This window comes from Symmachiella dynata (assembly GCF_007747995.1).
Taxonomy (GTDB): domain Bacteria; phylum Planctomycetota; class Planctomycetia; order Planctomycetales; family Planctomycetaceae; genus Symmachiella; species Symmachiella dynata.
The window spans coordinates 1045001-1102671 of the sequence record NZ_CP036276.1; the positions used below are offsets into that span (position 1 = coordinate 1045001).

Consider the following 57671-nt stretch of genomic DNA (forward strand, 5'->3'; position numbering starts at 1 on the left):
TTACCTATTGTTCTGCCCAGTTGCGGCCATACCTGCCGGGCTAGTCACGATGGGGCTTCATTCCATGATTGACCGACGGGTTCACGGACGAACTCGCATTGTCGTCCGTTTCATCATGTTGACGTGCGGCATGGCGTTTAGTGTCATCTGGTCTTTAATGATCTATCGCAGCGACCCCGATGGGAAATATCCATCAGCGCGCGATCGCCAAGTACCAGTCCGGCACTCAACGCCAGCACAATGATGGTGGTTTTAAAAGAGGAGGGATCACCCCTAGGGCACCACATCCTTAAGCCCCGCGCGGGCTTCGCCGGCGTAGGGGGTGTCGGCATAGCGGGTGGTGACTTCGCGTAACAGGGTTTGCCCCTGTTTGGTTTGGCCGGCTGCGATGAGGGCATGGGCCGCTTCCAGGCAGGCGCGGGCGGCTAATTGGGTGTCGTGATCGTAGACCAGCGGGACCCACAAGAAGGCTTGGGCGGCGCGGAGGGGGTGTTGGGTCGCCAGATAGCCGCGACCGAGTAAATAATAGGGGCCGGCGCGGAGCCCCTCGGGCATGCTTTCGATCTGGCCGGCCCAAGTCCGCAAATCGTTATCGGTCACTTGGCCTTGGCGAAGTTTCGTCCGCCAAGATTGGCCGCGGGCCAGACCCATAATTCGGCTGTCGGGGTGCGAACTGAGTTTTCTCAAGACCTGAGCGGCGGAGTCCCCTTGCTGCGGGTCGTTGATTAGGAAACTGGCGCCGAGCAAACGTGCAGCGGCGCGGGGGCTTTCCATCCATTGCCGCGCCCGAATGATGTCGTCGGGCGTCAATTCGCGGGCCGTCCACAATAAAGGCAGATGTTTGTAGTAAAATGTGTCGGGATCGCTTTCGACGATCGTCAAAAACTTGTCTCCGGCAGCGCCGTAATTGCCCAGTTGCGTTAAGCATTGAACCTCAAGGGCCAGGATTTCGCGGCGGACCCAACGCCGCAACTCTTGGTCGAGCGCCAGGTCCAACCAACGGAGTGCTTCGTCCCAACGCTTGGCCTGGAGTGCTTCCAGCCCGGCCTCGTGATTCGGCGAGCGGGTGTATTCGACCTTGGTGATTGTTCCCACATCGAAGGAGCGTTGTTTGCCGCTGGAGGCCATCTCGATTTCGATCGTTTGCCCGTTGTAGTCGACAATGCGGCCTGAAATCCCGATGGAGGCTCCGTTGGGTTGGCGGAAGACGACACGATCTTTCTCTTCACCCCGCGCTGCTGCAGCTACCAGCAAGATAGTGGCGATCATCAGGCCGACTTGTCGGAGTGGGCGGGACGCGCATGCGGTTTGAGTGCGGATATGGAGGGCAGGGCTCAATGGATCACCGTTTGGACAAATTTTTGACGTCGAGATACCGATACGAGCCGCCATTTTTGCGAGCCAAATCGGCCAGGAAACTGGCTTCCAGTTCCGCATCTAGCTGTGGCCCGACGCCGAATTCAATGCAGTGAATCCGCGTGCGGCCATTGTTGAATTTGTTGATGCGGGCCATATCGCGATTGCTGATGCGGTCGCTTTGGTCGGCGTCAGTGAGGAAATAGATGACTTCGGGAGTCAGTCTGAGGGCCATCATCAACGCCGGCACATGATCCGTGCCGCCGGTCGGCCCTCGTTCGTCGACGAAATTATAGGCCAGACGTTTGTTGGTCTCATTGGCCCAATAAATATCATCACTCCGCCCGCGACGATGCCAGGGGTAAACCTCTTGGTTGTAATATATAATTTGGAATTGCTGCGTCGGCTCGAGTAATGAGATGCTGTTTTTGAGTTCTGCCTTGGCGTAGTGGATCGCATTGTGGCTTTGCATGCTGCCGGAGCAATCGATCACAAAGGCAAAGCGGGTCCCTTTGTCTTTGGTTCCGAAAAACTGCGTTTCGCCGCGGCCCGGTGGCAGGCCGCCCGCCGGAGGGGCGGGGCGGGCAGGGCGGATTGGTTCTGCGAGCGGCAGTTCCACATCAGCTATCGCCGGTCCCGGAGCGAAAACGTTATCGACAGGGAGGGGGGTATCGAGCAGGTTATCAACCAGTTCTTCCGGCGGAGTTTCGTCGACTTGTTCTTCGGTGAGCGAATCGTCGGCATTGGATTGCTGGGTATTGTCCGATTCCTGCGGCTGTTCCTCGGGGTTGGCCGCCTCTTTGACAAAAATATCGACCACGCGTCCAGAATCATCCAGCCCCTCGGTGACGCCGGTATTTTGAAAAATCAGGGCGACGCCGACAAAGACAATCATGTGAAAGCCGAGCGACATTAGCCAACTGGGCAGAAAAAACGCCGGGAGCAGCCACTCAGGCCACCGCGAGCGAAATTGATTGTTGGGGCGTTTTTGGGACATAGGAGGCTCACAGACTTGGGCCGCTGGGAGGGGGGCTATCTTAAAATACGGCCGCTATGGGAGAGAGGAGGCGAAAAAATTCGCCTGTCTGTAAGTTTAGGCAAGGGGCTGGAATGGGTCAATATGTTCCTGTGCGGTGCGGGACATGCTGGTTTAGCGGTTATTTGGTTGAAATCGGCTCTGATTCGCGGAACGTTGCGATGCATTTTGGCGTCGAAGCGCACATGGATTGTGTCGGGCAGGAGGGGCGGTTGTTTGTTTTGGCAAAAAGTCGCCGGTCCTACCCGGTAATTCAGCGGCAAGATGCCGATGGGCGACTTTCAGGAGTAATTGATATGCGACGCGTCTTTTTAACGGGTGGAACTGCGGCGGCGCTGGTTTTGTGCATTCACTCCCTCGCATTCGCGCTGGGGGGCAACTATCCGGAGGGGCCGCTTGCCGAGCAGCACACGGATTGGCCGCCGGGGCTGTTCGAGTTGGCGAAATCCGAGGGCCGGGTTAACGGCTATTGGGTCAATTCGAATGATTTTTTCTTCTATCGCGGGGACGCGGAGTCATTGGAGAAATTTTTAGCGGTCTACGGCAAGGTGGGGGATACCCCGCTGATGGTTGTCCTCCACGCGGGGGCCGTGCCGCTCACTGGTTCGCTGGGCAAACCAAAAACAATTCCCTTCGATTGGCAATTGAGCGTGACGCGACGCGGTTGGGGTGCTCCGTTGGATCCGCGTCGCCCCAAAGACGACCCGGGCTATGTGGCAACGATCCATATTTGGCTGAGCGACAAACTTCCGCTGGATCGACTGAAGATTCCCAAACACATTGACGTGTCGTCGGCGGGTGACATTCAAAAATTCATTGAGCGCCACAAATCCCGCGAGTAACGTGAGCGGGATGTCGTTGTGGGCTGATCGGAACGAATGATTTTACGGGAGACAGTTTCCCATGCACTTTCCGTCGCGACCGGATCGACATGATTTATGAATGAGCAGCAGGAATGGGCGATTGCTCAAGGATTGCGTGCCGGTGACCCGGAGGCCTGGCGGACGTTTTACGATACGTTCTGCGAGCGGGTCTGGCGGACAGCTGCGCGGCGGGTCGGGGCGAACTCGGCCGATGTGGCGGATGTCGTGCAGGAAACATTTCTGGCAGCGGCGCGTTCCGCGGGGCAATTTGATCCCGAGCGGGGCCCGCTCTGGGCTTGGCTGACCGGGATTTTGCGGAATCAAGTGGCGCTGCAATTTCGCAAAAAACAGCGACACCAACGGATTCGCGAATTGGGCGTTCCGTCCGGTCAGGATCGACACGAACAGCAACGTGCCGAATTGGCGGCGCTGGTTCGTGAGGCTTTGACCGAACTGAACGATGATTATGGCTCATTATTGACTGCAAAATATCTCGACGAGGAAACCGTCGAGGAGATTGCTGCCTCTGAGCAGACGACCACGACGGCTGTCCGATCAAAACTGGCACGTGCTCGCCGCGCGTTTCGCGACGCTTATGATCAATTGACGACCGATTCTCCTGTGACGAACACGGGTCAAAACCATGACAAGTGAATCCTTTTCCGACCAATCCGATCATGATGAAGAACGCATGATGGAGATGTTCCGCTCACTCGACGGCGGTGCGCTGCCGCCGGATCGACTGTTTCTCGACGAACTGCGGCAGCGGTCGACCGAGGAATTCGTGCGCCATGCCAAGCGCAGTTCCGCAGTTGCACCGGTTGCAAATCCGCCTTCGACTGCTCCCGTGGTGTGGAATGGACGGTGGGTGGTCGTTGCGGTCGCGGCCTTGGTGATTTGTGTGGGGTTCTTTTTCTCGCCACTGACGCAGGAACAACCGGCGTTGGCGTTTGGTGAGGTGTTGGCCAAAGTTGCCGCAGCGGACACGCTGCATCTGCAGTTGACCCGCGATGGAAAAACGGACGAAGTCTGGATTCGTCAGCCGGGGCAAATGCGGTGGCAGGAGGATCCGGCGCGGTATCGCATTGTACAGGGGTCGCGATTGTGGCGAATTGATGAAGAGGAAAACGTGGCGGCAGGTGAAGAATCAACCTATTTCGACGGCGTGGATTCGCACTTTGATGTGTTGCAGCTTTTGCAGATCGATTCGGCGGAGGGGCTGGCTGCGGAATTCGAGCGGCGGCCCAGCGGGCAGACGCGGCGGGATGGCAAGGATTGTTATGTCTATCAATTGCAGTTACCTGGGGAGGCCGGTGCTGCGAATGCAGATGTCAGTATTGAAGCATTGGTTGAAATTAATACCAACGAACTGCGCTGGTTGGAAACCAAAGTCCGACGCGATGGCCGGTTTGTGCCGGCTGGAGAAATCCGTGTGTTGGCGCTGAATCGTCCGATCGAGGATGAGAAATTCGTTGTCGGAACGCAGCTCACCGAGGATGGGCGGATCGGCAAGGTGTCTGACGTGCAGGGGCTGGTGACGATCAAACCGGTGATGAATCGGCGTTGGACACCGGTCGGCGGGCCGATGTTGATCAAGCCGGGGGACTGGCTGCGGACTGACATCCGTGGGCCGAATGCGGCGGAAGTGAAATTGGAAGGGGGCGGTACGATTACGCTCGGTCCGGGGTCGCTGATCGAATTGATCAAACCGGGCGACGTCCGTTTGCTGCAAGGGGAGGCGCAGATTGCTGCTGCGGAAAAACCGGTGACGTTGCGGGGACCGGGGGAACAGGTGATTCCGGTGGCCGAGACACAGTTTTTCCGCATCACGGATGAAAAACTAGCGATGGTCGCAGACAAGCCGCTGTGGCTGACGGGGTTTGAAGGGACGACGACCAACGAGGTCATGGGGTCGCTGATTGCCAACGTCGACGATCGGAACGTTTCGCTAACAATCGGTGCGCATCATGTCAAAATCGAAATTCGCGACCAAATTGCCCGCACGACTATCGAAGAATCTTTTGTGAATCACACCGGCGCGCAGTTGGAAGGGGTGTTTCATTTTCCGTTGCCGGCGGACGCCTCGATCTCCGGGTTTGGTATGTGGATCGGCGATGAACTGGTCGAAGCGGACATTGTTGAGAAACAACGAGCGCGGGAAATCTATGAAACAATCCTCCGCGAAAAACGGGATCCGGGACTGTTGGAATGGACCGGCGGGAATATTTTTAAGGCCCGCGTATTTCCGATTTTACCGTATTCCGAAAAACGGATCAAAATCACGTATACGCAGGTGCTGCCGCTGCGGGGGCATCAGTACCGATACAGTTACGGCCTGCAAAGCGAAATGCTCAAGCAGACGCCGCTTCGTGAACTGTCGATTGACCTGAAAGTGCATTCGGCCATGCCGTTGGCCCAGGTGACCTGCCCGACGCATCCCACGCGGATCGAAGTGGCTGGGAATTCCGGGCATGTGGAATTCGCCGCACAGGATTATCGGCCGACGCGCGATTTTGAGGCGGTGATTGAAGTCGCCGATCAACAAGCTGACGTGGTGATGATTCCCCACCGGCGGGGTGAGGATGGATATTTTCTGATGCAGTTGATGCCACCCGCCGGAGAAGGCCGTTGGCAGCGCGATGTGTTGCCTAATGGCGACCCGTTGGATCTGTTGCTGATCACGGACACGTCCGGATCGATGGATCGTTCGCAGCGTGCGAAACAAACGGAGTTCGTTGCCACGCTTTTGGCATCGCTGTCACCGCAAGACCGGTTCAATCTGATCTGCAGCGACGTACAGTCGCATGCGGTCTTTAAGGAACCGGTCGCGGCCACTGAGGACAACACGGCTGTGGTTCGCCAGTTTATGGATGGCCGTGTTTCGTTGGGATGGACCGATCTGGATGCAGCGTTTTCCCAAGCGATGCAGCGTGTTCAACCGCAGACACACGTGGTGTATCTCGGCGACGGGATCGTGAACACGACGACCGCCGATCCGATCGCGTTTGCCAATCGATTGAAGCGGATGTATGCCGATCAGGGGACATTCCATGCGGTGGCGACTGGGAACAGTTATGAATCCTCGGTGCTGCAAGCGATCGCCTCATTAGGCGGCGGGTCATGGCGAGCGGTCAGTGGCGAAAAGGGGCCGCGGGTGATTGCCACGGAATTACTACAAGAGATTTCTCAACCGGCGCTGCGCGATATTCAGATTCAGTTCCAAGGCCTGCAGGTCGCTGCTGTTTATCCCGAGCAATTGCCGAACGTCCCGGCGGGGCGGCAACAAGTGATTCTTGGTCGGTATCTGCCCGAGGGGCGCGATCAAGTGGGTGAGGTGATTGTGACTGGCAAGCTGAATGGCGAGACGGTTCGTTATCGCAGCCGCGTGACGTTGGCCGATGCGGAGTCGGGCAATTCGTTTATCCCGCGATTGTGGGCGCGAAGCCATTTGGATCATCTGTTGGCGCAGGGAGGTTCGCAGTCGATTCAAGACGAGATCATTGCGATGTCCGAAGAGTTCCACATCATGACACCGTATACGTCGCTCTTGGTGCTGGAAAGCGATGCGGATCGTGAGCGATTCAAGGTCGAGCGGCGTTTTCAGATGCGCGACGGCGAGCGGTTTTTTGCCAAAGGGCTGGAAGACGCGAACTATGAACTCAAGCAAAAACAGATGCTGGCCGCCAAGGAGTGGCAAACGCAACTGCGGGCGGCTGTGCTACAAGAACTCTCGGCGATGGGGCGGACGATTCCGGTGACGAGCCAAAGTGCAGCGGTGTCGACTCCGCGCTCGGGAGGCATGGCAGGTGTCGGGGGGAGACTGAGGGGGAATGGTCAATATGGTTCTTTCTTCGGCTTTAGGAAAGACACTTCCAGGTTTGGCATAGTCGGCAAAAAGAATTGGGGGCTCGGCTTCTCCGACGGCGACGGTATTTTTACCGACCGTTTCTCAGTCCTAGGTGACTTGCGACAGCAGGGCGAGACTTTGGACTTCAAAAAACGAGACTTCCCATCATCGTCCTATGAGTACGGCGGTGGGGAAAGCTCGCTTTCATACACCATCAACGGCGGGTTGGGGTTACCGAGCGCCGGTTGGACGAATCCTCGTATGCTGGATCTGGAGGTGGGGCTACAGTCTGTCGATGAGATAGAGCAAATGCAGCTCTGGGACGGCCCAGTGCTAGGAGAACAGATCGGGCGACGGTCCCGACGCCGTAGCAAATTGGAGGAGGCGAATCAGCCGTTTTTCGGCGGAACGCGATTGTCGTATGAGTTAGAATCAAGGATTGCCTACGGCAATCGTATAAGTAGTATCGGGTTTGCCGGTGTCCCTATCGTGAGTTCCTCCGTTGCGAACGTGCTAAACGACGTAGTGCCGCAGGTGCCGGGAGTGCCACAGCCGAGCAAACTACAACCGTCGCCCGAAAATTGGCCGGCTGCTGCTGTGGAATTGGCGGACAGTCTGCTTCGCACAGAACAATTGGCCGAGCTCAAGACCGGGTTGGAAATCACGCGGACGAGCGAATCTTTCGATCCGCGTTGGAAGAGGACCACGGTGCGGTCGGAACGGTTGGAATTGGTTTCGCCAGCGGCGTGGCTGATGCGCAATGAACAGGTGGGCAGCCAGACGTTCCTTCAATGGTGCGATGAAAAACAGCGGGGAATTCTTTCTGAAGCGTTTTTATTGGGACAGGTCCGCGACTCCGCAGCGGAGGATCTCAAACAACCGCCGCTGGATTTGGCGGACTATTCGCTGCATTCGATTGCCGGTCGATATGCGTCCTACACAGCCACGTTGCTACCTGCAGGCGAAAACCGTGCCACGCTGGTGCTCCAACATCCTGATGACGACGATCGCAAAATCACGTTTTCGATCGATACGCAGCGGCACGTGTTGTTGAAAATCATCCATGAGAACGATGGCGAAGCCAGCGAAACAACGTACGGCGATTTTGTCGAAGTCGGCGGTCGTTGGTGGGCGCAGCAGATTGAATACAGCAATGCGGACGGCGAGCAGACGCGATTGATTCGCCAAACCATCACAGCCTTACAGCCCGAAGTCTTTGACCAGCGGATGCAGACGGCACTGGCGCTGCGGGAGCAAGCGCTCGTGTTCCCGCAGCCGCTGCCGACGGTGCATGCGGCCCGTCGAGCGATTGCCGGTGGTGAGGCTCAGTTCGAGCATTACGTGACCATGTTGTTGTATCACGCGGCCACGCAGCAGTGGGATCGCGTCTGGGAAGTGATGCCCGGCTTGGAGCTGGCAGCGACGGGGAAACCGGGTATGCGTTGGGTGCGCGATCAAGTGCTCCGCATCAGTCGCCGAAATCACGAGTTGCAGCGCCGCATACTCGAGGAAGCGGCAGCAATTGCCAAGCAACCAGTTGCCGATGATCTCTTCCTGGCCGAATTTCTGGCGGGGCAGACATCCGGCATTTTGCAGACAAACGAACAGTTGGAATTGCATGATGTTCTCAAACCGGTGTTCGACCGCCAACCGGACTCTGCGCAAGGGCCCAAGCGTTGGTTACAGCGACAAGCCAATCTGCTGGAGAATAGCGGCCGGGTGCGCGAAGCTTTGGTGGGGTATCAAAAGTTGGCGGCAACGTATCCGCAGGACATGCACCTGCAAACACAATACGCCTATAAGCTGGCGCAGCGTGGTCAATATGCGGCTGCTTATGACTGGCTCGACAAGGTGCTCGCGTCGCAACCGCTGTGGAACGAATACGAACTTACCTCGTTGTGGGAGACTTACGCGGGGTTCCTGAGCGCGCAGTCGCGGTATCCGAATCTGGTGGCCTACTTAGCTGAGTGGATCGCCGAGAATCCGACCCACCACAACGCGTATGGCCATTACCTCCACGCTCTGATTTGGAACAACCAACTGGAGTCGGCCGAACAGTTGATGACCGATTGGTTTGCGTTGGCGAAACAGTCGCAACCGCTCAGCGCTCCACAGATGTCACAATTAACCGCCGCCGTGCGACTGGCGATCGGGCGCGGCTATCGTTTACGGACGGATCGGCTGCTGGAGGAATGGGAACAACCGCTGGTCAACGTGGTGCGGCAAAGTTTCCAGCGCGAACAATTTCGGGATCTGGCTAATGACATCATGGGCAGTTCAGCGTTCCAGCGCAGCGCAGCTAGCCGGGTGATTCGCACAGAACTCGCGGAACGACTTCCTGGATTGTTGGAAACGCTCAAACCTCGCGATATTCGCAACTATACCAACTGGCTGTCGGTCAATGACCCGGTGATCGAACAGGCAACATGGAATAAGATTGCCGAGATATTACGGAAGCGTTGGGATGCGGAGGAGAACGAGAATTCGCGACGTCTGTTGGGAGACCTTTTGCGGCAGATTTATTCACAGCATTTCGCCGTCCAGCCGCAACTGGAGTTTTTGCGGGCTCGATTGGCGCGGTCCAGCGACCGTTATCATGATCAGCTGGTGTCCGCGCTGTTTCATTTACTGTTAGGGCAGCCTTGGTCGGCCGAGTCTGAAGACGAGTTGTGGTCGCTCGTTCCCAATACGGCTGAGCATCAGGACGCGTCGCAACGGTTGTCGCTTCAAGTCCACCGGTTGCGGAACTTGATTGATGGCTTAACGCAAACGCGATTCGACGCCGAGTGGCGAAACGTTGAGCATCCCGAGAAATTGAAACGTGATGAGTATCGCGACCAACGTGAACAGGCGATGCAGCAGGCTCGCACGGCTGTCGCGGATCGTTTGGCGGTCGAAATGGACAAGCAACAACCGCCACTGCGGGATTGGTACCAAGCGGAATTGGTGTATGCCAACGTTGTGCTCGATCGCAATCTGGATCAAGCCGCCGCGCAATGCTGGCAGGTGCTGGGCGAAACGCCTCCTGTGGAAACCGAAGCGACGCGGTTGGCTGGAACAGCGGCGCTACGGGAACGGGCGTTGGCGACGTTGATGAATCTTGCTGCCCGCAAAACCGCAACAGCAGCGGAACTTGCGCGGTTACTGGCTTACATTGATGCGGGCATTGCTGCTGGCGGAGAGTCGGCAGAAAAATGGCGGCACCAAAAATATCTGATGTTAGTCGCCTTGGACCGCGCCGACGAACTTGTGGCCGCATTGCGGGGCTGGATCGGGCAAAGTGAATTTGCCAACCAATGGCGAGTTGTCCTGGCCCGGTTGCTGGCCGAGCGAGGCGAGATTGAAGCAGCGGTGAAGTTATTCGAGACTGTCGAACAGGACGAAGAGTTGGCACCCGCTGATTATCGGGGGCTGGCCGAGTGGTATATGGCGCTCGACCGCCGTGAGGATTACGAACGGGCGCTGCAGGAAGTTTATGCCGCGAGTGGAGAACATGAACTGCAAAATTGGTTGAGGAATCAACGCCGGCAGCAAAGCAATAATGAACTGACCACGGAACTGGATCCGCAGGTTCTCTATGCATTGCGATCCTTGCTCGCCCGGGCGACACATCCGCAGAATCACCTCTCGCTGGTGCGGGAATTCTATCAACTCAACCATGACTTCCGCTTGTTGGAAAGCCTGGCGGGCGCGGTTGTGGGGCAGACACCGGAGCGGATCTATCCGTTCCTGCAAGGCATGTCGTCGGTGTTGGCGGAGATTCGCGACGAAGCGACCGCCGATGAGCTATTGGCCAACATAGCGACGGTTCGCAAGCAGGCAAAATCCGCAACCGATCAGCGGGCCTTGGATCTGCTTGAGGTGCTCGTCGAACGGCGAGCGGCGGAATTGCAAAACCAACCGGGCCCCCATGCCGCTGCTGCAATCGCGGCACTGAAGCGAGCTTTCAATCGTCCTTGGGAAGCGGGAGAGCAGCGACTGATGGCGGAGTTCTTAAATTCGCTCGGCCAGATTTCGCAAACCGATTTAGCGCAGGAGCAAGTGCGTGAATTGCATGAACTCTACGAACATGCAACGCCCGGTAGCGAAGCGCGGTTGTACATCGGCCACCGCTTGGCGATAGCCTCGGCACGGTACGGCAAACTTGATAGGGCGGTTCGCTGGTTGCAGGTCGTGCTGAATGAATACGAACTGGGTAACAAGGGCTTCGTGTTGCAGGATGTCCAAGGACCGATTTATTCGTGTTTGGATTATCTGGAAAGCCAACAGCACTTCGCTGCTGCGGAGGAACTTGTTGTCCATTGGATCAAACTCCTGGGTGACCAGACGCTTGAAGTCCGGTTGAACTCTGTCTATTTGAGTGCGTTGCAACAAGGCGGAGAGGTGTCGTTGGGGAGCGGCGCGGAGTTGTATCGCAATTTGCAGCAACGGTTGAAGCAGCAGTTGTCCGTTGCAGCCGACGCGCAGCGCTATGGATTGGTCTCGCTGTTATGTGACGTTTATCGAGCGGCCTACGATCAGCAGATTGCTACGATCAAGGAAGATCTCCAAGGCTTTGCGACGGGAGTCGTTCCTGATTTGCTCAAACATCAACAATCACATTACGAAGGGATCATTCGCCGTGTTAATGAAACGTTGGATCATGTTGCCGGTCCGGAGAAGGCGCTTGAGTTTCTGGTGACGAGCATGGAAGCGGAACCGGCTCGCTATCGTTATAGCCGCAACGACAGTTGGAACCACTTTGCGGGACGTATCAATGAACTGCGCAGGCGTATCGCAAACCTCGGCGCGATCAAGCTCCCGTTATTGGTCATTGTCACGCGTGAATTGCGTCGCGATCTGCTGTCGCAGCGATCGCGCAACCAAGCAATTTATCACAGTGGTTATCGGGAGTTTTGGCAGCAACAAACGGCTGCGTTTGCGGCGGTGGCCGAAGAGGTTCTCGCTGCTCATCGTGATTCGCCGGCCGTGATTACGTATGTCGCGAACTATTTCTACAACGGTTTGCAGCAATACGACCGAGCAATTCAGATTTATTTCCAAGCGAACGATCGTGGACTGTTGGATGACGGTGGCCAATATGCGCTGGTGATCGCACTGCAGGGGCGGCAGCGGTATGGCGAGTCGATCCCCGTATTGCGCGACCTCGTCGAGCGCGATGCGGGCAATCTCGAATATCGCGAGCGGCTGATGGAAGCGTACCACTACGCCGAGCGGCCTGAGGATCTGGTTGCCTTTGTCGATGAAACTGACGACTATCTCCACGAAGGCGACCGTTGGAACGAAGCTGCCATGGCGGCACTCGCGCGGGGTTGTTTGGTGGGGGATTTGAATGAACGGGCGATCGGTTATTTCAACGAAGCCATCGCCCTGCATCAGCGGACGCACCCGAATCGAGGAGTCGGCGACGGGGTTCTCTCGATTTACTATCAGGAAGTCTCCACAGCGCATGCCGAACTCGGGCAAACAGACAAATCGGTCGAGGCGGCTTGCGGCGCGATTGTTAGTTGGGGAATGCGACAGAACGAACGGCAGCAGGCCATCGACTCGTTGGTTAGCGTGCTCAGGGGAATTCCTGACCGCGATGCCTATGTCGCGAGGCTCGATGCCGAAACGGAAAAGACCGGCCAAGACCGGCCGATGGTTCGCCGCGCATTAGGGCAAGCCTATTTGCAACTCGGGCAGCCGCAGGCAGCAGCGACGCAATTGGAGTTGGCAGTCGAATTGCAACCGGCCGATATGCAGGCACAAACGCTACTGCTGGAGTCTTATGAAAAACTGCAGGATCAGCCGAAGATCATCGCGCAACTACTGCGGATGACTGAATTGCAGCCGCGTGAGATTGACCTTTATCGCCGACTCGGCGCACAGCTCGCAGACGATCCCGCCCAGCAGGAGCGGGCCTATACGTCGATCGTTGAAGAGACGCCCAGTGAAAGCGAAGGGCATGTGATGCTGGCGGAAATTCGTCAATCGCAGAACAACTGGGAGGCGGCTAGCAAACATTGGGAGGCGGCCGCCGAGATTCGCAAATTGGAACCGACCGGCTTGTTGGGCTTGGCCAAAGCACAGGTCCATCAACGACAATGGCCGGCCGCGGAGAAGACATTGGAAAAACTTCGCAATACGAAATGGCCCCAGCGATTTGACAAGGTGAAAGCCCAGACGCGAGAATTGCAGCGGCAGGTGGATCAGCACAACGAATAGTTTTGGTCGAAGATCGATCAAATCGTGTTACTCAACACTCAATTTCCATCTCCGTCGATACCAAACAGGATTGTTCCAACAGCGCCTCTGCCTCGCGCGGCCGGCGGATTTCGATGCGTTGCAAATGGGCGTATTGTTCGTCGTTAAATAGCTTGCGATATTCACGACGTCGGCGACGATAATTCTTGGTCATCCACCACAGAATCGAATCGCGGGAACAAAATGCCATGCGGGCGGTTTCGGAATTGTTCCCGTACAGTGTTTCGTGGCGAGAGATGCGGCGCAACGTGCGTTTTAACAAGCGGCCGAAAGTTACGGGATACGAATAGTTCAGCCAGACGACGGTTGTGGCGCGCGCCAGATAGATATCCCGCAGGCGCCCTTGGCTGTAGTTACCGTCAATGACCCATGCCTCGTCGGCGACAGCGGCGGTTACCGAATTACGGAATTCTTCGATGGGCTTGGGTTGCCAGTTGGGCAGCCAAAACAGTGCGTCCATCTCGATGTGCGGAACGTCCAGCCTCGCCGCCAATTTTCGTGCAAAGGTGGTTTTCCCAGAACCGCAAGAGCCGATGATCGATATTCGTTGCACGTGGAAACCTCGGGCGCAATGCGGTTTCAAGAAACATCAGTTCCAGCGCGTTACTTCCTGTCGTGCGATTGCGAGTTGTGCCGTCAGATGTTCGGTCTCTTCAGGCGGGCAGTTCTTCAAGCAGCATTGCAGCACGTCGATCGCTTGGCCGGGGCGATTTGCGCGGAGGGCGATCAGTCCCAGGTCGCGGCGTTGGTCGTACGCTCCAGGTTGTAACAAAACAAGCCGATGTTGCACCATCCACGCAGCAGGCCAGTTTTGGGTTTGTGAATGAATCGCCTTGAGGTTGTTGAGCATGCGAACAACGGTTTTTCGCGCGGAGGCCGGTTCCAACAAGACTTCACATTGTTCCGGGGGCAGGCCGGAGGCTTGGCTGGCGCGGTGTAATGTTTCTTCGAAGGACAGCACACAGCCGCCGCAAAACGCATCGACAAAGATCGGTCCGTCCACTGCTTCGTACCGCGTGAGAAAATGCGCGGGAGTGGAGACCCCGTGCAGGGTCAAACCGGCGCGACGGGCGACTGCCATATACAGCAAGGACAAACTGATCGGAATGCCCCGTTGCCGCTCGATCACACGATGCAGGTAGCTATTGTCGGGATCGCTGTAGGTTTCCGTATCGCCGGAAATTGCGTGCTGCACGGAAATGCAATCCGCAACAATTTTCAACGCGTCCCGATCGGACTTCGCAGCTGCGACTTTCCCGGAGATCTGCTTGCCCGTCGTATCGATCCAACTGAGCGTTTCTTCGAAATCCAAATCGGGATAGGCGTCGCGTGCTAACTCTAGCGCCGCAACAGTGAGATCAACGTTGGACCGCCGTGTCAGCAACTTGGAAAATTCCGTGTCGCAACGATAGTCGGAATCAAACTCCATGAAGATTCATCCGGTGACAAGAATTCTGTGGCCGCCGAGAATTCTATCGTGCGGCGCTGGGTTCGACAATTGCCTGCCAGCGGTCCAATTTTACGGAGCTGAGAGAATACGGCAAGTGCCGTTGTTGCCTGCCATGGCAAACGACAGCAGCTTCTCTACAATTCGTTTCAAAACCCTCTGATGCGTCACGTAGACGCTTTCAGGAAAGGTTCTCTGACAAGCACAACCGGGTTTTGAAACTGGTTCTAGGCAGTTATCGCCAAGTGGGGCGCGTTTGCTCAGTCCAGTTGTTGGATGTGGGCACCCCAGCCGGTGGCTGTTGCTGTTCAAATCCGCTGGGAATGACCGGTTGTTGGTCATCTTCGTCGACGTAGCCGGGAACCAATGGACCCTTGTCGGGGAACATTTGCGGCGAGGATTCTGTCGTCGGGCGCGGATCTGCTGCAATATTCGCCGTGTCGGGCGGAGTCACGCGGAATTGTCCGGTCGCATGGAACTCGCGTCCATCGGCCGTGGCCAAATCGGCGTGCAGTGTGACTTTCGAGGAGTGCGGCGGATTGTGGAGGGGGAGCTCCAGCATGATTCCGGAGCCGAAAAATCCTGAATGCCAGGCTTGTTGCACCTGGGCGGGTGAAAAATCGTAGGTGCCAATCTTTTGCTGATCTTCGGGCAGGGTCATATCGAATAGGTCGATGTGAATTCCGCCGGGAACTTTGAGTAATTCCCCGTCTTGGTCCTGCGGGATGAGCAACACGGTCATTGCGTCGTCTCCCGGTAAACCGTCCTTGTCCAAGCCGCCGGTCATGTATTTATGCAATTCGATCCGCTCAACGCGAAAGAGAACCTGGGCCTGTTCCGCGAGAACTGCCGGTGGCTGGCCCTGTTGGGCAAGTTGAGTTCGCAGCGTATCGGTTTCTGCCTGAGCAGCGCGCATGTTGGCTTTGGCGGATGCGAGCTGGTGCTGTAATTGTGAGATCGCGTCTTCTTGATCTCGCAATTGGCTTTCCAGCACGTCGACATCACCAGCGGCGCAGCCAGCCACCGTAATGGCTAGCAACAACGGCATCCATGTCCGCTTGAGCAAGTTCATTAGCAAATCCGGGATCCTTCCCGATATTTTGAGACGCGCGAAGTTTACGGCTGTATTGGCAGTGATTCCAGGACGTTGTCGATCAAGCCGTATTCCTTGGCTTCATTGGCCAGCATGAAGTTGTCGCGGTCCGTATCTTCTTCGATCTTTTCCAACGTTTGGCCAGTATGCTTAAGCAGGATCTCATTGAGCCGCTTCTTCATACGAATGACTTCTTTGGCGTGAATTTCCAGATCGGTGGCGGTGCCTTCCATGCCGGCGAGCGGCTGGTGAATCATGATTCGTGCGTTGGGCAGGGCATTGCGTTTTCCTGCAGCACCGGCGGTGAGCAGCAATGCGCCCATGCTGGCGGCTTGGCCCAGACAGTACGTTGCGACGTCGCAATTGATGTATTGCATCGTGTCGTAGATGGCCATGCCGGCCGTCACCGATCCACCGGGCGAATTGATGTAGAGGTGAATGTCGGATTGATCGTCGTCGAATTGCAGAAACAGCAATTGGGCCACGATGTTGTTGGCGACGGCGTCGTTGACCTGCGTGCCTAGAAAGATAATTCTGTCTTTAAGCAGGCGGCTGTAGATATCCATCGCCCGCTCTTCGCGGCCGCTCTTTTCGATCACATAGGGAACCAAGACGGACATGATATTTCTCGCTTTTTATGGCTTTTCCGTGAAACGCGCTCGATTGCAGCACGTCACGCTGGTTTTGAGATCGCAAAGTTTGTCGACGGGTAGCGGGTCCCGTCGAAGTCACCGGCAAATGGGTCGTGTCACTCTAGTTCAAACCGCCTGGCGGCGGCAAGCGGAATTCGTCCCCCGCAGCCGACATCATCCGCCTGAATCATCGTGGTGCTTGGTTATGAGACCCAGCGACTCACGATCATTTTTTCTCTTCTTTTTCTTCGATCGCATGGCCGAGAACTTCGTCGACCAAACCGTACTCCATCGCCTGGGGAGCCGTCAAATAACGATCCCGCTCGGTATCGCGTTCGATAATCTCAATCGGCTGCCCGGTGTGCGAGGCCAGAATTTCGTTGAGTACTGCGCGGGTGTCTAAGATGTCTTTGGCCTGAATCTCGATGTCCGAGACTTGGCCTCCCACTTCGCCGTAAGGCTGATGGATCATCATCTTGGAATGCGGCAGAGCAAACCGTTTGCCTTTGGTGCCGCCGGCCAGCACGATTGCGCCGCCGCTGGCAGCCAAGCCAACGCAGTAGGTTGCGATTTCACAATCCAAAAATTGCATTGTGTCATAAATGGCCATGGTGGCAGTCACAGAACCGCCGGGCGAGTTGATATAGAAGTGAATATCTTGATGCCGGTTTTCCGACTGCAGATACAACAGCTTCATGACCAGCAGATTCGCGCTACCGTCGTGGATCGGTCCGTCTAAGAACACGATCCGATTCTCCAACAGCAGGTCGCCGATTCCCATTTGTCGCTGCCGGGTGTAATCCCGCGATGCGTTTTGAGAAGTGTAGCCTGCAACTGAAAAAGGGGTCGTCATTGCTTTTCCCCTCAATGATGTGGGTATGTTTTGAAACAAGTCCGTTTGTCGACAGTTTAGATGATGGCCGCCCGCCGCCCAATAGCGATGTGGGCGGTAGAATCACAAATTGTTTCAAAAGCGGCAAGTCGTGTCCGCGACACGCAAGTTCGGTGCTTTTTGGATACAAGCGCCACCCGGTTTTGAAACGGATTTTCGCGGCTTATTCGTCGTCCGATTCCGCGTCGTCGTCCGTTGCCGATTCCTCCGAGGGTGTTCCGGCTCCGCAAACCGCGAAGTCGACCGCTTCAATATCGTTTTCACGGTCAGCTTCGGAGGGGATTTCGTTGAATTCAGCGGTAGAAAGCACGAATTCAATCGCCTTGCGCTCACGGATTTGAGCGGTCAGGTTTTCAATCATGCCCGATTTTTCGAGGCGGGCACGCAACCGGCGGGGATTTTCTCCCTGCTGCATAGCCATCATGGCGATTTCCATATCGACATCGACCGGTTGGGTTTCGATTTCTTCTTTGACCGCAATGCGGTCGAGCACGAAATGCTCTTTCAAAGCTTGCCGCGTCGTCGTCACCGCGTTTTGCCGCAATTCGTTTTCGCGGGCGCGGATCTCCGACTGCGTAAAGCCGGCTTGCTGCATCTCCAGGATTTCACGCCGCAAGGCGTTGTCCACCTGACGCATGACGAGCGATTCGGGCAATTCCCAATTCGCCGACTCGGTGATTTTCTCCAGCACTTGCGTGCGGGCCGCTTGACGTTCGTCGAATTTGGCTTGCCGCTCCAACATTTCGCGAATTTGTTTTTGCAGGTCTTCTTCGGAATCGACTCCGATTGATCCCAAAAACTCTTTGTCGAGTTCCGGCAAATTTAACGTCTTGACCTCGTGGACTTTAATCGTGACTTGGACCGTCTCGCCGCGCAAATCGACATTGGCTGCTTCGGACGAAATGGTGACTTCCGCTTCGCGGGAATCATCGGCCGACACACCTTCCATCAGTTCGTCAAAACCTTCCAACTCGGCATCGTGAAACCCGAGTGTTGGTTTGAGTTGCACTGTCTGATGGTTGAACCGACCGAGCACTTCGTCCTTGTGGGTGAAGGAGAAAGAGGCTTCGACATATTGGCCTTTTTCGGCCGGTCCCTTGTGCGTTTCCAATTCGCCATGTTGCGAAAGGAATTGCAACTGGTAAGCCTCAACGTCTTCGTCGGTGATCTCGCGGACCGGTTTGTCGATTTTGAGACCGTTGTATTCGGGAAGGTCGAACTCGGGACGAACTTCGACGTCGAATTCGTATTCGAAATCCCCTTCTTCGGGGACCTCAATGTTCTCGATATTCAAGTTGGGTTCGTTGATGGCATCGAGTTCGTGCTCTTCGGAGATTTGTTCCAAGCTCTCCATGAGCAATTTCTCGCGGACCTGATCGCCAAGTTCTTTGCGGAAACGCTTTTGGATCAAATCGCGGGGAACGCGACCCGGGCGGAAGCCGGGGACTTGCGCATTGCCGACCAATTCGCTGACAGCGGCGTCGTGCACGTCGTCGATGTCCTTGCGAGGCACGATGACATGGACGTGTTTTTTGCAGGGGCCGATGTCTTTGATCTCGACCTTCAACTCCATTTTTGCGGGTGCGTCATTTTCAGCGACGCCTGCATCTTCAGCGGTTTCGTCTGTGGTGGTCGCTTCGTTTTCGCTCATAATCGGCAGGCCTATCGGCTCACAATTCATTTCTCTGTGAAAAAGTAGCAAGAACCGGCCGGGACATCGCCATGTCGGCGGCAAATCACGAAATCGGGACGCCAACCGTTTTTTTGGTCGGCCGCACGAAGTGAATGACAGCAGCATTCGACGTGCGGCTGTTTTGCCGGGTGCCAATAAAAAAAAGCGGGTGATGGGGATCGAACCCACGACAACCACGTTGGCAACGTGGTGCTCTACCACTGAGCTACACCCGCAGTACTCGGCGTTATAACAAAGCTTAGGCCGTCGACTCAAGTCAACGGACCCATTCCAGCGCTCACAATTTTGAAAAACTTCCATCTGGAGGGAATGAACCCCGCAAGTGGACAGTTTTTTAGCCGATTTTGGCGGAAAGCAACCGCGCCCAGAACAGCGGCACCCAACACCCACCGCCGCGTTCCTTCGCTTTAGCCTCGAATCACCAGCCCGCAAGGGGTCGGATTCTCGGGGTGTGCGGAGGTGGGTGCTGGCCCGCTATCGAGGTCATTTCACACTGGTACCAAATGCGAATTACCTGTCTGGACAAATCCTACATTTTAGACCCCAAAGAACAAGTAGGGAAATCACTCCTTTTTAAGAGATAAATTTCCCGAAATTGCTCGGTGGACCAGCAAAACCCTACTATTCCTTCGGCGAGCGGCATGAACGCATCAACGATGCTGCATTTCATGCGGATGTCAGCCAGCTTCGTTGTGATTAAGCCAGCCGAAAGACTTTTCGCGCATAGAGTATCGCTTCAGCCAGAGCGTCGACCTCTTCCAGCGTGTTATAAAACGCAAAGCTGGCCCGTGATGTCGAGGAGACCTGCAGCCAATCGTGCAGCGGCATCGTGCAATGGTGTCCGACGCGGATTTCGACCCCTTTGCGATCCAGCAATTCCCCCATATCGTGGGAATGCAGACCTTCAACGGCGAAGCTGACAATCGACCCTTTATGCTCCGGAGCTGGGCCGAAAATTCTCAGGCCGGGGATTTCTGCCAAGCGTTCCTGCGCGCGGACCGTCAATTGGTGCTCCTGAGCGGCAATTGCTTCAAATCCCAAATCGGTGACATAGTCGATTGCAGTTCCCAAGGCGATGGCCTGTGCGATTGGCAGTGTGCCCGCCTCGAATTTCGCCGGCAAATCCGCCGGTTCAAAGCGGTCTTCGTAGACATAGCGAATCATATTCCCGCCACCCAGAAATGGGTCCATGGCGTTCAGCAAGGCTGCTTTGCCGTACAGAACACCGATTCCGGTGGGGCCGTAAATTTTGTGTCCCGAAAAGGCGAGAAAATCGATGTCGCTTGCCTGCACATCGACCGGCTGGTGGGGGACGCTTTGCGCACCATCGACCAGGATCACCGCTCCCACAGCATGAGCGCGGCGGGCCAATTCGTCGATAGGATTGATCGTCCCCAGCACATTCGACATTCCTGTGACGGCGACGAGCTTTGTTTTTTCCGTGAGAACTTCGTCCAGTCGCGTCAGATCCAACCGGCCATCGGGCGTCAGCGGTAGGTACCGCAGCGTTGCTCCGGTGGCGGCCGCAGCTTGTTGCCAAGGGACCAAGTTGGCGTGGTGTTCCATCAGGTTGACGAGGATTTCATCGCCGGCGGAGAGAAATTTGCGAGCCCAGCCGTGCGCAACCAGATTGATGGCAGCGGTCGTTCCGGCAGTAAAAATGACCTCTTCGACCGCGGCGGTGTTGAGCAGGTTTTGTACGGTTTCGCGGGCGTTTTCGAGTTCGGTTGTCACTTGATCGCCGAGTGTGTGGACGCCGCGGTGCACGTTGGCGTTGTAGTTTTCGTAGCACTCGGTGACCTTATCGATCACGCATTGCGGTTTCTGGGTGGTGGCGCCGTTGTCGAGATAGATCAGCGGCCGCCCTTCAGCGAGCGGCTTGCCCAGAATGGGAAAGTCGTTGCGGACGGCTGAGACATCGAGCGTTGGTTGCAATGCGGATTTTGTCATCGTGCTATTTTACTTTTTGTACGACGGTGAGGCGTTGCGGATCAATTCTCCGCCGGAGTGCCATCGAGTGAATAGACCATCGTTTTGAGGACCTTAAAACCAAGCAGGCCGCACTTTTGGCGGGTGGCGGTCAACTGGACTTTGAGTAGGTCCAACATTTGTTGCGCATCGAAATCCCGCAATTCCTCGAGAGTTTTGCCCTCGATTTCTTCGACCAGCATCGATGCGGCCGCCTGACTAATCGCGCAGCCGTGCCCCTCGAACCATGCCTCTTGGACTTTGCCCGAATCATCGACTTTGAGGGCGAGTTGGATTTCGTCGCCACAAATCGGATTTTTGTCCCGGTGCATGCACGTGGGATTCTCGAGCGGACCTTTGTGGTACGGGGACTCGAAGTGGTCAAGAATATGTTCTTGGTAAAGATCGTCGCTCACGTCGCGACACCTGTTACTTTCATTAAGAGAAATTGTCGAAGCCAGAGTAGGGTGCGTCGTGACGCACCGTACGGGGTTGTTTGGTTATGTGATGACTGTCCGGTGTTGTCTCCCTCTCCCTCTGGGAGAGGGCCGGGGTGAGGGTTTTCGCATAAATTGCGATTCCCCACCGTAATCAGACGAGACTTACGTTAAGTCGTAGTGCATTGGGTTTAATATCCGTCCTGCAGAGATAAGGTGCGTCATGACGCACCCCACGTTCGGCGGCGCTATGTTTTTTGCATTTTAGGCCCATCGCTGTGCCAAGCCAAGTCGCGGGGCTGTTTTAAGCTTTACGGATGAAGTGCGAGGCGTAGCTGCGGACCTGTTGGCCGTTCAGAACGTGGACGAGTCGTAATTGCTGGACAGTTGACTGACTGAAACGGCCCAGTGGAACATGCACCAGCCGTTTGCGGAATTTTTTTGCCAACCGCCGCCACCCGGGACCGGGCGGCAGGGAACTCAGCAGGGCGATGTGCCGCTCATTGCTGTGTAGACACGCGGCCGCCACGAGGCGTTCTTCCAAGGTTTCTGTGAAGTCCAGACGGGGGTCCATCCAGATGTCGGGGACCGGTCGCGGCGGAAACAGGAACATCGCCCCGCCGTACGTCGCCATGCCGATACCCGGTCCGACCATCTCCTTGTGGTAGTCGGTCGCGAACAGTGCCAGCGTTGATTCGTCGTGATGCTCGGCCATCCAGGTCACCCGCCAGGGATAATCACGCGGATCGGCGGGAGAATCGAACAACATCACCACGCAATCCAAGCCGCCGCGACTGGGAGGGATGACTTTGACGTATAAATCACCCGTGTGCCAGTTTCGCAGGGTCTCGCGGATGTCTAGGCCATCCATAATGCTGCAGTTGAATTTTTCACTGCGGGCCAAGTCCGCACCGATGATGGCGTTGGCCTGATCTTTGACGTGCGTGCGGAAGTTTTCGATCGCCACATCTTCGGGCGGCCAGCTACATTGACGGTAGGGATCCCACCGATATTCCCAACGCTCTTGTTCGGCCTTGTCCGGCCGACGCTGCAGTTCACAGGTGCGCCACGACACGGGAGAACCGGGGAGGCGGCTTTTCAGTCCCACGATATCGCCGTCGGGTAAACGTGCGCGGCCGATGCTGAGCGGAATCGTTTCAAAGGGGAGATTGTCTTGGTATGGATAATCGCGAGCCGTCTCGGCGACGTGCATGGCGAATTGATCGCCGGCGAATTGCTGGGCGGCGATCACCAGTGTGTACAAATCGGGCGTGAGCCGCCGTTCGACAAGCGAGAGGTTGCGCACGTATTTCAAGTATTGCGCAAACAGATGCGGCGTAAGGGGGCGCGCGCGGTTGCCGAATTCCTTGCGATATTTTTTGCGCGAGACGAGCAACAATTCTTTGACGCCGTCGATCGATAGGTTTTCGTCGTCATCCAATTCGGCGCGGGCTCGTTCATACAACCCGGTAATGAACGGCAATTCGCCCAGCATAAACGCCAACGTTTTGGGGTCCGCTTGATAGCTATCGGTGTCGAACACCTCATCATCTTCGGGCGGGTTTTCCGGCGGCTGGGTATAGGCTTCGCGGATCCAGGGCCAATCGACGAGTGAACAAATCAGCAGGATCGAATCGAAGCGGCGTTCCAATTCGCGCAGTCGGGCTCCCATGGCGGCAATGCGGTCGCAGACTTGATCCTGCCGTGGACGAGGAATCGCCGGCAAAATTCCGGCGGCGAATTTCTCCAGCGGCACCTGTTTGAGCGCATAAGGATCGGGCAGCACGGTGCTTGTTTCGACGAACTCCTCGGTCTCCAGATCAATAAACGCGCGATGCATGTGCTCCTGAATGGCGATCCTCAGCCCGGCGATCACGCCTTGGCAGGGATCGATCGGCACATAACTGGCTTGCGGGTCGTCAGGATCGGAGGCGGTGTCGTCGGCATCGGGCGTCCACTGGGTCCCATACCCGGGCAAGCTTTCTCGCTGCATCACCAACGAGACTGTCGGCAGGTATTCAATCGCCGCTTCGACATCGCATTGAAATGATGGCGGAAGCGGAACCGCGAGGCAATCAAATTGTTCCGACAACATCACCCGTCGCACTTCTAGGGCGCAATCTCCGCTGCCGTGAATGATCGGCAGGACGCGGATTTTGGGGCTGATGCGGAGGAAGTCGCTGGGCACGGGGGGGATAGGCCTTAGACAGTAGACAGTAGACAGTAGACAGTAGACGGTAGACAGTAGACGGTAGACGGTAGACGGTAGACGGTAGACGGTAGACGGTAGACGGTAGACGGTAGACGGTAGACGGTAGACGGTAGACGGTAGACGGTCGGGTTGTGTGCTTGCTGCATCTCTGTCGACGGGCGACTTATGTGTCGTCGTCGTCATCATCAAACTCATCGTCGTCCTGGTAGTCGGGGTGCAGGGGGTCGCCGGGGTTGAAGAAGAAATCGCCCAGGCCCATGGGGACGTTGGTGCCGCCCAAGGTTTGCGACTTGCGGTCGGCCAACGATTGCAGGTCGAGCGCCTCTTCACCCAGGCAGCGTTCCAGCGACTCGCGCCAGGCGGCGTCTTTGCTCAGGGGATGATCGGAATCCTGCGACAGTCGCTTGACGGCATACCGCAGTAAATTGATGCCGTCGCGGGTCGAGAAATCGAGTTTTAGCTCGTGCGCCTGTTGCAGAAATTCGACCGTGAGGTTGAGCATCTCTTCTTCGGCGAACGGCAGGTGGTACTTGAGGATCGCCAATTCGTCTTCGCGGCTGGGAAACGACAGTCCGAGCGTCGGTTGCAGGCGGCTGAGGATGTAGTCGGGGATTTCGAAGGTCGACTCGTCGTCGTTCATCGTCACCGCACAGCGGAAGTCCTTGTGGGCGTGGATCGTGATGCCTGCCACGATCGATTCGACGTAGCGACGATGATCCAGCAGCGGAGCCAAACTGGCCCACGACTTTTCGTTCATCCGGTTGCCTTCGTCGAGAATGCAGATGCCGCCGCGAATCATGGCGGTCACCAGCGGCGAGGCGTGATAGGCGATTTTTCCGCTTTCAGCCAGTACGGGGGTGACCAGCAGGTCCTCGGGGCGGGTGTCGGCCGTGCATTGGTAGATGTACAGGTCCTGCTTGCGGACCCGCGCGCCGGACATACCCAGCGTGGTCTTGCCGATACCGGGCGTGCCGACCAACCGGGGTGTGAGCGCCAAATCGGCGTCATCGACCACTAGCCAGCAGGCCAGTAGCTGTTTGAGGATTTCTTCCTGTCCGATCCAATGTCCGTCCGACTCATCAGGACGGCCGAGTTGGAGCGTCGTTCCGTCGATTTCAGTGGATACAATCATGCGGTTTTTGTGGCGATATTATGGAGTAAGCGAGGAATAATTTTCAAAAAAGCGGGGTGGCCGTTATTATACCAGCCCACCGGCGCAGGGGACAGAGGCGGCGTCAACGCAAGCGGCGATCGGTTCGGGGTTAAACTGCCTGGAATCTCACCGCGGATCATTTTACGAGTACTTTCATGAGCAAGCAGACACCGATTCCGACAAGCCCCAAAGACGTTGTTGAGGACCGGGTCTTGTTATCCGGACCCCGGTCGCGGACGGATGAATTCTTTCGGGTATTGCGGATCGTGCGCGAATTCATCCGCGGGTTTCGCGCCTTGCACTTTCTGGGACCCTGCGTGACCGTATTTGGTTCGGCCCGATTTGAACCGGGACATCGTTATTACGAACTCGCCCGCGAAATCGGCCGCGGCATCAGCAAGCTGGGCTTTGTGACGATCACCGGCGGCGGACCGGGCATCATGGAGGCCGCCAATCGCGGAGCGCACGAAGCGGGCGGGCAGAGTATCGGTTGCAACATCGTACTCCCGGAAGAACAAGAGCCGAATCCTTACGTCGATAAGACGGTCACCTTTAGGTACTTCTTTGTCCGCAAGGTGATGCTGGTCAAGTATTCGCAGGCATTTGTGATCATGCCGGGCGGCTTCGGCACGATGGACGAAGCCTTCGAGGCGGGGACGCTGATTCAAACGGCAAAAATTCACGACTTCCCCGTGATTTTCGTGGGAGTCGAATACTGGGACCGGCTGTTTCGGTTTCTGCGCGAGGATATGGTGAGTGAGGGGACGATCAACGAAAACGAATACAGCCTGTTCACGTTGACCGATTCGGTCGAGGAGGTCATGGAAATCCTTGAAGCTTGCCCCTCAACGCAGATCTCTACACCCCCTCAAAAACAACCAACCCGCAGTTGGGAGTTGGCCTAATCCGACTCCGCTACTGGAATTCGTCGAAATGCCGAGAACATCCCATCACCCATCAAGAGACGGCACCCAAGATTAGAACCTCCCGAATGCCGAATGTAGCACTGTCGTTCTAAGCGGCGCCATAAACTCCGTTTGCCGCTGCCACGCCGGCACCGGGGGTGATGGAAATGCCTTGATCGGTCAAGCAGCGTTCCAGCGCCGCTAATAACAACAGGACATTGCGATTGCTGCTAGCTGCACCCATCAGGCCGATCCGCCAGGTCTTGCCTGCCATTGGGCCGAGGCCGCCGCCAATTTCGATGCCGAATTCGCCCAGCAGTTGTTTGCGGACGGCGGCGTCATCGACTCCAGCGGGAATCACCACAGCATTGAGTTGCGGTAGCCGGTGGTCGGCGGGGACGGCGTATTGAATGCCCAGCGCCTCCAATCCGGCGCAGAGGGCCAGGTGATTTTGGCGATGCCGGTCGAAGCGGTTTTCTAATCCTTCTTCCAGCACCAACCTGAGGGCTTCGTGCAGGGCGTAGTTCATGTTGATCGGAGCGGTGTGATGGTAGGCACGTTTGCCTCCCCAATAATTGCGGACCATCGACATGTCGAGGTACCAACTGGCGACTTTGGTTTTGCGGGCGTCCATCACCTCTAATGCAGCTGCACTAAAACTCACCGGCGCCAGGCCGGGTGGGCAGCTGAGGCATTTTTGTGTGCCGCTATAAACGGCATCGACGTTCCAAGCATCAATCTCGACCGGGACGCCTCCCAGGGAGGTCACCGTGTCGAGCAATAGCAACGCGCCGGCGTCATGCACGACGCGGCTGATCTCTTCAATCGGTTGCAGCGCGCCGGTGGAGGTTTCCGCATGAATCAAGCCGACGACTTTGGGTTTCACACGGGCGACGACTTCGGCGATCTCGTCAGCGTCGAAGACTTCGCCGAAGGGGCGTTCGATGGTGGTGACCTCGGCTCCGGCGCGGGCAGCGACGTCGGCCATCCGGGTGCCGAACACGCCGTTGACCCCCACGACCATGCGATCACCCGGTTCGATGAGGTTCACCACGCAGGTTTCCATCCCCGCACTGCCGGTCCCGCTGACGGCGAGTGTCAGTTCGTTCTTCGTGCGAAACACCTCGCGCAACATCGATTGCATCTCATCCATGACACCCAGGAAGTAGGGATCGAGATGTCCCACAATCGGCGCGCTCAAAGCGGCCAGCACACGGGAATCAACATCACTGGGACCCGGACCCATCAAAATGCGCTGCGGGGCGGTCGTTGTGGTGGATTGAACAGCAGCCATGGAAAAGTCCTCAAGGAAAACGTCGTCAAAAAGGTCGCCACAGAAAATATTACCCCCTCTCCCTCTCGGAGAGGGCCGGGGTGAGGGCCGTCGCGCAATGCAACGCCCCCTATCCTAACCAGCTGCTGCAAAGAAACGAAATGTGCGTCGCAAAATCTCCGCTCACTCACCCGGCGGGGATTCCTGAATCAATTTGCTGATCTGCCGGAACGTCTCGCTGCCTGAGGCTTCGCACCACTCGAACATGGCTGACTCAGCGGTGAGGATGACAGCTCCGGAGGCTTCCATCCGCCGCAGGGCGATTTGCCAGTCCATTTTTTTGCGGCTGGCGACAGCATCGGCGGCGACGTAGACCTGATATCCGCCGGCCAGCAGGTCGAGTACCGTTTGCAGGACACAGACATGTGCTTCCATGCCGATCACCAGCACTTTGTAGCGGCCGTCGGTCTGGTCGGCAGCAGCTCCCCAGTTGAGAACTTCGCCGCAACTGAAACGGAGTTTGTCCGCAGGGGAATCGAGCAACTGCGCCAGTTCCGGCACAGTGCCCCCCAGGCCTTTGGGGTATTGCTCGGTGGCGTGGACGGGAATCTCAAACAACCGCGCTGCCCGGATCAGCCGCGAACATTCAAAGATCAACCGGTCGGCAACGGGGATGGCCGGGATCAGTTTTTCCTGGACGTCCACAACCAGCAAGCGGCATTGCGCGTGTGAGAGTAACTCGTTACTGCGGAGATAGGGATCTTGTGGGCTATTCATGCCCGGATGCTACGGTCGCCCGCCGGCGCCTGTCAAGGATCGCACAGCGTCGGAAAACGTTGCGTGGGATGAAGGCGCCGCGTACACTGGATGGAGAATCTTTGCGGCGATGATTTTCCCATGCACCGGTACACAGGTGGAGAATGGACGAATGTGCTTGCGCGGCTTGTCCTGTATTGCCGGTCTGTTGTTATGGGGCGCAGCCACGAACTGCCACGCAGCAGAACCGTTGCCGGACAGCGACCGCGGCATCCGGCTCTCTCCCGCCCAATGGCAGCAGTTGGATGGTGTTGTCGATCGCGGATTGGAGTATCTCTCCGCGCACCAACAGCCGGACGGATCGTTCGAGGCTCCGTCCGTGGGGCAGCCGGCGATCACAAGTTTTTGCGTGATGGCGTTTTTGTCGCGGGGACATATTCCAGGGCAGGGGCCTTACGGCGAGCAACTCAACCGAGCCATTGAATACGTGCTCGCGTCGCAACAACCCAACGGCTTGTTATGCCGATTGCGGGCGGGTGGTGATGAATGGAAGATGTTTGGCGGGTATCACCATCCGATTGCCGGATTGATGTTGGGTGAGGTCTACGGCATGACCGGCTCGCCACAGCACGCGCGAATTCGCACGGCCATTGAAAAGGCATTGCTGTTTTCCCGGCGCGAACAAACCAAACCGCGCCCCTATCCACAGGAGAAAGGGGGATGGCGTTACCTCAGTCGCAGTGCGCTCGATGCGGATCTGTCCATCACCGCTTGGCAGTTGATGTTTTTAAGGTCGGCCAAGAACGCGGAATTCGACATTCCGGAATCACACATCGACGAAGCGGTCAGATTTGTGCGGCGTTGTTATGATCCCCAGCGCGGTAGCTTTTCCTATGGACTGCGGGGCCGGCAGCGGAGTTTTTTCAGTCGCTCCATGGCCGGAGCGGGGATCTTGTCGCTGTCGTTGGCGGGTGAGCATCAGACCGACATCGCACGGAAGACCGCGCGGTTCATTCTGGATCATCCGTTTGACCGATTCAATCGCGGCGGACTCACCGCCGAAGACCGGTATTATTACGGGGCCTATTATTGCAGCCAGGCGATGTATCAACTGGGGGGGGAGAATTGGCGGAAGTTTTATCCCGACTTATTGCAGACATTCGCTGACAATCAGCGCGACAATGGCGCGTTTGACCGCGAAGCCAACCAGGATGGTCCGTTGGGATTTTGTTATTCCACATCGTTTGCCATCCTGGCGTTGACACCACCCTATCAGCTGTTGCCGATTTATCAGCGTTAAAGCCGCAGGCGGTTGCGTCACCGGGATCGTGTGGTCCGTGCGTTAGTCTTGATGCGCGAAACGGATTTTCGCATGGTGGCGTTCCCAAATGGAATTTGGGAACGAGTTAATCGGAGCTTGGAACGAGTTGCTCGTGGGGTGACTTTCTATTCTTAGGGGCGTTCGCTGATCCTTGTCCGGCCGGTGGGATTATCGGCGGGGAAATTGGGACCCGCTTCGTTGCCTTCGGCGGGGATTTCTAGCGGGGCGTTTTTCTTAGTCTCCATCGAGACATCCTCAACCGGCGGGCTCAACGGCGGCAGGTTGTCGAACAATCCCGGGTGCTTCGACAGCCGTTCGATTTTTTCACTGAGTTCGTCGCCCAGTTCAATCGATTCGTCAAAATCGACCGGCGCAGGGGCCTGGATGTCGATGGGAATCGAATTGTCCGGCGGTGCAATGAAGGAGGGGCGGGCAGCCTTGCGCTCTTGATAGACGGAATCGTCCCAGACACCCGCTTCGTCAATGAACATGGTGCCCATGTCGCGGTTGACTTGCAGTCGGCTGGTTTCGTAGCTGACCCAACTGCCAATCAAACTGTCTTGGGCGCGAAGGATGGCGTTTAATGAATTCAACAAGTTCAAACCAATGTCGCTCGAACGCGACTGGCCAGCTTGTGCCGGGGCAGTGGTGGCGTCGACCGCTTGGTCGTACTGAATCGCGGCGGAGCGGACTGCCTGGCGGGTTAGCCCAAAAGCCGTTCGATTCGCAGCCAAATCACGCCAATCACTGCGGATTTCGAATTTCACAGTGTCTTCGAACTGCATATAGGCCCGCCGTGCGCGTTGATATTCGATCAAGGACGCGCGATAAAAGTTCCGTTCTTGGATTTGTACGACGGGAGCGGTGAAGGCCAGTCCGGCGCGGAAGCTGCTGTTACGGCCACGGAAATCGAGCGGATTGTCATTCCCCTCAAACAAGGATCGGGTCGCCACATCGCCTTCGACAACGACATCCAGGACCGCTTCCAGACGGTTAGCGGCGACTTCTAATCTTCGCCGTGCGTCCATCACAAACGCGCGTTCGTTTTTGAGGTCCAGGCGCTCTTGCATTCCCAAGCGGACCGCATCCTCCATCGAGAGGTCAAACGGTGCTAATTCGATCAACTCCACACGGATGTCGATTTGGACGACCGACAAACCTTGGACAATGGTGAGCAACTTTTCGCGTCGTTCATTGACGTCCTCGTAAAGTTGGCTGCGATATTCCTGTGTCACCTCACCGGCGTCGAGCTTCTTCAGGTATTGCTGAAGCTGGTTGGCCGTTGCGTTGAGGTCGACCACGAGTGATTCAAAAATCCGACGGTCACGTGCGACGTCTCGTGTCAATCGTTCCCGGTCGATCTCTTCGGTCATCGTTTCCATACGGCGGTCCCAAACCGCCTCTAGGCGATTGAAGTCAGCCAATACGGTCTCCACGCCATCGGCACGGATCAATTCCTGGACGACCAGCAACTGGCGAATGCCTAACAGAAGGTCCTCCACCGGGGGATCCTCCTCGTCGATTAGCCCCCATTGATTCAAGTAATCTTCAAGTTCGTCTTGGAGAGACGTCAGCCGCGGATCGATGAGTTGAAATTGTGTCAGCAGCGATTCATCGATCGAGACCACCGAATCGGTCGGTATACCCATTTGGATTTTATAAGTGTCCAATCGATTTTGGTACGTAGCGAGGTTGCGTGCGAGCGTGCTTTTTGCCTCAGCCAATTCCGTTTCCAACTGGGCGACGTCCAACGGCGTGACCTCTCCATTGGTTCGCTGGAAGAGGTCGCGGATTACAAGTTGATACGCAGGATCATCACTCAAGCTTAAGAGGATATCGCGATCTTCTTCAGACATCGTTTCTAGCCAAAACAGGTTCTTGGTCGTCTCGTCATATCGGATTCGATCCGCCACAGAATCGGGAAATTCAATCCCGTCAGGTAGTTGTTCCAACGGTTCTCCCGGGTTACTGGGGCGTTCCGCGGAAACAGCTCTTAGCCGGCGAATCTGGACCTCCAGTTGGCGGATGTTGGTTTCTTGGTTGAAGATCCCTTGCCGTAAACCGATCAATTGCAGATACCCGCCGGCGCCGCTGACGATGTCCACAAAAAAGGTTTTGCGGAATCTCGCAAAATCGCGCATGGCATACAATGCGTCGCGTTCCGATTGCGTCAGGCTTTCCAATGCCACTTTGCGCCCGCCACCCAACAGCAGCGGTTGTACCAAGTTGAACGACAGGGCGCTGGCCGTGTCCGATTTGTTGTCGCCGCTGAACAGCCACAGTGTGTTATTGGCCAATTCGATCGCCCATTGCCCACCACTGGGGAGCAATTTGCTGATGCCGATGCGGTTGTCCCAAGCCAATGATGTGTCGCCGTCACCCAAGGCGACGTATCCGACATCACTGGTCGGCTTGTTGCCGCCGATGCCCAGAAACTGCACGTCGTAGCGAAAACGTTGGAACGTCAATTCCAAGGCGGTGAGATACAGTTGTTCCAGTTGGAATTGAAAATCGCGGCTGTTGATATAGGTCAGCTCGATCGCATCTCCCATCGTCATGTTTTCGATGACCGGGACCGGCGGTGAGAATTGGTCTTCGAACGAATAGCCGATTTCATAACCACAGGCGGCCGCTTCCGGCGAGACGCCAAAGTTTTCCAACCATTGCGGGTTTTCGACCGTCATCGTTTGACCAAATTCGTGCCAACCTTGGTATCCCAACATACCGTGCACCCATTCCATGTATTCAAACGCGGCTGGATCGTCGGGAGGCAACGGCGGTTTGTCAGGATCGTACGGATCGTAAAACCGGCTGCGTGGATCGGGTTCTAAGTTGGTGCGCGGAATCCACCATTCTTCGTTGGTCATTTTCTCAGCCAAGACGCGATAGGTTTCGCGATCCGCATGCTGCCGCCAAAAACTGCGCGAACATCCCGGGAGCAAAGTGAGTGCGCAGAGCAGAAACAACAGGGCCGGGTAGCGACGGTGCAGCGCCGCACTGACCGATGTTTCAGGCGAAGGCACAAGGCTTTGTTGGGGCATTAGGTTTAAATTCATGGCAAACAGCTTTGCATTTCTGGCGGCTAAGACAGTGGCGATGCGAGCTTTGAGCGGGTGGATTCTAGACTGTTCATTGTCGATTCGTTGTGGCAGGGACTCCCGCCGGCGGAATCGAGAACGCCGTGGAGTTGTCTGAGTTGATCGGTCAGGTTCCGGCATTGGGACAGCGGCCAGTCGGCCAGCAAGTCGCCGGCGGAGCGATGGTAAACGTCGCGTGCCTGATTCAACCGCGCTGCCCCTTTTTCTGTGAGGCGAATCAGGCTTTTGCGGCGATCGGATTGTGACCGGCGGCGTTCGACCAATCCGTCGGTCACCATGCGATCCAGCAGGGTGCTGATGTTCGATTCGGAGTTGCGCAACTGTCGGGCCAATTCTTTTTGAGAACAGCCGTCAGCGTCCGCCTCTTCAATGGCTTGCAACACGGCGAAACGGGCGTCGTTGAGTCGGCATTTGGCAAAGTCCGTCGTCAACTGCGTTCGCCAGGCTTCGGCGAGTTGCAGGACAGTCATCATCAGTTCGCTGGACGTGCCGGGAGACGACACGGACGGCAAGTCACTAGTGTCTTTGTCAGAGGGGCCTGAAATGGGCCTGGGTAAGGTCTGTTGATCCATCGCGAAACGATCGTTTTGAGACAGCAGGAACGGATTTCGTTAGCTATCAAATCTTTCGGTTACGAATCGTTCGTGACTCAACCTTTTTTTCGGAAGAATCGTTACAATTTACGCATTCCCGGCAACCGGTAATCGGTGGACGGGGCACAAATCGGCGATTGAGAGACCAATAAGCGTTGCTCAGAAGGTTCCAGCCCCGCTATGCTGGGCTGCCAGTCTCCTGGGGCGACAACAACTTCGCGGTTTCCGGCCTCAGTGGTTTGGGGTATAATTACCTGTTGCGCCGCGCAGCGACGAATCACGACCAGCTGTGATTTCGAGATGGGCGTACAGTTCCTATGCACGTTTCCTGTAGCAGCCCGAGTTTCCTATAGCTAACAATCGATGAATAACTCACTCAGTCCATTCGGTTGGAAATTCAGCATCGGCACGTGGTTTTCGGTCCGCGTGTACGTGAGCGTGTTATTCCCGCTGGCGATTTTCTATTTCTTGTGGCTCTTCGGGCCTGCCATGGGGGGCATGCTTTCGGGCCTGCTGTTCGTGAGCGTGCTGTTGCATGAGTTCGGGCACATTTTTGGGGCGCGAATCACCGGGGGGTTTGGGGACGAGATCTTGATCTGGCCCTTGGGCGGGCTGGCTCAGTTGTCCCCAGCCAACAATACCCGCGGCAAATTGATCGCAACGGCAGCCGGTCCGGCGGTCAACTTGGCGATTTGTTTACTGTTGGCGCCGTTTGTCTACCACTCGCCCTATTTGAGTAACGCGTTCATGCCTTTGGTGGCGCCGATCTCGCGGGAGACTTTCGAAGCTGCAAATATGCTCGACAATGTTGTGTTGTTGGGCTTTCACATGAACTTTGCTTTGTTGATGCTCAACCTGCTGCCCGCTTGTCCGTTGGATGGGGGGCAAATGTTGCGGACGACGCTCATGGCCAGCATGGGCAATTCGCGCGGGATGGATTGGTCGGTTAAGGTCGGCTTCGCGGTCGCGCTGTTGGTGCTTCTGGTCGCCATAATTAACAACCACGTCTTGGTGATGAGTCTCGCGTTCTTGTTCTTTTTCACGGCGTATTTGGATATGCAGCGGATGAAGATGGGCGAGTATTTTGAAGACTCGTTTATGGGTTACGATTTCTCGCAAGGCTATACCAGTCTGGAGCGGACCGAAGAGGCGACGCCGCAACGCCAACCGGGATTGATTGCCCGTTGGCGCAATAAACGCGCCACTGAAAAACGGCGACGCCTTGAAATCGAGGCCCGCGAAAACGAACTGAAGGTCGACGCCATTCTCGCCAAGCTGCACGACAAGGGGATGGAGTCGCTCACCGAAGCCGAAAAACGGCAATTGAAACGCGCCAGTTCCCGCTACAAGGACAAGGACCAAAGCCCAGGTTAGGCCGGGGCGAGTTCAACAACATCGACCTGCCGAAACCGTCCCGTATCCATATTCGCTCCGCCGACAATCAGCAACCGGTCATCGCCCACTGGCAGCATGCGGTGGAAAAATCGCGAAGTGGGGAGTTGCTGAACGGTGCTCCAACTGTTGGTTCCCAAGTCCATGCGTTGAAGGTGTCCCTGGACGGTACTGACATACAGCGAACCGCCCACGGCGCATGCAGCTGCGCCGAAACCCTCGTCGGCCGCACCGTCGAGCGCGGGGCCGGTGGACCATGTTTGTGTCGCCGGATCAAACACGTCAACCGCACCAGTGGGACCGCCACGGTTTTGCATGCCGCCGATCACATACAGCTTGCCGTCAAAAGCAGCGGTTGCCAGCGCGCGACGCTCGAAGGGGGGGGTGGGAAGTTCTCGCCAAACAAAAGTGTCCGCGGTCAAATCAGCCACTAAGGCCGTGGTTTGCCAAGAGGATTCTTCCTCACCAGCCAGCGTCCAACCGCCGACGACGTATAGTTGATCTCCCACAACAATCGCGTCGTGCGACGACCGCGGTGTGGGCAAGGCAGGCAACGCTTCCCATTGACCGGCAGCGAGGTCGAATCGGGCGCAATCCGTGACCGACCAAAGATCGTTCGGTTCGCCTTGTTGATTCCGTGCAGCAAATCCGCCAATGCGGTACAGCTGGCTGGCATGCGACACCAGCGCCAGGCCTTGCAACCGCGGTCCGGTCGGTAACTCTTCCCAGACGCCCGGTTGATCCAACGCGATGCGGCGTAATTGGTTGGATTGTCCGGCTTGATAATACTCGTGAGCGCGGCCGCAATGCCCGCCGTAGAGATAGGCTGCGCCGTCGCAGACGGTTGCGCCGAAACTGGTAATGCCTTCTGGGAGCTCCGGATAGTGAAGAGTCACGAGTTGACTTGCCTCGATATTATGAGTTGTAGGGCGGATTTTTCGTTATCTTCGTATTTCTCGGCTCGAACCGCAATGTGGCTGTTACCGAATCTGGGTTTTGTGTGGTAGCCTCGAAAGTTGCGCCTATGATATGAAATTCAACCCAGCGCAGCGGAGCCGCAACCCAAACGTCGATTTTTATTGAGCCACAGATTAAACACGGATTGAACACAGATAAGCTGGCGTGAAACCGCAATATCCCAAACCGACGGCTTGCCGTCGTGCACGGCGCCCCTTGTCAAGCAGAGTGACTCCATGCTCTGCAACGTAATAGACTCGACCAGATCGTTCAGCATTGATTTTTGAAATGGCCGCTGTGCGGCTGAATATCAATGAGCTTCGCTGTACGAAAATCTGCGCAAGATACAAGACTTTGACGCGTTAATAACACAAATGACTTCTAAAACCAGTTTCAAAAACCCAATTGTTCTTGTTCCGACAACTTGCAGGTGAGTGGCAGCGGAGCACGCCGGAGGGTTTTGAAACGACTTGTAGTGTGTGGGACTGATGACCGACGACCGGCTTTTAATTTCATTGTGCACGTATAACGAGCGCGAAAACCTTGCGGATCTCATTACCGAGATTCACGAGCACGCGCCGCAAGCCGACGTGGTCGTGGTGGATGACAACTCGCCCGATGGGACAGGGGATTTGGCTGACGAACTTGCTGCGGCAGATTCCCGCATTCATGTCGAGCATCGCGCCGGGAAACTGGGGCTCGGTTCGGCAACGTTGGCGGCGTTTGAGTTTGCGATGGCTGCCGACTACACCTATCTGCTGAACATGGACGCCGATTTCAGCCATCACCCTCGGTATATTCCCGAACTGCTGAACTGCATGCCGCAGGCGGATGTGACGATTGGATCGCGGTACGTCTCAGGCGGGGACATTGTCGGCTGGGGATTCAAACGGCACTTTATGAGCCGCGGCGTGAATCTGTATGCGCGATTGTTGCTGGGATTGAGCACCAGCGACAATAGCGGCGCGTTTCGCTGTTATCGCGTGGCGAAGTTGCGGGAGTTGGATTTCAGCGCGATTCGCGCGACTGGCTACGCATTTCAGGAAGAGATTCTCTATCGTCTCCGCCGGATCGGTTGCCGGTTTGTGGAGACCCCGGTCGTCTTTGAGGATCGCCGTTATGGAAGTTCGAAAATCAACATGGGCGAAGCCTTCGCCGCAGTGGGTGTGATTTTCCTGTTAGCGATCGACCGGCTGCGCGGCGTGCCGGTTACCCGTGCTTAGGAAACCGCTTGAATCAACTCTCGTGTGCCGACCAGTTCGCGGACGAGACCGTCGATGAGCCGATTCGGGGTCCGCGGTTGTTGCGCCATGTCGGGTAAGACTTCCCAGGTGTAGGTTTCGACTTCCAGATGCGGCGCGTAATCGAGTTGGCTGACAGCAGCGAGGGCCTGTCGGAGTTCGTCGCGGGTGGTCTTGAGCGGACCCAACATCTCGGCATCGACCGGGACATGAAAATGGACCCGCCATTGCTGGGCTGCCAGAAAATCGGGCGCTGGTTCGAGTGCTAACTCTCTGTTCAGGTCGATGTGATGCAGCACCTGCCCGGACGAAGTCAGTGCCATGGTCTGATGCAAGTACCGTGGTTCCACATACGCAGCTAACGCGCGGCGGCCCTCTTCGTTTTCCGCAGGTGCGTCGAGTTGGATGGCACAGGAAATGTGCAGCTTGTTGATGCGGATGCCTGCTTTGTCGAGAGCTTGAATCGAGCAGGGAATGTCTTCAAACTCGACCGCCTGATGGCAGACATCATAACAGAGTCCCAGATGCTGCCGGGCGGCTTCGCCGATGAGAGTCGTATCGGCACGATCCCACAGGCGTTGGAAAAATTCGACCGCTTCGGCGGTGGTTTCCACCAAGCAAAATGGTTCCGGCTCAATGGCCAGTCGAACGATTTTTCCGGTCCGCTCGTACAACAGGTCCATCTGTCGGGCGAATTCCAACAATTGGTCCAGGCATTCGTCCAAGAAGGTCTCGGGGTGCTGAAATCCCTTGAAGCCGAGCGGAACCGTGGAAATACTTCCGGCAACGCCATTAGGCAAAAGTTTCGCCAAGACATCGGCGCAAGCCACCGTGTATTCCAAACGCTCGGGTTGTGACCAATCGGGGAGATACACATTTTCCTTGACGCGTTCGCTATGGAAATCGCCAAAGGGAAAGGCGTTGAGCGAATGGCAGGTCAGTCCGCGATTTTGCATCCCCTCGACAAACTGCTGCACTGCACCGTCGGTGGCGTTCAATTCTTGGATCACCGGTTGAGCCAGCCAAAGTCCGGCGGCGAGTGGGTGTTGGAATTGGTCTCGCACGTGGCAGGTGATTTCGTCCAGCCCTTGATTGACTTCCGCAATCGAGCGGCCGATATGGACGTTTGTGCAATAACTAAGCGGTAACTGAGAGATCGTCATGACGGAGTGAAATCTAAGGCGGGATCGCCGGGATGTTTGGGGGCGGAGCAGGGCGGTTGCGTCCGGCGGTGGCTGTTGATCCTATCGTAACCGCTTGCCGAAGCGAACGCCATCGTGATAATAGAGGCAGTAGCAAGGACATTTGACGGAAATGCTTGGTGATATTGGGTTTTCTATCGATTGTCTACCAGCTTGATATTCAAAATCGTTGGCCGCGATTAGGCGGTCGGCAGATCGAATGTTACAATGAGCGTCACCCGACTTCGCGGGAGAGGGGCGGTGGTTTTTGTGTGAATTTTGCAGAAACCTTTTGGGGTATGCGGGGTTTATTAGTGCACGGGTGTGGATTTCAGGTGTCTGGAGACACATCCTCGATCAGAGCGAAATGAACGACCGTTGAGTAACGCAACGAAAACGAAATCGAAAGCCGGCGAAAATTCGGCGATTCGCGATCCTGACGTGCGGCTGATGCTGCGGGTCAAGGGAGGGGATGAAGCTGCGTTTACGGAGTTGGTCGCAAATTATCAGTCGCGGCTGGTGAGTGTCTTCTACAACATGTTGGGAAATCGGGAGACGGCCGAAGATTTGGCACAGGAGTGTTTTTTGCGGATCTATCAAGCGCGCAATGGGTACGAACCGACGGCGAAATTTTCGACGTGGCTGTACCGGATCGCCAACAATTTGGCGAGTAACACGCGTCGTAGTTTTAGCCGCCGCAAAGAAGTCTCACTGAGTGCAAACAATTCGGGATCGATGGAGTCGACGCCGCGCGAACAGATGGTTCCGGACAAATCGGCGTTGATGCCCACGCGGCAAGTCGATAGCCGCGAGTCCTGTGATGTCGTTCGCAGCGCCCTGGCCACCTTGGGCGAACGGCAACGTTTGGCGGTCCTGCTGCATAAATTCGAAGAGATGAGTTACGCCGATATCGGTGAAGCCATGGATTTAAGCCCCGCGGCAGTGAAGTCGCTTTTGTCGCGAGCGCGGGACAATCTTCGTGAATCACTGGCAGCGCATGTGCGGCCAATCAGTTGAGAGGTCGGACATGTTAAAACGACGGTGTCATTCTATACCACAGCATTCAAAAAACAGAGCGTAAGACGAACTAAAACAACCAATACGCATTGCGGCAATACGCCGTGCATCGAAAAACGAGGAGGCCCGTCGCGGCCGGATTGATGGGAAAAGCCACCCGATTAACTGTTGAGCAACGCGCCAATTTGGTCGCCTATTTGGACGGCGAATTGGACGAAGCCGAAACGCGCTCGATCGAAGAGACGCTCGCGGGCAGTCCCGCTGCGCGGCGCGACATCGAGATGCTATCGCGCGCCTGGGACCTGCTGGACCATCTGCCCCGCGTTGATCCCGGTGAAGAATTCACACAACGGACCGTTTCACGTCTACGCGCCGTGGAGGTCGACAAAGCACAAACCTCGGCACAATGGCGCATCTGGCTGCGGCGGGGATTGGTCTCGGCGATTTGGCTGGGAGTTCTCACAGTCGCTGTGGTCGGCGGCGTCTATGCCGCTGTGTATACCATTCCCAGTGAAGGCCAACGCAAGATTCAAGATTTTCCCGTTGTGGAACAACTGGATCAATACGAAGCGGTTGGCAGTTTGGAATTCCTCGAAGAACTGAAAAAAAACCATCTGTTCGATGAGGGGAACAATGGCGATGCTTCTGATTCCGAAAACGCGGCAACGGGTGCAAGATGAATCGTAAAGTAATCGTGCTGGTCGGGATCGTGGCGTTCGGTTTGGTGGGCTTGGCAGCTTATCAAGCCGCAGCAGCGATCGTTCGCTCCGACCGCGAGGCAATCCTCTCGGTGGATCGCATGTCGCAGTTGACATCGACTCAGCATGGCCGGCTGGAGAAGGACTTTCAGTCGTTTTACCGGAAACCAGCGGAGGAACAACAAAAGCTACGGGAGATGCACGCCTATCTGCAGCAACGTGGCAAAGCGGAGCGTCTCAAGCAGATTAGCCAAAACTACTATGCGTGGTATTCCGAAGTCGGATCCCGCCGGCGGATCGAACTGCGCGAGCAAACCAATGTGCAGGACAAGTTGGCATTGGTTCTCGCTATCCAAAAAACAATGGAAGAGGAACAGCAGGCCAACGGCGAGAACTCCTGGGGTAGAGAAGGTCGTGGTCGCCGCAGACGACTTTCTTCTCAGGACCTAGCAAACGTCATGGGGTTGGTCGAGATCAAGCTCCGCGAAGAGGACCCCGCCGCATCTGAGCAGTTGGATGAAATTGAGGATTCGGTCGGTTACCGGCGTTATTATTCTGTGATGTCGATTCTGCTCAAAGCGTCCGGAGACAACGCTCGTGGTCCGGACATGAAATCGCGCAAGCGTCTATGGGATTTTTTTGAAGACGAGCGGTTTTTAGAGGTGATCACCAATCGCGGCATTCGCAGAATGTTAGAAAAAAGAGGCGACAGTAAACGGTCCGCACCACGGCCGAGTTTAATATTGATATTGGGTGACAGTTTGCGCGAGGCTTACCATGAAGAAATCAAACAGGACTTGCCGGACGAGAAGGAACTGATGGAGTATTTTGTTCAGCTGTCCGACGTCGAGCAAGGAAAATTGATCTGGTATTCAACCGACGATTTTATGCGGCACCTCAGTCGCAAGTTTGTGCATGAGCACGAAGATCGGTACCCGAGGGACCCAACGGAACTGTTCCGGTCCCGCGGACCGCGCGATCGGGGCCGTCGTGGAGGTCCGAATGGCGCGCCTGGCCGATCCAAGGAACGTCGCCCGCCCCTTCCAGGGGCTCGCCGCCCGCCAGCAGACGGGCCGCGTGATCGAAATTGATTCGCGGTCTGCAATCCGCCAAGTGATCGCCCGTGGTGACTATTCACCCTTCCGCTTGTTCGGAAAATTCCCGACGTAATGCCGGCGCAATACTGACGAGCATTTCGGGTTCAAACACCTTTTGTGTCAGGCTTTGGGAGTGGTCGTCCTGATTGTCGCTGCCACGCCTGGCTGTACTCAGACACCATCCGGGCGGGGCACGGTTGACAGAACGCAGTGCAGTTCGCCAGAATCCCGAACAGCTGAAGGATCTCAGCGATGACCGGTCCGTGCGGAGTATTCATTGCCGCACGAGGAATCGAAAACTGACGGACGCGTTCACGTCAGCGGACGGCTTTTGCCTGCAAGAGTTTGTGCACTGCTCGTAGCAGTCACGAATCCGCAGAGCATTCTCGGGAAGTCCCCCAGTCGCCATCGGTGAGTCTACTCCCGCTGAACTGCGCTACCCGCGCAACATTGCCGTACCGTCGAGGTCCGTCAAGGAACGACATCTTTTGGTTTTTTGTGAACGACCGCATTTTATGGAGGATTGCATTCTGATGATTCACACTCTCACTCGTCTGGTTACCGTTACGGCCGTCTTGGCCGGCTGCTGTTTCACTGTTGCTCCGCAACAAGCTGTTGCTGAGGAACCACTGGTTTGGCATGACGACTACTTCACCGCCTACCGTGAAGCAGAACAGCAACACAAGCAGCTGTTTATTTTCTTTCGCGACGAACAAGATAGCGAAGCCGCCGACAGCTATGAGCTGACCGTGCTCACCGACGAAACGCTGCAAAAGCCGTTGCGTGAAATGGTGTTGGCTGTGATTCCGGTCGACTACTCCATCCACGAAACCCAAGAGCGGTTGATGGATTACGAAGCTTTTCAGCACCAACAAAATCGGCAGGGAATCGCCATCGTGGACTTAGTCGAATCCGGCAGTCCGTTACACAGCAAGGTGGTCTCGGCGCACCCCTTTACACGGGGTCGGCATCTGACTGCCTCGTCGACAAAAACGGTGTTGGAGCTCCCACGGGGGACGATCACGCAGCGGTCATTGATTTATGCCGCCCGCATCAACCCCTACAAGCCGGCCGGCGCGCAAGGTGAAGCAACGCCTGATTTGCTGAATTTCTCGCACAAACATTGCGGCACGATGTGCAGTTGGAATTCGATGCACCATTCGTCATTCGGCGGCATGGAGATTGTCGCCAATAACGGCGAGAGCGCGACAATCGTCGACACGGCCAAGTCGTTCATCCGTATGTGGCAAGGCTCCCCGCCGCACTGGAGCATTCTCACCGGCCGTCACGCGAAGTTCGGCATGGACATGAAACGCGCCCCCAGCGGCCATTGGTACGCGACGGGTGTGTTTACGAATTAGTCGTAAGCTTAGGCAGAAAAATACAAACCCGCACGGGCGCAACAGGCGCTCGTGCGGGTTAGCTTGTTGGCGGCGAATATGGTCTAACTGAAAGGGAACCTTCATCCCTTGGTAGAAAATTTCGGCTGGCGGACTCGGTGTAACTCTGCGAAGACAATCGATTCTCCACATCAACGATTGATCCGACGACGGTTTCACCGTTAGGATGGTGGCTTCACCGTGTTGACATAGCATCCGCAAGGCCTCGTAAGGAATCCCCCCGCGCATGGAACTGGCACAGATTGCAAGCCTCTTTGAAAAAGCCGTTGCCGAAATCGGTAAGGTGGTCGTGGGGCAAGAGGAATTGGTCGAAGCGACGCTCGTGGCGCTGTTTTGCGAAGGGAACGTTCTCATTGAAGGCGTGCCGGGATTGGGCAAGACGCTATTCGTCAATACGCTCAGCCGCGCGCTGACCTGCGACTTTGGCCGCATCCAATTCACCCCGGATCTGATGCCCTCGGATTTGACGGGGCATTCGATCTATAACGCGCAGGAACAACAATTCACGTTCAACCCCGGCCCGATTTTTACCAATCTGCTGCTGGCTGATGAAATCAACCGCGCGCCGGCCAAGACGCAGTCGGCATTGCTCGAAGCGATGCAGGAACGGCAAGTCACCGTCGACGGTAAGTCCTATCCACTCGCGCGTCCTTACATCACGATCGCCACGCAAAACCCATTGGAACAAGAAGGAACCTATCCGCTGCCCGAAGCGCAGTTGGACCGGTTTATGTTCAAGCTGCTCATCGATTATCCCGTAATCGAGCAAGAACGGCGAATCTTAACGCACTATGCCGAAGGCCGCGATAATCGCGATCTCACGCAATTCGACCTACAGCCCGTGATGACGGGCGATGACGTGGTGGCGATTCAAGAGGCGATTGTCAAAATCATCATCGAGCCATCAATCGTCAATTACATCAGCGACGTGATCGCCAAGACCCGCGCGTGGCATACGATATCGGTCGGGGCCAGTCCGCGGGCCGGTGTGCATATTTTATTAGCCGCCCGCGCGATGGCGGCCTGCCGTGGTCGCGATTTTGTTGTTCCCGACGATGTCAAAGAACTTGCCCCTTGGGTGTTGCGGCACCGGTTGCGGTTGCGGCCCGATGCGGAGATCGAAGGCGTGCTGGCTGACGATGTGATTCGCGAAGTGCTCGATACCGTGGAGGCGCCCCGCCAATGACGCCCCGCCGACTGATGATGTGGCTGTTTGTTGCTGCGGGAATTCCGTTGGTCGCCGGGGTGTTCATTCCCTTCATCGGTCCTGTCGGCGCGGTGCTGAGTTTATTGATCATCGCGGTGGCTATCGCCGATTTAGCAATTTCTCCCACGCCAACACTGGTTGACGTCCAACGTGAAGTGGGGGATGTCATGAGTATCGGTGCGCGGAACGCCGTTAAAATCTGGTTCACAAACCGCAACGGCGGACCGATCACGATTGAGTTCGACGACGAACCTCCCGCTCCTTGTGACACTGAAGGTCTGCCGTTTGAAATCGAATTGCCCCCCGGCCGCGCGCGGTATCGCGTCTATCACACGCGGCCGCACCATCGTGGGACTAATCGATTCGGCAAGGTCTACCTCCGCTCGCGCAGCAATTTGTTGTTGTGGTCTTTGCACCACGAGTTGGAGATCGATTCGGCCGTCCGCATTTATCCCGACATCCAAGCCGTGCACGCCATGGAGTTGCTCGCGCGGCGAAACCGCGTTTCGGAATTAGGGCTGCGCATGTCCCGTTTGATGGGACGGGGCAGCGAATTCGAGCGACTCCGCGAATTTCGCCGCGAAGACGAATACCGGCAAATCGATTGGAAAGCGACGGCCAAGCATCAGAAGTTAATCAGCCGCGAATACACTATCGAACGCAATCAGAACATTTTGATTCTGCTCGATGCGGGACGCTCGATGTGTAACGAGGTCGACGGCATTACGCATTTGGATCGCGGATTGAATGCGGCGATTATTCTTAGTTATATCGCGCTGCGACAAGGGGACTATGTGGGGCTGATGGCGTTTTCGAACAAGATCGACCGCTTCGTCCGTCCCATGCGTGGCGCCGGTTCGGTGCAAACATTGATTCGCAGCGTCTACGATCTCGAGCCACAATACGAGGCGTCGGATTACGATTTGATGGTCGAGGAAGTGCGACGACGGTTTCGCAAGCGGTCGCTGGTGATTCTGATTTCACACGCCCTGGACGAATTGCACCTCACGACCATCAGCACGCACATGCGACAACTCCGCGCGCCGCATCTGGTGCTGGGGGCTTTTTTGCGAAACGTCCCGCTGCACGAACGGCTGAACACCGTGCCGGAAACCGACGTCGAAGCCTTCCAAGTCGCCGCCGCTGCCGAAATGGTCTCAGCCCAAACGACACAAATCGCTGAACTGCAAGAACATGGCCAATACGCGGTCGATTCCCTACCGGAAGACCTCTCAGCCGATTTGATCAGCCAGTACCTGGAGATCAAAGCGCGGCATTTGTTGTGAGGGGGGGAAATCGGCCGATGGTTGGTCGTTAGTCGTAATGTGTTATATGGTATGTGGTTGCGTTGGAACTTAGGGTTGGGGTTCATTTTAACTTCGCCACCGTAATTAAAATATTGTGGCATTTATTTTAATTGTCGTATAATTGTTAAAATTCCCGGCCCAAAATTTAAAGTGACTGAAAACCGCCAATTTGGACATTACCGTTTTGGACGCTAAGCAATTCTCTAAGAAATCACCGGGGCGTGTTGTTCGGGTCACCACGACCTGGGGGGGCGACCATGCGTTTATCCCTGACCCTCTCCCTCCAAATTGGGAGTTTCCCGCAGCGCTTTGGCCGTTGTTGTCTGACGTCAAACAGCAAATTGGAATTCTCGAAGGACTCGGCCGAAATCTTCCCAATCCCGGCATCTTGTTAAGGCCCATTTCCGATCGTGAAGCCATTCGCTCTTCGCGGCTGGAAGGGACGTTTGCTTCCCCGAAGGAATTGGTGCTCTTTGAGCTGCAGCCACGGGAGTCAAAATCTGAGGATGACCCAGCAAACCACCAACGCGAAGTTTTCAATTATAGAAAGGCTCTGGATCACGGCACAAACAGCGAATTGCCGATTTCCTTGCGGCTTATGCGGGAGCTTCATCAGATTCTGCTGACGGGTGTCCGTGGCCGGGATCGAGCACCGGGAGAATTTCGTCGCATCCAAGTGGGGATTGGAGGCGGTCGTTTCATTCCGCCTCCGGCCGAACAAGTGACACCCTGTCTTGGCCTATTGGAATCCTACATACATACCGAGTCGACTTCTTTTGATCCGCTCGTCGAATGTTTTCTCGCCCATTACCAATTTGAAACAATTCACCCGTTCATCGATGGAAACGGCCGCGTGGGACGATTGCTGCTGGCCATTATGATGCAGCAAAATTGTAAGCTTTCGATGCCTTGGTTGTACTTGAGTGAGTTTTTTGAGCAGCACCGGGACGAGTACATGAGTTGTCTGTTCAATATTTCCGTCAAGGGAAGTTGGACGGAGTGGATCGAGTATTGTCTGCGGGGGACGCTCTGGCAAACACAGGAAACGATACGTAGATGCGAAAACTTAAGGGCCATTCGTGAGGAATATTTGAAACGCATCACAAGCGGTGGGGGATCAGCGCGATTGGTGCAGATCGTAGAAGACATTTTTATCTCACCGTTTATTCGTGTCGTCGATCTACCAGAGCGACTGGGAGTTTCCTATCCAACCGCTGGAACAGATCTTCAACGTTTGGTCGATGCGGGAATTCTTGAAGAGCTACCCAATGAACGTCCCAAATTGTACTACGCACCTGAAGTGTTCAGGATCAGTTACGATACTCTTGACGGCGACTGATGCGTCCATCCAATAAAAAGGAAACCCCCATGCCTAACCCCGTCTCACGTCGCTCATTCCTCCAGCAATCGGCTGTGACCACTGGTGCGTTGGCGGCGGTGGGGGAGTTGTCGGCGGCTGATCAGAAACCGTCGCGGCGGCCGAATGTGCTGTTTATCATGACGGATCAACAGCGCTACGATTGTGTTGCTGCCAACGGCAACGGCATTATCAAAACGCCGCATCTGGATGCTCTGGCAGCTCAGTCGGCGAATTTTTCCCGTGCGTTTGTGCAAGCCCCGGTTTGTGTTCCCGCGCGGGCTTCGTTTTTTACTGGCCGTTATGCGCATGCCCATCGCAATCGCGTGAACTACACACCGATCGATCGCCGTACTGTTCTGCTGCCGGCGCGGCTGCGCGAAGCGGGGTTTCAAACGGCGCTGATCGGTAAGCTGCATCTGTTTTATTACCACCCACCGTCGTCCGAAAATGCACAAAAAACCGGCTTTGATATCGTGGAACTGCACGACGGGACGCACCGCACGGATCGTTGGTCGGACTATGCCCGTTGGCGGAACAAACACGATCCGCGCCGCGATGTCTATTATCGTGAACTCGCCAAGGACGTTCCTGACTTAGCCGCCAACCTGAAACCGGGCACCAATCCCTATCGCTCGGCCATTGACGAACAATACACCGACACGACCTGGACCGGTGACCGCACACGGGCGGCATTGCGGCAAATGGCGAAAGTAGAGCAACCGTTCTTTTTGTATTCCTCTTTTTGGAAGCCGCACTCTCCCTTCGAAGTGCCGGTTCCGTTTGACAGCCTGTATAACGACGTCGATTTTGAATTGCCCCGGCCAGAATCGTTGGAAACTATCGAGCAACTGCCGTTGCCGCTGCAAAAACTGATTCTACGCGGCAACAAACCTCCGTATGACATGGACCGCGCGACGTTGAATTGGATTTATCGCAGCTATTACGCATCGATTACACACATCGACCGCGAGGTAGGACGGATTTTGCAGACGTTAAAAGAGACCGGGCAGGCGGAGAACACGATCGTCGTTTTCGCCTCGGATCATGGCGACCAATTGCTCGAACATGGCTTGATGGGCAAGAACGTCTTTTTCGAGGCCTCGGTCCGCGTGCCCTTGATGTTGCGTCTACCGGGACGCATTCAGCCGGGGCAATACGACGAGTTGGTGGAAACTATCGATGTGCTTCCCACGCTCATGGAATTGTGCGGCTTGCCGATTCCCGAAGATTGCCACGGACGTAGTCTCTCGCCGTTAATCGCCGACACAACGGGGGATTATGCGCCGCGAGATGCGGTGCATAGCGAGAACATTATTCCTGAAGTAATCACCGGCGGAAGCATGGATTTCGAGTTCGTGCCGGGGCAGGGGATCAAAGGTATCCGCCATCCCGACGCCAAGATGGTCCGCACCGACCGCTGGAAGTACAACTACTATCCCGAAGGGTTCGCTGAATTGTATGATCTGAAAAACGACCCGCACGAACAACACAACCTCGCCAACGACCCGGCCCGCGCAGCAACCGTCGCGGAACTCAAGGGCCGCATTCTCGATTGGTTGATCACCGCGACCGAAACCGATCAGATCGCGAAAAAGTGGATGGTCTAATTTTCCCGCCGCGCACAACTCCCCCCTCTCCCTCTGGGAGAGGGGCCGGGGGTGAGGGCCGCCCACCAGATGATGTTCCCGAAGTTTCAAGCAAAACCGGCAAGTCAAAGCTCGCCCTACAATTCCAACAACAGGACCGAAAACCGCCGTGCCGTTTGATGTCTTCCTGCAAGTCCTGTTGGCTGCTGTGTTTCATGCTGCTTGGAATTTTGGCGCGCGGCGTGTCTCGGGCAATGTGGGTGTGATATGGTTTGGGCAGTTCGTTGGGAGTTTGATTTGCCTGCCGTTTGCGATCGCGCGAATGTCCGCGGAGACGTCTCTGCTCGATTTAGCGTGGATTTGCCTCCCGACCGGGATCCTGCATGCGGTCTATTTTTGGATGCTGGCACAGGCCTACCGGCATGGCGACATTTCATTGGTCTATCCCATTGCGCGAGGGACCGGCGTTGCGGGGACAGCCGTATTGGCCTTTTTTTTGCTGGGTGAACAATTATCGCTGACCGGGTTTTCCGGAATTCTCACTATCTGTGCGGGGATTCTGCTATTGGGACTTTCCGGGAAAAACGTGCAGGCTAATAATCGCGGAATCGTGATGGCGCTCTGCACCGGCGCCGCCATTGCCGGGTATTCCCTTGTCGACAAACGGGCGGTGGGACAAATCAATCCCGTGGTGTATGGCGTGGGGCTGTGGTTAATTTCCGCGGTGCTGTTCGCCCCGGCTGCTTTGTGGAAATATCCCAACGAAGTTCGCGACGCGCTGAAGAACAAAAAACGCTACATCCTGCTGGTCGGCAGCGGATCGGTCGGTACCTATTTAGTGATCTTGTTCGCCTTTCAACGAGCCAATGTCAGCTATGTGGCCGCCGTGCGGGAGTTCGCTGTGGTCATTGGAGCAGCGCTGGGTTTTATCGTTTTGAAGGAACGCTTCACCGCCGCCAAGGCGTGGGGGATTGCTGCGATCGTGTTGGGTTTGGTGTTGGTCAAAGCGGCTTGATGATCTTGTCGGTGGGCGTTGCATGAGCGGTCATTCTTTCAAAAACAAGCCAAAAACGACTCTGTGTACTTGGTTTAAGGAAATTGGGAAAACTGCGTAATATTTCTGGAATTCCCATTGGGGCCTTGGTATGTTGGAAAGGACCGCCAAATTTGCGTCGTCGACGCAAGGGTCAATGGGCGGTTGCAGTTCGACAGTATTCACTGTCAAAAAATGGTACTCACCCGTGAATTCAGAGTGGACCCGATACTGATGATTGTTGATCATCAGTGTGGTAAAGCGAAAGACTCACTTGGCTGATACCTGCACGCGTCTCGGTAGAATTCCAGCGAAGATACTCTTTTAAAACCAGGAAACATACAGATGTCGCTTTGGTCCTTACTCTCTACGTCCTGGGTGCGTTCACAACGTTTTGTGGGTCAAGATTCGCGTACTGCCAAGCAGCAGCGCAGTCGGCAAAAATTCAGCACGAGCCGCGGGCAGATACGGCTGGGGTTGGAAACGCTGGAAGACCGCACGCTGTTGAGTGCGAGTCTGATTGATTCTGATGACGTTATTATTCAGTCGACGACGTACGGCGATTTTAGGACCACGTACGAAGAGATCTCAATTGATACCTTCGCTGTGGCGAATCCACTGGCAACCACCATTATCGTGCAAGCGCCCGGCGGTGTGACATTTAATTTGATCTCCGATCCCGGCATGGACCAGCGTGCAATCGATGGATTTGTGGATGCAGCGCTGCTGTGGTCACAAATCTTCACCGATGACGTGACGATCAACCTGGATATCGGCTTCTCCGTGTTAGCCCCAAACGTTCTTGGCCAAGCAAGCTCATCATCAATTTCCACGAGCTACTCGGACTTTTACATGGCGCTCGACGGCGATCGTACGACCCTAGAGGACGACGCAGCTGTCGCTTCCCTCTCAACGGGCAGCACCTTTGACATGTTGCTCAATCATGTCAGCAACTCGCCAGAAACGGATCTGGCTACTCCGTTCGTTGACGACGACGGCGACGCAAATAACTCGACGATTGACATCAATACCGCAACCGCCAAAGCGATCGGCCTCCTTGCTGCCAACGATTCCGCTGTCGATGCGTCTATTACTTTCAGCTCGGAATTCAGTTGGGATTTCGATCAACGTGACGGAATTAACTCGAATCAACTCGACTTTGTGGGGGTGGCCGCACACGAAATTGGCCATGCTTTAGGGTTTGTGAGCGGCGTCGATGCTTTGGACTATAACCCTGATGATTTCATGGATGACGAATTCATTTATGTCGCGCCATTGGATCTATTTCGATATTCGACAGAAAGTGCAGCTGAGGGAAGCGGAATTATTGACTGGACGGCCGACACACGATTCAAGTATTTTTCTCTCGACAACGGACAGACGAGCCTAGCGTTGTTTTCTACTGGCACTTTTCTTGGCGACGGCTGGCAGGCGAGCCATTGGAAGGACGATCTTGGAATCGGGATCATGGATCCGACAGCGGAACCTCCCGGCGGATTGATGACGATTTCAGACTTGGATATCTTGGCTTTTGATGTCATCGGATGGAACATCAATAAACCGCCCGCGCTGACTTCCATTGCCACGCTCCCTGGTGGAGTCGAAGATACCCCGCTGACGATCACGTATGATGACTTGTTCGCAGCCTCGGATGCTTCGGATCCTGAAGGCGATCCCATTTCGTTTTTCATCGACTCGGTCGCATTCGGCGGAACACTCACTAAAAACGGTTCTTTGGCCATTCCCGGCACCACGCTTTCTGCTGGTGAGTCGCTGGAATGGACACCTCCGGCGAATGCGAATGGTGATGCACTTCTCGCGTTTACTGTTCGCGCACAAGACCTTCAGTTAGCAGTCTCAACACCGTCGATTGCCGTGCGCGTTGATGTGGCCGCTGTGAATGACGCTCCCGTCGCCGATATCGGCGACGATTATGTGTTAGGGGATCGGGCCATGATCCAGCTTGACGCTAGTGGAAGTTCTGACGTCGAGCAGTCCGCCGGCTCTTTGACCTATTTGTGGGACTTTGATAACGACGGCCAATACGATGATGCAGTCGGTGTGCGTCCAGACTTTAGTGCCGCGTACTTAAACGGGAATAGCAATGCTGTGGTGCGGGTAAAGGTCGTTGACAATGAAGGCGCTTACGATACCGATGTCGTGCGAGTGTATGGAGAGGACACCGCGGTGCTGCGGATTCGCGGCGACTACGACGGAGTGGTCGGACAGCGACGTGTGATTTCGCTGAAACTCTACGGTCCGACCGTCACGGATCAGCAATATACTTATACGGTCGATTGGGGTGACGGCAGCAAACAGCGGGTTGTGACCGGCATCTCTGGATTGTCGATCAGTAAAATCTACAACAAGACCGGGACATACACGATCACCGCGACGGCTGTGAGCAACGAGACCGGATTGAATACGTCCTACGCTCGCAACATCCGAATTGGCACGGTGCAACAGCAAGGGGACGATTTTGCCGTGACCGGGACCAACGCCCGGGACGAATTCCGCGTGGTGACTCTCGCCGGGACCGATCGTGTGGAGATCTTCCGCAACCGGATTTCGTTGGGCGTGCACACGGTCCCTGGCACGATCTATGCCATTGGCATGGGAGGCGATGATTGGTTCCGTGGCGATCGTGGGACCTATGACGTCTACTTCGACGGCGGCAGCGGCAACAACGTCTCTTACACCTATTATGGCGACGACACGATCCTCGGTCGTGATGGCAATGATCGCGTTTATGACTACGGTGGAGACAACCAAGTCTCAGTCGGCAACGGGAATAACTTTGTTAAAACCAATGTTGGTGACGATTACGTGATGACCGGATACGGCGACGATCGAATCATCGACTTCGGCGGCAATAATGAGATCTATGCCGGCGATGGCGACAATGCCATCGATACCCGCAAAGGGAATGATCTGATCGTTACCGGGTCGGGCCAGGATGAGGTCAATGACCTCGGTGGCAACAACTATATTGAAGTTGGTAACGGAAGTAACGTGGTCTCTGCGGGCATTGGTAGCGACACGATTCTGGGTGGTGATCAAGACGATAGCTTCCGCGACGACGGTGGTTTGAATTACATCTTCACGTTTGCCGGGAACGATTTTATCGTTGCTTTCGGTACGAGCTATGTGAACTCCGGACTGGGGAGCGATTTTGTGTTCGCCAGCAACGTGCTGGACGATGAAGACGACCTGTTCGACTTGTTGGCCAGAGCCCGCTAATGGGCTAGAACCCGTTTCAAACCCCGGTTGCGCCTGTTCAGGAATCTATCAGGCAAGTGTCTACGTGACGCGTCAGAGGGTTTTTGAAACTACTTGTAGAACCCGCTAACCGGCGGGCCGTCACAGAATCGTGAGCGGCCGCCGGTCTGGGGGGATCGGTCGCTCGTCATGGGACAAGCGTATCATCGTTGATGTGCTTGGCAAAGATGTCCCGTTGCACGGTCTTGTTGTCCCCGTGGAAGTACGAACTGTGAGCGCAGGCCCAATTCAATAGTGGCGGCCAGCAGCCGACGGCGTTGAGATTCAGGTACTCGGAATCGACCTCAAAGGGGATGTTTTTTAATGGCCCCCCCACGATGTCGTTTTTGGCATCCAAGTTGATCCACTGTTCCACGCAACGCGGCTTCTTGCCGTCTTCCGCTTGTTCAATCAGACGTCGCCGCACCGCGCCGATCGACAGCGCGCTGCCGACGGTGAACAGGTTGTGCACCGCATACTTCGGGATGCGATCGTTCTCTGCCAAGAGATGCAGCGCTTCATAGGCAATCACCGTGCCCCAACTGTGGCTGATGATTTCCAGGCGATGCCCTTTTTGAATCAACGGCTCGACCACCTCGGTGAAGCTATCGATGACTTGCTGGCGGATATTGCTGATCAACAGGTACTTCATGAAATCGTCGATGCAGTCGATGCCGGGAATCCCCAGCACGGCCCGCGTGCCGCCTGAGTTCGGCGAGTAGCCATCCTCTGCGCCCGGAGCTTCATCCATCGCTGCGCGGACCGCCCGATCGTGCAGGGTGTCGGTGATCATTTTCTTGACGTCGCTTTCGTCCTGCGACGAGATAAAACCTCGCGCTGCCGGTGTGACAATGTCGCTCCACAACACTTCGTGGCGATTGTCCGCGGGGATATCCGGTGTATAGGGTCGCATCGCCCGCCACCAACCGTTGGAATAGCCCGCTTTGTGTTCGCAGATGCCGTGCACATAGACGACATGCGTTCTGCCCGTCTCAAGACGACGACCGGCAGGGGCGACGAAGGCGGGCTGCGTCGAGAACAGCCCCCAATTTGCCAAATCGCCAGCGCATTCCAACTGCGGATCTTGATCGCGAATTTGATAACTGGGAATCAATGCTGCCGCTGACCGATGCCAGTTCGTATAGGATTGCCCGGCCCCATGTGCCTCTAGCGATTGAAACAGAGCATAGGTCAGCGCCCCGTGATAGTCGCCATCGATAAAAGCATCGTTAGATAGCTGATTGTCCCGGCAACCGGTGATTAGGATTCCGCACTGTTCCTCGACACTGCGACCGAAATGCCGGACGTTCAAATTCCGATAGGAGGTCATTGTGACTGAGTCGGCCGAGAACCCGTCTTCGATTGTGATTCCTCCCACGGCTCGAAATCGGATGTCGGGCGGAGGGAGCAACCGTTTTTTTGTCGCAGGGATCTTTGGCCCAAACTCCTTCGTGCCGGTCCCGGAATGGCAGCAGTCCAGAATGATCGTCAGGTTCACGCCGTCGGGGACCATACGGATGATGTTTCCCAGGTCGTCGTCGAGCAGTGGATTGTCCCAGTCGTGGTCGAACGGGACTAGACATTCATCGACATGATCCAGCTCGTCGCCGTTGCGGTCGGGGACCTGCGTCCCGTGCCCGGAGTAATGAAAGACCAAGACGTCCCCCGCCCGCGCACCATCGACCAGCCACTCCAGACGTTTCAAAATTGCCGCTTTGGTCGCCCGCTGGTCCACCAGCAACCGCATGTCCGGGCCGGGGGTGAATCCAAAATGAGTGATCAGCATATTTCCCATCATCAGCGCATCGTTCACGCAGCCCTTGAGCGGCGCGGTGGGATATTGATTAATACCCACCAGCAGTGCACGTTTTCGAGGTCCGCGTTGTTGTGTCGTCATTGATCGAGTCATTTGAGCTACCTTTTCATTTAGGAGTGTCGTGAGATCGGTTGAAGTTTTTTCATCCCCATGGCTCTTTATTGACCGCGTTTCCCTTACTTGTCCGCTTCTTGCTGCACTGGCTCTCTCAGCGCTCGTAATTCACTCAGCAGCGGTTTCAATTTTCTATCAAGTTGTTTCGCCGTCACCCCTTTCTCTTGAATTGATTGAATCGCGGCCTTCAGTTCTTCAATCTGCTTCAACATCTTGGCCGTATCTTCGTTCGTCTTGGGGGAAGCAGCGGTCGTTGGTTTTCGCACTTCGCATTTGAATGACTTCAATTCTTTGTCGAAATGTTGCGCCGTCAGCTTGCCGGTGGCATTGGCTTGGATGGACTTTTCCATTTCGTTGAGCTTGTCTAACAGCTTGTCCGTATCACCGGTGGTGCCAAAATGGATGTAAGGTGCTATGACCGAGGCGATCAGCAAAATCAAAAGCACGATTGCAGCGATTCCCAACCACATATTGATTTTGAATAGCTTCTGCAGTTGTTGTTGGGGGTCCTGAGGATCGGTGGGCATCGGTAACCTCCGATTGGCATGTTTGAGAAATTGATAACCTTCGGTGAGTGATTTCTTGGCGAATGGATTTTGCACAGGGAGCATTTCCTGAAATGGGGCCTGATCTGACGAGCCGCAGTGCACAATCACGCTAGCAATCCCGAGTGCCAACAAGCTGGCACACCTGTTTTGGGATTGGCGAATTTTTCGAAATCCCCCGAAACCCCATAATTTCCTATTCGGAAGAGCGAATGGCTTGGTGAAACGCGGGGGAGAGACTGTTGGAAACTCCGGTCGCGGCAGTCGCGATTCACCAATATCCGGCGTTGTCATCCAGCCAGCCTGTCTTAGAATGTAAGACCTGTTGGCCGGATGGTTTTGACCCCATTCAGAGAGTGAGGAACTTGCGATGCTAGAAAGTCTCACCCAAAGCTTGGCCGACGCACTCAAACCATTACGGTGGCAATCCAGGTTTACACAGAAAGACATTGCCGATCGTCTCGAAGCTGTTCGGCTGGCATTGCTCAAGGAAGACGTCGCCGATGAGGTCGCCCGGATACTCACCGACCGCATTATTGATGCGACCATTTGCCGCCAAGTGCGCAAGTCGATGGATCCCTGGCAACAACTCCTCAGAGTGATTTATGAGGAGCTGTTCAAAATGATGGGACAGATCGGCATGCAGGGGGTAGACGCTCAGTCGCTCAACCTCCGTGCGGACGGCGAGCTCTCCATCCTGTTGTTGTGTGGCCAGCCGGGAAGTGGCACAACAACGACCTGTGGGAAACTGGCGCTCAAATTGAAGAACAACGGATACCGTCTGATGTTGGTGGCAGCTGACTTGCAGAACCCGGCCGGTGTCGAACGGATGAAGGCCATCGGCAGCCAACTGGACGTGCCGGTTTATTGTGAGGCTTCTAGAAACGACACGGTATTTGATGTTTGCTACAAGGCTCGAAGAGCGGCGCGTGTGGCTGGCAACGTCGATGTCTTGATACTGGATACTTCCGGCCGGCAACACATGGATAGCAAATGGATCTCAAATTTCACTAGAACAAAACGCCATATGCGTCCTCGGCAGGTGCTCTATGTCTGCGATGCGACGACAAGTCAAGCAGGAGTGGACACTGCGAAAATCATTCATGACTATCATAAGCTCGACGGCGTGATCCTCACCAAAATGGACGTCGATGCCCACGGTGGGGCGCTACTCAGCATGAAACATATGACCGGTATGCCGATCAAATTTTTAGGGGTCGGTGAGCAGTTGGACCAGTTCCAAGAGTTTGATCCTCACCGTATAGCAAAACGGATGTTGGGAATCGTAGAGAAGCCGTCGGCGGCAGGGGAGACAATGCGTGATGGGAAATTCACGCTCGATACCTTCCTCTCCACGATGAAGCAGATGAAAAAGCGAGGCCCGATGGAGGAGGTCATGAAGATGATTCCCGGTATGGGGGCTGCGGTCGAAGCGATCGGCGACATGAACCCCGACGACGACATGAAGCAGATCGAAGGAATCATTCAGTCGATGACGCCGCACGAACGGAGCAACCCGGACGTGATCGATATCAGTCGTCGTCGTCGGATTGCGAAAGGTTCTGGTGTTGACCCGGCGGACGTCAATAAACTGCTCAAAGACTTTGGCGGCATGCAGGGGATGATGTCCAAGATGGCCGGGATGTCGATTCGCGAGCGGATGTGGGAGGTCAAGGAGTTGGGGGAGTACAGACTGTTCAATCCGGATCCGCCAGACGAGATTGAGCCTGAGTTTGATGACGATGTTGAAAACGAAAAGGACGATGAGTGAGCGAATCCCCCGTTGTCAGTTGCCATAATTCACCAATATCCGGCGTTGTCATCCAGCCAGCGCCTTCCTAGAATGGACGACTTGGTCATTCGCCTGGATTCGTTGCGGCGGCAGCGGTACGGGTGTTCACCTCTTGCTGGTCGCCCGGGCTGGTTCATGTCTGATTTCGCTGCCCCCGAGCCTTACCCTGTGGGGAAGCGGCGATCGTTTTTTGCCTATAGGGAAATGTGGGATTTGCGATGTTTGAGAGTATCACTCAGGGTTTGACCGGCGCTCTGGATGCGTTGCGCGGCCAAACGAAACTCACCGAGAAAAACATCGCGGATAGTCTCGGGCAAGTTCGGCAAGCTTTGCTCGAAGCGGATGTTGCCTACGACGTCGCCAAAAGTTTCACCGACCGCGTTACGGAAAATGCGATCGGTCGAAAAGTGCTCAACTCGATCAATCCCGGGCAACAGCTGGTCGGCGTGGTCTATGAAGAGTTGATCCACCTGATGGGGCCGGTTGATCATTCTTTGCATCTGGCGGGCAAAGACGAAGTCACGGTCATCATGCTCTGCGGCTTGCAGGGGAGCGGTAAGACGACCACCTGCGGTAAGTTGTCCCGCATTTTGATGAACAGCGGCCGTCGCCCGATGATGGTGGCGGCCGACTTGCAGCGTCCGGCGGCGATTGAACAGCTCAAAACCCTGGGCGGCCAACTTGATGTGCCGGTGCACTTTGAGGATCCGCAAGGCAACTCGGCGGTCAACGTCTGTCGTAACGGGCTGAAAGCGGCCAAGGCGGCGGGGAATATCGACACGTTGATCCTGGATACCGCCGGCCGGTTGCATATCGACGACGACTTGATGAAAGAGCTGGAGCAGATCGATAACCGGCTGCATCCCAAGCAAGTGCTGTTTGTCTGCGATGCGATGACTGGACAGGACGCGGTCAATTCCGCCAAGGCCTTTAACGAGGCGTTAGAACTGGACGGTGTGATTCTCACCAAGCTCGACGGCGACGCACGCGGTGGAGCGGCTTTGAGCGTCAAGCATGTGACCGGGGTTCCCATTAAGTATGTCGGGGTTGGCGAGCAACTCGATAAACTGCAGGAATTTCATCCCGACCGCATGGCAGAGCGGATTCTGGGGATGGGGGACATGCGGTCGCTGGTCGAAGAGGCTCAGGCCAAATTTGATCAGGAGGAGATGGAGGCGGCCGAGGAGAAGATGCGTGAGGGGAAATTCACGCTCGATACCTTCCTCTCCACGATGAAGCAGATGAAAAAGCTGGGCCCGATGGGGGAAGTCATGAAAATGATTCCCGGCATGGGGGGCGCAGTCGAAGCGATGGGCGACATGAATCCCGACGACGATATGAAGCAGATCGAAGGGATCATTCAGTCGATGACGCCGCACGAACGGAGCAACCCGGACGTGATCGACATCAGCCGTCGACGGCGGATTGCGAAAGGCTCTGGTGTTGACCCGGCGGACGTCAATAAACTGCTCAAAGACTTTGGCGGCATGCAGGGGATGATGTCCAAGATGGCCGGGATGTCGATTCGCGAGCGGATGCGGGCGGTCAAAGAGCTGGGTGAGGGGGGCCTGATGAATCCCGGAGCTCAGATTCACCAGACCAAGCAGCGCAGCAAACGGGGACCGCAGGACAAACGCAAAATCCAGCAATTGAAGAAGAAGCAGCGCAAAAACGCCAAACAGCAGAAAAAAAGGAATCGCAAGCGGTAAATTGGGCGAGAACCGGATCTGTGCGTTGGCGAGAAGTGGACTGAAAAGGGTCTGAGGCGGCGCATTTGACGAAAATTGCGGTTCTCGGCCCCTGATGGGTTGCTGTTTCGCGCGGAATTCGTTGAAATTAGCGTTTCCCC

39 protein-coding genes and 1 tRNA gene are annotated in these 57671 nt (G+C 55.8%); 19 read left to right on the plus strand and 21 right to left on the minus strand.

Annotation, left to right across the window (positions count from 1 at the left end; all coding sequences use genetic code 11):
- Positions 1-273 precede the first annotated feature (273 nt).
- Positions 274-1269, minus strand: coding sequence for a tetratricopeptide repeat protein (locus Mal52_RS03995; protein ID WP_145374431.1), 996 nt, complete (start codon positions 1267-1269; stop codon positions 274-276).
- A 73-nt stretch (positions 1270-1342) separates the two neighbouring features.
- Positions 1343-2353 carry a vWA domain-containing protein gene (locus Mal52_RS04000; RefSeq protein ID WP_145374432.1) on the minus strand — a complete coding sequence of 337 codons (1011 nt, stop codon included), beginning with the start codon at positions 2351-2353 and terminating at the stop codon, positions 1343-1345.
- A 200-nt stretch (positions 2354-2553) separates the two neighbouring features.
- Here Mal52_RS04000 and Mal52_RS04005 point away from each other — a divergent pair, with 200 nt between their 5' ends.
- The 3 genes from Mal52_RS04005 (at position 2554) to Mal52_RS04015 (ending at position 13309) form a co-directional block, all read left to right on the plus strand.
- Positions 2554-3234, plus strand: a complete 681-nt coding sequence (locus tag Mal52_RS04005) for a hypothetical protein (RefSeq protein WP_145374433.1) — start codon at positions 2554-2556, stop codon at positions 3232-3234.
- A gap of 96 nt (positions 3235-3330) precedes the next feature.
- Positions 3331-3909 (plus strand): RNA polymerase sigma factor, encoded by a 579-nt coding sequence (locus Mal52_RS04010; RefSeq protein ID WP_145374434.1) that lies wholly within the window; start codon positions 3331-3333, stop codon positions 3907-3909.
- Positions 3899-13309, plus strand: a complete 9411-nt coding sequence (locus tag Mal52_RS04015) for a VIT domain-containing protein (protein WP_197534646.1) — start codon at positions 3899-3901, stop codon at positions 13307-13309. Before Mal52_RS04010 ends, Mal52_RS04015 begins: the two co-directional genes overlap by 11 nt.
- Positions 13310-13340: 31 nt before the next feature.
- Here Mal52_RS04015 and Mal52_RS04020 read toward each other — a convergent pair whose 3' ends face one another.
- From Mal52_RS04020 to Mal52_RS04070, 11 genes are all read right to left on the minus strand, one after another.
- Positions 13341-13901 (minus strand): P-loop NTPase family protein, encoded by a 561-nt coding sequence (locus Mal52_RS04020; protein WP_197534647.1) that lies wholly within the window; start codon positions 13899-13901, stop codon positions 13341-13343.
- Positions 13902-13937: 36 nt separating this feature from the next.
- Entirely contained in the window at positions 13938-14777 is an 840-nt protein-coding gene (locus Mal52_RS04025) for a SirB1 family protein (RefSeq protein WP_145374436.1), read from the minus strand.
- A gap of 253 nt (positions 14778-15030) precedes the next feature.
- On the minus strand, positions 15031-15867 hold the full coding sequence (locus tag Mal52_RS04030; protein ID WP_145374437.1) for a hypothetical protein: 837 nt from the start codon (positions 15865-15867) through the stop codon (positions 15031-15033).
- A 44-nt stretch (positions 15868-15911) separates the two neighbouring features.
- Complete coding sequence (clpP, locus tag Mal52_RS04035; protein ID WP_145374438.1) at positions 15912-16508, minus strand: ATP-dependent Clp endopeptidase proteolytic subunit ClpP; 597 nt, start codon at positions 16506-16508, stop codon at positions 15912-15914.
- Positions 16509-16746: 238 nt separating this feature from the next.
- Positions 16747-17373: a ClpP family protease gene (locus tag Mal52_RS04040; protein WP_145374439.1), complete on the minus strand. Its 627-nt coding sequence runs from the start codon at positions 17371-17373 to the stop codon at positions 16747-16749.
- 202 nt (positions 17374-17575) lie between these two features.
- A complete protein-coding gene (gene tig / locus Mal52_RS04045; RefSeq protein ID WP_145374440.1) occupies positions 17576-19063 on the minus strand; it encodes a trigger factor in 1488 nt (495 codons plus the stop codon).
- Positions 19064-19248: 185 nt separating this feature from the next.
- Positions 19249-19320, minus strand: a tRNA-Gly gene (locus tag Mal52_RS04050).
- Between the two features lie 481 nt (positions 19321-19801).
- The gene (locus Mal52_RS04055; RefSeq protein WP_145374441.1) at positions 19802-21055 is read right to left on the minus strand and encodes an aminotransferase class V-fold PLP-dependent enzyme; all 1254 of its coding nucleotides are present in this window, start codon (positions 21053-21055) and stop codon (positions 19802-19804) included.
- 41 nt (positions 21056-21096) lie between these two features.
- Positions 21097-21489 carry a Fe-S cluster assembly sulfur transfer protein SufU gene (sufU, locus tag Mal52_RS04060; RefSeq protein ID WP_145374442.1) on the minus strand — a complete coding sequence of 131 codons (393 nt, stop codon included), beginning with the start codon at positions 21487-21489 and terminating at the stop codon, positions 21097-21099.
- Between the two features lie 325 nt (positions 21490-21814).
- The gene (locus Mal52_RS04065; protein ID WP_145380536.1) at positions 21815-23707 is read right to left on the minus strand and encodes a hypothetical protein; all 1893 of its coding nucleotides are present in this window, start codon (positions 23705-23707) and stop codon (positions 21815-21817) included.
- 178 nt (positions 23708-23885) lie between these two features.
- A complete protein-coding gene (locus Mal52_RS04070) occupies positions 23886-24854 on the minus strand; it encodes an AAA family ATPase (RefSeq protein WP_145374443.1) in 969 nt (322 codons plus the stop codon).
- Positions 24855-25030: 176 nt separating this feature from the next.
- Here Mal52_RS04070 and Mal52_RS04075 point away from each other — a divergent pair, with 176 nt between their 5' ends.
- A complete protein-coding gene (locus tag Mal52_RS04075; RefSeq protein ID WP_145374444.1) occupies positions 25031-25780 on the plus strand; it encodes an LOG family protein in 750 nt (249 codons plus the stop codon).
- Between the two features lie 109 nt (positions 25781-25889).
- On the opposite strand, the gene Mal52_RS04080 is transcribed toward Mal52_RS04075, so the two are convergent.
- On the minus strand, positions 25890-27074 hold the full coding sequence (locus Mal52_RS04080) for a pyridoxal-phosphate-dependent aminotransferase family protein (protein ID WP_145374445.1): 1185 nt from the start codon (positions 27072-27074) through the stop codon (positions 25890-25892).
- Between the two features lie 162 nt (positions 27075-27236).
- Entirely contained in the window at positions 27237-27830 is a 594-nt protein-coding gene (locus Mal52_RS04085; protein ID WP_145374446.1) for a hydrolase, read from the minus strand.
- 109 nt (positions 27831-27939) lie between these two features.
- Between Mal52_RS04085 and Mal52_RS04090 the strand changes: the two genes are divergently transcribed.
- A complete protein-coding gene (locus Mal52_RS04090) occupies positions 27940-29109 on the plus strand; it encodes a prenyltransferase/squalene oxidase repeat-containing protein (protein WP_145374447.1) in 1170 nt (389 codons plus the stop codon).
- 152 nt (positions 29110-29261) lie between these two features.
- Here Mal52_RS04090 and Mal52_RS04095 read toward each other — a convergent pair whose 3' ends face one another.
- Together Mal52_RS04095 and Mal52_RS04100 are read right to left on the minus strand one after the other, a co-directional pair.
- Positions 29262-32186: a TolC family protein gene (locus tag Mal52_RS04095; RefSeq protein ID WP_145374448.1), complete on the minus strand. Its 2925-nt coding sequence runs from the start codon at positions 32184-32186 to the stop codon at positions 29262-29264.
- 26 nt (positions 32187-32212) lie between these two features.
- Complete coding sequence (locus Mal52_RS04100) at positions 32213-32800, minus strand: MarR family winged helix-turn-helix transcriptional regulator (RefSeq protein ID WP_145374449.1); 588 nt, start codon at positions 32798-32800, stop codon at positions 32213-32215.
- Between the two features lie 384 nt (positions 32801-33184).
- Here Mal52_RS04100 and Mal52_RS04105 point away from each other — a divergent pair, with 384 nt between their 5' ends.
- Positions 33185-34195 carry a site-2 protease family protein gene (locus tag Mal52_RS04105; RefSeq protein ID WP_145374450.1) on the plus strand — a complete coding sequence of 337 codons (1011 nt, stop codon included), beginning with the start codon at positions 33185-33187 and terminating at the stop codon, positions 34193-34195.
- On the opposite strand, the gene Mal52_RS04110 is transcribed toward Mal52_RS04105, so the two are convergent.
- Positions 34192-35109 carry a Kelch repeat-containing protein gene (locus Mal52_RS04110; protein ID WP_197534649.1) on the minus strand — a complete coding sequence of 306 codons (918 nt, stop codon included), beginning with the start codon at positions 35107-35109 and terminating at the stop codon, positions 34192-34194. The genes Mal52_RS04105 and Mal52_RS04110 overlap by 4 nt on opposite strands.
- Before the next feature lie 549 nt (positions 35110-35658).
- Here Mal52_RS04110 and Mal52_RS04115 point away from each other — a divergent pair.
- Positions 35659-36393 (plus strand): polyprenol monophosphomannose synthase, encoded by a 735-nt coding sequence (locus tag Mal52_RS04115; protein WP_145374452.1) that lies wholly within the window; start codon positions 35659-35661, stop codon positions 36391-36393.
- Here the strand turns inward: Mal52_RS04115 and eboE are convergent.
- Complete coding sequence (gene eboE / locus Mal52_RS04120; protein ID WP_145374453.1) at positions 36390-37574, minus strand: metabolite traffic protein EboE; 1185 nt, start codon at positions 37572-37574, stop codon at positions 36390-36392. The genes Mal52_RS04115 and eboE overlap by 4 nt on opposite strands.
- A 396-nt stretch (positions 37575-37970) precedes the next feature.
- On the opposite strand from eboE, the gene Mal52_RS04125 reads away from it, so the two are divergent.
- The 10 genes from Mal52_RS04125 (at position 37971) to Mal52_RS04170 (ending at position 51537) form a co-directional block, all read left to right on the plus strand.
- Positions 37971-38609 carry an RNA polymerase sigma factor gene (locus tag Mal52_RS04125; protein ID WP_231962523.1) on the plus strand — a complete coding sequence of 213 codons (639 nt, stop codon included), beginning with the start codon at positions 37971-37973 and terminating at the stop codon, positions 38607-38609.
- 143 nt (positions 38610-38752) lie between these two features.
- Positions 38753-39289, plus strand: coding sequence for an anti-sigma factor family protein (locus tag Mal52_RS04130; protein WP_145374454.1), 537 nt, complete (start codon positions 38753-38755; stop codon positions 39287-39289).
- Positions 39286-40398 carry a hypothetical protein gene (locus tag Mal52_RS04135; RefSeq protein WP_145374455.1) on the plus strand — a complete coding sequence of 371 codons (1113 nt, stop codon included), beginning with the start codon at positions 39286-39288 and terminating at the stop codon, positions 40396-40398. Before Mal52_RS04130 ends, Mal52_RS04135 begins: the two co-directional genes overlap by 4 nt.
- 539 nt (positions 40399-40937) lie before the next feature.
- A complete protein-coding gene (locus tag Mal52_RS04140) occupies positions 40938-41765 on the plus strand; it encodes a hypothetical protein (RefSeq protein ID WP_145374456.1) in 828 nt (275 codons plus the stop codon).
- A gap of 265 nt (positions 41766-42030) precedes the next feature.
- Complete coding sequence (locus tag Mal52_RS04145; protein ID WP_145374457.1) at positions 42031-42990, plus strand: AAA family ATPase; 960 nt, start codon at positions 42031-42033, stop codon at positions 42988-42990.
- Positions 42987-44297, plus strand: a complete 1311-nt coding sequence (locus tag Mal52_RS04150; RefSeq protein WP_145374458.1) for a DUF58 domain-containing protein — start codon at positions 42987-42989, stop codon at positions 44295-44297. The genes Mal52_RS04145 and Mal52_RS04150 overlap by 4 nt, the downstream gene beginning before the upstream one ends.
- 190 nt (positions 44298-44487) lie before the next feature.
- Entirely contained in the window at positions 44488-45657 is a 1170-nt protein-coding gene (locus Mal52_RS04155) for a Fic family protein (RefSeq protein WP_145374459.1), read from the plus strand.
- Positions 45658-45686: 29 nt separating this feature from the next.
- Positions 45687-47285 carry a sulfatase family protein gene (locus Mal52_RS04160; protein WP_197534650.1) on the plus strand — a complete coding sequence of 533 codons (1599 nt, stop codon included), beginning with the start codon at positions 45687-45689 and terminating at the stop codon, positions 47283-47285.
- 148 nt (positions 47286-47433) lie between these two features.
- Complete coding sequence (locus Mal52_RS04165; RefSeq protein ID WP_145374461.1) at positions 47434-48279, plus strand: SMR family transporter; 846 nt, start codon at positions 47434-47436, stop codon at positions 48277-48279.
- A gap of 363 nt (positions 48280-48642) precedes the next feature.
- On the plus strand, positions 48643-51537 hold the full coding sequence (locus Mal52_RS04170) for an NF038122 family metalloprotease (RefSeq protein ID WP_145374462.1): 2895 nt from the start codon (positions 48643-48645) through the stop codon (positions 51535-51537).
- 166 nt (positions 51538-51703) lie between these two features.
- On the opposite strand, the gene Mal52_RS04175 is transcribed toward Mal52_RS04170, so the two are convergent.
- The gene (locus Mal52_RS04175; RefSeq protein WP_145374463.1) at positions 51704-53464 is read right to left on the minus strand and encodes a caspase family protein; all 1761 of its coding nucleotides are present in this window, start codon (positions 53462-53464) and stop codon (positions 51704-51706) included.
- A gap of 83 nt (positions 53465-53547) precedes the next feature.
- Entirely contained in the window at positions 53548-54087 is a 540-nt protein-coding gene (locus Mal52_RS04180) for a hypothetical protein (RefSeq protein WP_145374464.1), read from the minus strand.
- Positions 54088-54400: 313 nt separating this feature from the next.
- Between Mal52_RS04180 and Mal52_RS04185 the strand changes: the two genes are divergently transcribed.
- Complete coding sequence (locus Mal52_RS04185; RefSeq protein WP_145374465.1) at positions 54401-55801, plus strand: signal recognition particle receptor subunit alpha; 1401 nt, start codon at positions 54401-54403, stop codon at positions 55799-55801.
- Between the two features lie 239 nt (positions 55802-56040).
- Positions 56041-57531: a signal recognition particle protein gene (gene ffh / locus Mal52_RS04190; protein ID WP_145374466.1), complete on the plus strand. Its 1491-nt coding sequence runs from the start codon at positions 56041-56043 to the stop codon at positions 57529-57531.
- Positions 57532-57671: the final 140 nt, after the last annotated feature.

Excerpts from the sequence above, each read along its gene's own strand:
- Mal52_RS04030 (WP_145374437.1), bottom strand. The coding sequence starts at position 15,867 with ATGAACTTGCTCAAGCGGACATGGATGCCGTTGTTGCTAGCCATTACG.
- Mal52_RS04115 (WP_145374452.1), top strand. The coding sequence starts at position 35,659 with ATGACCGACGACCGGCTTTTAATTTCATTGTGCACGTATAACGAGCGC.
- tig (WP_145374440.1), bottom strand. The coding sequence starts at position 19,063 with ATGAGCGAAAACGAAGCGACCACCACAGACGAAACCGCTGAAGATGCA.
- Mal52_RS04095 (WP_145374448.1), bottom strand. The coding sequence starts at position 32,186 with ATGAATTTAAACCTAATGCCCCAACAAAGCCTTGTGCCTTCGCCTGAA.
- Mal52_RS04145 (WP_145374457.1), top strand. The coding sequence starts at position 42,031 with ATGGAACTGGCACAGATTGCAAGCCTCTTTGAAAAAGCCGTTGCCGAA.
- Mal52_RS04185 (WP_145374465.1), top strand. The coding sequence starts at position 54,401 with ATGCTAGAAAGTCTCACCCAAAGCTTGGCCGACGCACTCAAACCATTA.
- Mal52_RS04070 (WP_145374443.1), bottom strand. The coding sequence starts at position 24,854 with ATGATTGTATCCACTGAAATCGACGGAACGACGCTCCAACTCGGCCGT.
- Mal52_RS04105 (WP_145374450.1), top strand. The coding sequence starts at position 33,185 with ATGAATAACTCACTCAGTCCATTCGGTTGGAAATTCAGCATCGGCACG.
- Mal52_RS04015 (WP_197534646.1), top strand. The coding sequence starts at position 3,899 with ATGACAAGTGAATCCTTTTCCGACCAATCCGATCATGATGAAGAACGC.
- Mal52_RS04085 (WP_145374446.1), bottom strand. The coding sequence starts at position 27,830 with ATGAATAGCCCACAAGATCCCTATCTCCGCAGTAACGAGTTACTCTCA.
- Mal52_RS04075 (WP_145374444.1), top strand. The coding sequence starts at position 25,031 with ATGAGCAAGCAGACACCGATTCCGACAAGCCCCAAAGACGTTGTTGAG.
- Mal52_RS04130 (WP_145374454.1), top strand. The coding sequence starts at position 38,753 with ATGGGAAAAGCCACCCGATTAACTGTTGAGCAACGCGCCAATTTGGTC.
- Mal52_RS04160 (WP_197534650.1), top strand. The coding sequence starts at position 45,687 with ATGCCTAACCCCGTCTCACGTCGCTCATTCCTCCAGCAATCGGCTGTG.
- Mal52_RS04170 (WP_145374462.1), top strand. The coding sequence starts at position 48,643 with ATGTCGCTTTGGTCCTTACTCTCTACGTCCTGGGTGCGTTCACAACGT.
- Mal52_RS04005 (WP_145374433.1), top strand. The coding sequence starts at position 2,554 with ATGCATTTTGGCGTCGAAGCGCACATGGATTGTGTCGGGCAGGAGGGG.
- Mal52_RS04175 (WP_145374463.1), bottom strand. The coding sequence starts at position 53,464 with ATGACTCGATCAATGACGACACAACAACGCGGACCTCGAAAACGTGCA.
- Mal52_RS04100 (WP_145374449.1), bottom strand. The coding sequence starts at position 32,800 with ATGGATCAACAGACCTTACCCAGGCCCATTTCAGGCCCCTCTGACAAA.
- Mal52_RS04000 (WP_145374432.1), bottom strand. The coding sequence starts at position 2,353 with ATGTCCCAAAAACGCCCCAACAATCAATTTCGCTCGCGGTGGCCTGAG.
- clpP (WP_145374438.1), bottom strand. The coding sequence starts at position 16,508 with ATGTCCGTCTTGGTTCCCTATGTGATCGAAAAGAGCGGCCGCGAAGAG.
- Mal52_RS04025 (WP_145374436.1), bottom strand. The coding sequence starts at position 14,777 with ATGGAGTTTGATTCCGACTATCGTTGCGACACGGAATTTTCCAAGTTG.
- Mal52_RS04090 (WP_145374447.1), top strand. The coding sequence starts at position 27,940 with ATGATTTTCCCATGCACCGGTACACAGGTGGAGAATGGACGAATGTGC.
- Mal52_RS04080 (WP_145374445.1), bottom strand. The coding sequence starts at position 27,074 with ATGGCTGCTGTTCAATCCACCACAACGACCGCCCCGCAGCGCATTTTG.
- Mal52_RS04040 (WP_145374439.1), bottom strand. The coding sequence starts at position 17,373 with ATGACGACCCCTTTTTCAGTTGCAGGCTACACTTCTCAAAACGCATCG.
- Mal52_RS04055 (WP_145374441.1), bottom strand. The coding sequence starts at position 21,055 with ATGACAAAATCCGCATTGCAACCAACGCTCGATGTCTCAGCCGTCCGC.
- Mal52_RS04135 (WP_145374455.1), top strand. The coding sequence starts at position 39,286 with ATGAATCGTAAAGTAATCGTGCTGGTCGGGATCGTGGCGTTCGGTTTG.
- Mal52_RS03995 (WP_145374431.1), bottom strand. The coding sequence starts at position 1,269 with ATGATCGCCACTATCTTGCTGGTAGCTGCAGCAGCGCGGGGTGAAGAG.
- Mal52_RS04010 (WP_145374434.1), top strand. The coding sequence starts at position 3,331 with ATGAATGAGCAGCAGGAATGGGCGATTGCTCAAGGATTGCGTGCCGGT.
- ffh (WP_145374466.1), top strand. The coding sequence starts at position 56,041 with ATGTTTGAGAGTATCACTCAGGGTTTGACCGGCGCTCTGGATGCGTTG.
- Mal52_RS04150 (WP_145374458.1), top strand. The coding sequence starts at position 42,987 with ATGACGCCCCGCCGACTGATGATGTGGCTGTTTGTTGCTGCGGGAATT.
- Mal52_RS04140 (WP_145374456.1), top strand. The coding sequence starts at position 40,938 with ATGATTCACACTCTCACTCGTCTGGTTACCGTTACGGCCGTCTTGGCC.
- eboE (WP_145374453.1), bottom strand. The coding sequence starts at position 37,574 with ATGACGATCTCTCAGTTACCGCTTAGTTATTGCACAAACGTCCATATC.